Genomic DNA, 57,671 nt, shown 5'->3' with positions numbered 1-57,671 from the left:
GATCGTCAGGAAGTTTAAAGAGGATACTTTCCGGATCATAGAGGAAGAGCCGGAAAGACTGGCAGAGATCAAGGGCATCAGTGAGCGCAAGGCCCGGGAGATTGCCGCTCAGGCAGAAGAAAAAAAGGATATGCGCCAGGCAATGATATATCTGCAGAAATATGGAATATCGACGACTCTGGCTGCAAAAATATACCAGCACTATGGGCGAAATGTTTATCGTGTGATAGAAGAGAATCCATATCAGCTGGCTGATCATGTATCAGGAGTTGGATTTAAGACCGCTGATGAGATTGCGTCAAAAGTTGGAATTCATACGGATTCTGATTATCGCATTCGCAGCGGTATTTTCTATACACTTATGCAGAGTGTGAATGAAGGGCATATCTATCTTCGTCAGAACGTACTTCTTTATCGCGCGGGAGAATTGCTTGGAGTTGAGATCCCCGATATGGAAAAGTATCTGATGGATCTTGCGATGGAAAAAAAGATTGTTATGAAACAGGCGGAAGATGGCAACAGGATATACGCATCCCGCTATTATTACATGGAGCTGAATGTAGCCAGAATGCTTCATGACCTGAATATTTCCTGTGATGTGGCAGAGGATCATATGAATCGAAGGATTCAGGCAATCGAAGACAATACGGGACTGCATCTGGATGAGATCCAGAGGAAGGCAGTCGTGGAGGCGGCACGCAGGGGAATTATGGTATTGACGGGAGGACCGGGAACGGGAAAGACAACGACGATCAATGCGATGATTCATTTCTTTGAAAGCGAGGGCATGGATATCTATCTTGCGGCGCCTACCGGGAGGGCAGCAAAGCGTATGACAGAGGCAACCGGTTATGAGGCGCAGACGATACACCGTCTTCTGGAGGTCAGCGGTAATCCGGAAGACGAGAATATCGGAGGATTTCAGAGGAATGCCGAGAATCCGCTGGAAGCGGATGTCGTTATCATAGACGAGATGTCAATGGTCGATCTTCCGTTAATGTATGCACTGCTGGGAGCAATCATGCCGGGGACAAGGCTGATTCTGGTGGGAGACCGCAATCAGCTTCCGAGTGTAGGACCGGGAAGTGTATTAAAAGATATCATCGACTCAGGATGTTTCCCGGTCGTGATGCTGACAAAGATCTTCCGGCAGGCCGGAGAAAGTGACATTGTTGTAAATGCACATAAAATAAACCGGGGAGAAGAAGTAGTCCTGGATAATAAGAGCAGAGACTTTTTCTTTTTGAAAAGACAGGATCCAAACATGATCATCAGCAATGTGATCACACTGATCCAGAAGAAACTTCCAAAATATGTGGATGCGAGGCCTTACGATATCCAGGTACTGACACCAATGAGAAAGGGCGTTCTTGGAGTGGAACGGCTGAATCGTATCCTTCAGGAGTATCTGAATCCGCCGGAAGCAGGCAAAAAAGAAAAAGAATATTCGGACCGGATCTTCCGGGAGGGAGATAAGGTCATGCAGATCAAGAACAATTATCAGCTGGAATGGGAAATCTCAACCAGATATGGAATGACCATAGACAAAGGACTGGGAGTTTTTAACGGCGACATGGGAATTGTTTGCGAGATCAATACATATGAGGAAACGGTAACAGTGGAATATGATGAGAAAAAGAAGGTAAAGTATCCGTATCAGCTTCTGGATGAGCTGGAACTTGCCTACGCTGTTACCATACACAAATCTCAGGGGAGTGAGTATCCTGCGGTTGTGATTCCGCTTCTGCAGGGACCCAGACAGCTGTATCACAGGAATCTGCTGTATACGGCTGTGACGAGGGCAAGAAAATGTGTGACACTGGTGGGAAGTGATACCGTGTTTCAGGATATGATTCACAACACCAACGAGCAGAATCGCAATACAAGTCTTGCCGAGCGAATCCGGGAAATTGGATGAAAACATTTTTTATAAAAACAGCAGCATTACTGTGGCCGGAAGTATGTCCGTTCTGTCAGAAAGTATGCAGAACAGGGATCTGTGCTTCCTGCCGCAGAATGATCGAGAAATTAAGAGTTCGTGAGCCAAGGTGTATGCAATGTGGTAAACCGTTGCGACATATGGAGCAGGAATACTGCCATGACTGTATGCATACACATCACTATTATGAGAAGGGAATCAGTCTGTGGATACACAGACCACCGGTCAATACGTCTATCTATCAATTCAAGTATCACAATCAGAGAAGATATGGAATCCGTTATGCAGAAGAAATTGTTAAAATTCATGGAAAAACGATTCTGAGCTGGGATCCGGATCTGCTCATTCCGATTCCATTGCATCCCAAAAGAAAAAGAAAACGAGGCTTTAATCAGGCGGAAATTCTGGCAAGAGAATTGGGCAAAAGACTCAGTCTGAATGTTGATTCGATAAGCCTGATCAGAAAACTGAATACAGATCCACAGAAAAAGCTGGGGCATGCTGAGAGAAAAAACAATCTGAAGAAGGCTTTTTTTCTGCAGAAAGAACTGAGCGGAGTGAAAAATGTTGTCCTGGTAGATGATATTTATACGACGGGAAACACGATCGATGCGGCAGCGAAAGTCCTGAAAGAAGGCGGAGTTGAAAAAGTCTATTTTTTAACTATAAGTATTGGACAAGGATACTGATATTTGTTATACTGAAAATAGTGTTTATATGTGAGTTTTAAGACCTTGAGGTGAATATATGTTAGATGAAGAAAGAGTAAAGCTTATGACCCGACTCGCACTCTATGAACAGACGAAAGGGCAGGAAGATTTTAAAATCAGCGCGTACTACCGCAAAGATTATGCAAGCCTCCATGTGATATGCTCACTGATCAGTGTGACGATCGGATATGCATGTGTTGTGGCACTTGTGGTGCTTGCGATGTTTGATTCTCTGATGGCAAAGATGTCAAATGGACTGATTCTCTTTTTACTGTTGGTTGTATTTATTGGATATGTGGTTGTTATGTGTATTTATGCAGGATTATCCAGTTTTATTTTTAACCGGAAGCACAAACAAGCAAGACAGAGAGTGAAGAAATATAATCATAATCTGATTAAATTACTTAAGATGTATGAAAAGGAGAATGAATAAATGAATACGATGTATGTGATTCGTGGAAAGCTGCAGGAATTTTATGCGGAAAAGTCAATGATAGTCAATAAATTGCTGCAATTTGTTCTGGCGCTGGTGACATTTACGGTCATCAGTCATAATGTCGGATATATGAAGGCTGCGGCAACTCCGGTTGTATCACTGGCACTGGCAATTGTATGTACCTGCCTGCCGCTGATTATGACGGTTGTCATGGCTACGGTTTTGATATTGGTTCATATGTATTCTGTTTCTTTGGGGATTCTGGCAGTAACAGCTGTGCTTTTTCTGGTAATGTATATTTTTTATCTGCGCCTGACTCCTAAGATGGCACTGCTTGTATTACTGACTCCGCTGGCGTGTGCGCTTAAGATTCCCTGTGTGATTCCGATCGCAGCAGGACTGGTTGCGACTCCGATCAGCCTGATCGCAGCATTCTGTGGTACAATTGTGTATTATATGATGGAATATGTAAAAGCAATAGCCGGATCTACCGAAGGAAGTGGAAGTAAGGCGTTACTTTCCCAGACATCGACATATGTAAAGCAGGTGTTCTTGAATAAGGATATGTGGGTGATGATATTTGCATTTACGGTGTGCTTCTTTCTGGTATATGCACTGCACAGAATGGCGGTAGATCATGCATGGAAAATTGCGATTATCGCGGGGGCAGTTGCAAATGTGATTGTGATCGCTGTGGGAAGTGTGGCTCTTGGGCTTAAAGTATCTTATCCTTCTCTGATCCTCGGAAGCGTGCTGGCTGTTCTGGCAGGACTTGTTCTTGAATTTTTCTTCTTCTCTGTGGATTATGCGAGAAGTGAGAACCTTCAGTTCGAGGATGATGAATACTTTTATTATGTTAAGGCAATTCCTAAGGTATCTGTCACAACGCCGGAAAAGACAGTAAAGAGAATCAATGAACGGCAGGAAACAGAGATTATTGATACAGAGGAAGTCAGAAGAATGGCAAAAGGAACTTCTGAAAAAAAAGCTCAGCCTGCGAAAAAGAAGAGTGTTCGTGTAAGTAAAGCGAATCCGGGGAATAAGCGTCCTCCCAAAAAAGGACCTGTTGCGAAAAAGCATGATATGAAAGAAGTAGATAAGATGCTTCTTACACAGAGTCTCAGAAGAGATCTGGAAGGAAAAGAATAATATTTTTTGATAATAATGTGTGTATGTCTGAACACATAAAGGAGGTGAGAGACAGAATGATGATATCTGAATTTACAGAAAAATATAACTTATATTTCCCTGATATAAAATTGACGGATATTATAGAAGTTCTGATTCTTACATTTCTTATCTATCAGGTGATGGTCTGGATCAAGAATACGAAAGCATGGATGCTCTTAAAGGGAATCATTGTTCTGGCAGTGTTTATTCTGATCGCAGCTGTCTTAAACATGCATACAATATTGTATCTGGCGAAGAATTCAGTTACGGTTATGGCCACGGCAGCAATTGTAGTATTTCAGCCGGAACTGCGAAGAGCCCTGGAAAAACTGGGAGAAAAGCAGTTCCTGCCTTCGGTTGTCCCGTTTGAGACGAGCAGAGAAGCACGTTTCAGTGAAGAGACAAGAGAAGAGATGATCCGGGCAGCTTTCGCGATGGGCAAGGTGAAAACGGGTGCATTGATTGTGGTAGAGCAGGCGATTCGTCTTACGGAATATGAAAGTACCGGAATCAGGATGGACTGTCTGGTGTCCAGTCAGGTGCTGATTAATATATTTGAACATAATACTCCTTTGCATGATGGGGCTATTATTGTTCGGGGAGACCGCATTGTATCTGCAACCTGTTATCTTCCGCTGTCTGATAATATGGGAATCAGCAAGGATCTGGGAACCAGACATCGTGCCGCAGTGGGAATGAGTGAAGTAAGTGATGCACTGATTATCGCAGTGTCAGAAGAGACGGGTGCGGTTTCTGTGGCACAGGGAGGAAGGCTGGCCCGTAATGTTACGGAAGAAGAACTCAGAGACAGATTGTCCGATATTCAACATAAAAAGAAAGAAACAGGCCGAATAGCAGCATTATGGAAAGGAAGGCGTAAGAATAAGAATGAGAATGAGAAGAAAACTGACCAACAATCTCAGCCTTAAAATACTGGCCTTTCTGATCGCGTCCTGTATGTGGCTTCTGGTGGTTAATATTGACGATCCGGTGACAGAGGAAACGTATTCCGGAATACCGGTCGAAGTGATTCATGAAGAAGTTGTGACGGACCAGAACAGCACATACCAGATTGTTGATGATACGAATGAGGTCAGTGTAACGGTTACTGCCAAACGGTCCGTGCTGAACAAGATCAAGTCGGAAGATATCAAGGCGGTTGCAGATATGAGAGAGCTGACGCTTCGCACACAGGTGCCGATAGAAGTAACGGTCGAGGGTTACCGGTATGACAAGGCAGTTGCAAAGCCTAGAAATCTTCAGGTACAGATAGATGAGGAAGCAAAGAATAATTTCCCGATCACTCCTACGACAATCGGAACCGTAAGAGAAGGATATGTGATTGCGGAAATGAATGCAGTTCCTCAGAAGGTGACTTTGCGTGGTCCGAAGACTGTGATCGACAGTATCAGTAAGGTCATGGCGGAAGTAGATGTATCCGGATTGTCGGAAGATACGACGCTGGAAGCAAAGCTTGTGTTGTATGATGCAAATAACAATGTGATTGATCAGACGCTGCTGGCGAACAATCTTGGAAAAGAGGGTGTGAGCGTAGCCGTTGAACTGTTCCAGATAAAGAATGTGCCGATCCGGCTGGATACTTCGAAGATAACAGCGGCGGACGGATATAAGATAGGCAGTGTGGAAGTGGAGCCGCAGGAAGTCAGTGTGACCGGAGATAAAGATACACTGAAGAAACTGTCGGAGATCAATATACCTGCAGAAGAGCTGGAGATATCTGATTTGACGAAAAAGTCGGAAGAAACGATAGATATATCGCCGTATCTGCCGGAAGGCGTCATGCTGGCAGAGTCGAATGCGAACAATGTTGTGGTGACGATTACGGTAGAACAACCCGGAACCAAGATGTATGAAGTGTCGACCGGATCAATTGTGGTGAATAACCTGGCGTCTGATCTGGAGTTGAGTTTTGGAAACACGGTAGATCTGGAGATACAGATTAAGGGACCGAGTGAAAAGCTGGAAGTATTTTCCATTGCAAAAAAAGTCAGCATTGATCTGAAAAAATATACGACTCCTGGAACTTATACTGTTCCGGTGGCTGTGGAGCTCCCAAATGGATGCTCTCTGGTTAACGATGTAAGTGTCGAGATCGTATTGGAAAAAAAGAAAGAAGAATAACACGGAGGGAAATATGGTTAGTCAGAAAGTTACAATTACTAATCCTACTGGTCTGCATTTGAGACCTGCAGGAATATTCTGCAATACAGCCAGCAGATATGACTGCAGAGTGACATTTAAGTACGGTAACATGACAGCAAATGCAAAAAGTGTTCTGAGTGTTCTCGGAGCGTGCATTAAAAAAGGTGATGAAATCGAACTTGAATGTGAAGGAAAAGGTGAAGAAGAAGCATTAGCTGCTATGGTAAAAGCCGTAGAAGATGGGCTTGGGGAATAGGTAACAAAAGAAAGAACCGGGAATGGAGCAGACATTCCCGGTTCTTTCTTTGTAAAGTACTTGCATTATCCTGAGAAAAGAGTTACAATACCGTTGTTCACGAAAATAAAAAAGGAGAAAAACATGAACATTCAAGAATATGATATCATGAACGCTTTGACTGAAAAGAGGTTTCACTCACAAAGAGAACTCTCAGCTTATACGGGATATTCTGTTGGAAAAGTAAACAGTGCATTAAAAAAACTGATCAATAGTGCGTATATAGATGAAGATATGAACCTTTCTCAGAAAGCGCTATGTGAAATACAGAAGAAAAAACCCAAAAATGCTGTGATTCTTGCTGCAGGATACGGTATGCGAATGGTTCCGATCAATGTGGAGATGCCGAAGGGTCTGTTGGAAGTTCACGGAGAGCCGTTGATCGAACGTCTGATTCTGCAATTACATGAGGCAGAAATATATGATATTGATATCATCGTCGGATTCATGAAGGAACAGTATGAATATCTGATCGATAAGTTTGGAGTGAATCTGGTGTTCAATGCAGATTACTCAAGGAAAAATAATCTGCATTCTCTGAACAGAGTGGTAGAGAAGATTGGTAATACCTATATCATACCATGTGATATCTGGTGCAGAAATAATCCGTTTTCCAAAAAAGAGTGGTATTCCTGGTATATGGTGACGGATGCGTTTTCTGAAGAAAGCTCTGTCAGGATCAATCGAAAAAAAGAATTAGTAAGTGTGAAACGAAATGAAGATGGCAATGCCATGGTCGGAATTGCATATATGCTTGAGAGTGACGCTGAAAAATTAAAGAAAAACATTCGGGAATACTCCGCAAAACGGGAATATAATCAGGCATTCTGGGAACAGGCACTTCTGGAAGGGGATCGGTATCTTGTCGGACCAAAAGAGGTGAGTGCAGAGGATGTGTTTGAAATTAATACATATGAACAGCTGAGAGAGCTGGATGACAACTCCAATCAGCTTCAGTCAGATGTGATTGCATTAATTGCGGAAGTACTGAACTGTAATGAAGATGAGATTGTTGAGATTCGGTCTCTGAAGAAAGGAATGACAAATCGCTCCTTTCAGTTCCGGTGCAGAGACAAAAAGTATATTATGCGGATACCCGGGGAAGGCACAGATCAGATGATCAATCGCAGACAGGAGTACGAAGTATATGAGCAGCTGAAAGGTACGGAGCTTACAGATCCTGTGATCTATATTTCACCGGAGAACGGGTATAAGATTACAGAGTTTGTTGAGAATGCAAGAAACTGTGACAGTGATAACCCGGAAGATGTAAAGATATGTATGGATCTGCTGCGGGAATTCCACAACATGAATCTGAAGGTCGAACACACTTTTGATATATTTGAACAGATGGAATATTATGAAAAATTAAGGGGAGCAGAGCCTTCCGCATATCGGGATTATCAGGATACAAAAGTAAAAATGTATGAGTTAAAGCAGTATATTGATGCACAGCCGAAACAGATCTCTTTGACGCATATTGATGCAAACTGCGATAATTTTCTTCTGACGAAGGAGAAAATCTATCTGATTGACTGGGAATATGCAGGAATGCAGGATATTCATGTTGATATAGCCATGTTTGCAATCTATTCCATGTATGACAGAGAAAAGGTCGATGAGCTGATTAATCTGTATTTTCAGGGACAGGTGGATCAGAAGATCCGGATTAAAATCTATTGCTACATTGCAGTGTGCGGCTTCCTCTGGAGCAACTGGTGTGAGTACAAAAGAGTGTGTGGTGTGGAGTTCGGAGAGTATTCACTGAGACAGTATCGATATGCGAAAGAATATTATCACATTGTAAAAGAAGAACTGGAGAAAGGAGCAATTGATGATACGGATAGATAATGCAGTCATCATGGCTGCCGGAATGTCGACAAGGCTGGCTCCGTTGTCGTATGAAAAACCAAAAGCACTGCTTACGATCCATGGAGAAGTTCTGATTGAACGACAGATCAGGCAGCTTCAGGAAGCGGGAATCGAAGACATTACAGTAATCGTCGGATATCACAGAGAACAGTTTGAATATCTGAAAGAAAAATGTAGAGTTACATTGATTGAAAATCCATATTATCTGGAAAAAAATAATCATTCCAGCCTGTATGTGGCAAAAGAAAAGCTGAAAAATACTTATGTATCCTGCAGTGATTATTATTTTCGCGAGAACCCATTTCGCAGGGAAGAAGAGCGTCCATATTATACGACCATGTATAAGCAGGGGAAAACGGATGAATGGTGCGTTTTTTCGGATTCGGAAGGGAAGATTACAGAGGTTGTGATCGGAGGTAAAGATGCCTGGGTCATGCAGGGAATTGTATTGTTTGATGAAAGATTCTCAGGACAGCTGATACCACTTCTGGAGAAAGCGTTTGAAGATCCAAAAGCAGCAGATACCTACTGGGAAGATCTTTATCTGGAACACATACAGGAAATGGTACTGTATGAGAAACGGGAGGATGCCGGGAATGTGCTGGAATTTGACAGCTTTGAAGAATTAAGAGAGCAGGTGCCTGAGTACCTGACGTCATCAGGATGTCATATCATGGAGGCAATCGCAGAACGGTTGAAATGCGAAGAAAAGGATCTTTATGGATTTGCACCGGTAAAAAAAGGGAATCATGTATCAGGGGTTTGCTTCAGATACCGGGAGGATTCCTACACATATGATTATGGAACTGGAAAACTGTGTGTAATGGAGGGAAAATAATATGTCACAAAAGAATAACAAAAAAATAATGGAACGACTGGATCTGTCTACCATGATCGTCCCGCTGATTGTGATCATCGCACTGTGTGTTGTCTTTATGATCTGGCCGGAACAGTCAAAAAATGTTCTGGGCAATATAAGAAATTTTCTGGGGGATGATCTTGGAATCTATTATGTACTGCTTGGCTGTGGTGCAGTGATCTGTTCACTTTATATGGCATTTTCCCGATATGGAAAGATTCGCCTTGGAGATCAGGACAAGCCGGAGTACAGTACATTTAAATGGGGAACCATGATATTTACTTCAACAATGGCGGCAGATATCCTGTTTTATTCTCTGTGTGAATGGGCCTTGTATGGCAATGATCCCCACATCGTTGCGATGGGGGGTATGCAGAAATGGGCACCTACCTACACGTTGTTTCACTGGGGACCGATTGCGTGGAGTTTTTATATTATTCTTGCGGTTGCCTTTGGATTTATGATTCATGTCAGAGGCAGAGAGAAACAGAAGTTCTCAGAAGCATGCAGACCTCTGCTTGGAGATAAAGTAGACGGAATCATAGGACGAATCATTGATCTGCTTGCGGTCATAGCTTTGCTTGCAGGAACAGCTACAACGTTTTCGCTGGCAACTCCACTGCTTTCTGCGGCACTCAGCCATGTGTTCGGACTGACGCCCGGAATTACGCTTACAATTATTATTCTGCTGATGATCGCATTCGTATATACACTGACGGTATGGTTTGGCATGAAGGGGGTATCCAGACTTGCAAGCATCTGTGCGTATCTGTTCTTTGTTCTGCTTGCCTATGTATTGATTGGAGGCGGAGAATGCAGATACATTCTGGAAACAGGGGTATCCTCGATTGGAAATCTGGTACAGAATTTTGTTGGGATGGCAACCTGGATGGATCCCGCCAGAGAAACTTTCTTTGTGCAGAACTGGAGTATTTTCTACTGGGCCTACTGGATGGCATGGTGTGTGGCAACGCCGTTCTTTATCGGAATTATCAGTAAGGGAAGAACCATCAGAAATACGGTGCTGGGAGCATATGGATGTGGTCTTGCCGGAACATTTATGTCATTTATCGTGCTGGGGAATTATGGATTGTCGCAGCAGATGAAAGGTGTAATAGATGTTGTCGGTGAACTGGAAAACGGAACGGATATTCCGGCTGTGATCATAGAGATTCTGAATACGCTGCCGTGTGCAAAGCTGGTGCTGGTAATCCTGGTAGTTACGATGATTGCATTTTATTCGACGACGTTTGATGCATTGACAATGGTTGTTTCCTCCTATTCCTACAAGTTTTTAAAAGCAGATGAAGAACCGGATAAAAAGATCCGTACATTCTGGGCTGTGCTGTTTATCCTGTTTCCGATCGCACTGATCTTCTCTGAAAATTCGATGAACAGTCTGCAGTCGGTGGCGATCATTGCGGCATTCCCGATCGGGATCATCGTCATGATTATTGTAGCAAGCTTTTTCAAAGATGCAGGAAAGTATCTGAAAGAACAGTAATAAGTAAGAAACACTATTAATGAAAATACGGTTTCCAAAGGAGCGCTCTGGTGCATGCCAGAGGTTTTCCAAGGGAAACCGTATTTTTATGATGTCATTTTAATGACGTTGTTCATCCTTATGATTGCTTCTGTAATTAGTTGGCATATCCAAGCCATACACCGTTAGAATCAAAGACGCAGATGCGTCCGTCGATCAGAAGAGAGCCGGTTACCATGAAACCGTTGTTGTTTGGATCGAAATAATACCATTTGTAATTGATCTTCTTCCAGCCGAATACCAGATTACCATTCGGGACATCCAGATAAACATATTTTGTACCTGTACTCGTGTCTATCTTTCCCCAGCCGGTTACCATGGCGCCGGTTTCTGTAAAGTAATAGTGCTTTTCATTGATCGTCAACCATCCATCACATGCCATGGCATTGAGATCGTTCGGATTCATATAATACCATTTTCCGCTGGACTTGAGCCATCCGGAGTGCTCGGCACCGTCACTGTCATAATAGAAGTAAGCTTTATAATAGGATGAGTAGTACCAGCCAACGGTCATGGAACCATCTTTATTAAAGTGATATGTCTTTCCGCCGAGATCACGCCATCCTTCTTCCTGCATCAGGTTGGCATATGCCGCGTTACTGTTCGGATTCATATAATACCACTTTCCGCCGGACTTTACCCAGCCGGTGCATTCATATCCATTGCTGTTGTAGAAGCGCCATCCTGCTGAGAATTGATACCAGCCGATGACCATGGACCCGTCTGAACGGAAGCAATAGATCTTGTCGCTGATCTCGTAACGTCCATTTGCGATCATTGCATAGCCATATCCTGTATTCGGATCCAGATAGTACCATTTTCCTCCGTCATTGAGCCATCCCCGGTGCTGTGCTCCGTTGCTGTCAAAGTAGTACCACAGACCTTCGAATTTGAACCAGCCGGTCACCATATATCCTCTGGAGTCGAAGGCATAAGTAACACCACCTATGGTATAGATGCCATTGCTCAGATATCCGCCGCCAATGATTTCGAACCAGTATCCGTTGCTGTTGTGATGCCAGTATCCGCTTCCGGAATCAAAGAGTACCGGAGCTTCGGATTCTTCCGTAACAGAACCGTTCTCAGATTCCGGAACGGAGATATCTTCAGGCACTTCCTGAGTTACTTCTGTATCAGAAACGTCCGCCTCGTCTGGAATGTCCGCATCAGGCTGTTCCTGACCGTCATCTTCTGAAACAGACACTTCTGCCTGCACATCCGCAGCTTCATCTGTATCCACGTCTGCCGCAAGTGCTGTGAGCGGAGCTGCACAGGTTAATGTCAGAGCCAGAAATAATGACAGTAATTGTTTTTGGTATCCTTTCATATCATTACCTCCTCATAATGTAAAAGATAGTATTATTATACAAAAGAAATATGGTAAAGACAATTGAAATATCAGAAAAAAAGGCAGAATTAATCGAAAATTCCTTTTAATACAACAGGAGAGAAAAATATTGTATAAATATTTAATAAATGGTATGATTTGTATAATTGATAGTGCAGATTACCTGTAATAGTAAGGAGGAATGGGAATGATAAAAAGAAAAAAGCTGGTTGCACTTTTCAGCATTATGGCATTATCGGTAAGTTCCGTAACGCCTGCATTGGCACAGGACAGCGTATCTGATGATGCAGTACAGGAAGAAGTGGTTCAGGAGGAGACTGTAACAGAAGATGTTCCGGAGAATGTAACAGAAGAAGTGGAACTGTCTGAGGAAGCGACAGCGGAGGAAGAGGAGACCAAAGCGGAACAGACGATAGAAGAGACAGAATCTGAGGATCCGGCGGTTGTATCAGACGGAGGAACTGACGTGGGGATTCCGGAGACGGGCTGGTATGAAGAAGACGGATACCGGTATTATTACGTGGACGGCGTAATGCTGGAAGACACCATGTACCAGATTGAAGGAGACTGGTATTACTTCTGGTCTGGCGGAACGTTGATGGTGAACGGGGATGTTTATTACTGGAATGAAGATACAGAAAAAGGCGGATATATCAGATCAGCTGAAGATGGAATCTTGATTACCGGCTGGTATTATGATGAATATGAGGAGGAATATCAATATTACGGAGAAGATTTCTTCCGGTATGAAAGTGAAGTGCTTGAAGAAGACGGCAATTCCTATTATTTTAATACCAATGGATATCTGGTCAGAAACGGCAATGTGCTGATTGATGACGTACTCTATTATGCGGATGAAGACGGAGTACTGACGGTTGTTGACGATGCAGATCTGAACGGCTGGCAGATGATCAACGGCGCATGGTATTACTTTGAAGATGGTTCATATGTCTGTGATGAGATAAAAAATATTGACGGCAAGGACTATTATTTTGACTGGAATGGTGAGCTGCAGACCGGTACGATCTGGACCGGTGGGGAAAGACCATACCTTACTGACAGTAACGGCGCAATCATCAAGCATGCAAAAGGCTGGTATCAGTCACCGGAAACGAAGTACTGGTATTATTTCCTTGAGGACAATCAGATTGTTACCGGCGAGATCGTGACTGATAAGGGAAAACAGTATTACTTTGACTGGGAAGGAATCATGCAGACCGGTTCTTTTGTAGTATCGATCTGGAATGAAGAAGAGGAAGATTATGATGATGTATGGCTTCTGGCAGACCCGGACGGAGTGATTATTCAGAAGACCGGATGGGTGCAGACCGGTGGTGAATGGTATTATATCGGGGAAGACGGTAATCTGTATACAGATGGTCTATATGAGATTGGCGGCAAGAAATACCTCTTTAACTATGCTGGTGTCATGGACCAGGGCATGTGCTGGTATGACGGAGAAGTGTATATGACAGATGCCAAAGGTGCGCTTGTAATGAATGATTGGGTGCGCTTTGGACTTAGCTGGTATCGTACAGATGAACAGGGAAGAATACTGACCGAACAGTGGGTAGACAATCATAAATACTATGTAGACTGGGATGGCGAGATGGTGACCGGTGTATATGAGATTGAAGGAGAGTCCTATCTCTTTGCTGATAACGGAGCACTGGTTAAGAAGCTTGGAGCAAAAGCAGGCTGGGAGCTCGCAGACGGAACATGGTATTACCGGACGGAGGATGGAGAACCGTACAGTGGATGGCTGCAGGACAGATATTATATTATGAATGGTGCTATGGCGACGAATATGATTGTCGATTCTGATGACGGATGTTATTATGTCGGATATGACGGTGAGATCATGAAGGGCTGGATCAAGACTCTATATGGCGAATGGTTTTATGCAGATTCTGCCACCGGAAAACTCATCACGGATGAGGGATGGAAGCTGATTAATGGAAAATGGTATTATTTCACGGATTATTATACACTTGCAACCTATCCGATCGTTGATGAAGGAAAATTATATGATATTGATTCTTCCGGATATTATCTCGGTGAGATCAAGGGGAAAAAGGCATGGAAGAAAACCCGTACGGGAGACTGGTATTACTTTAATGAAGACGGAACTTTGAATCAGGAAGCAAAGCTGGAGATTAACAATGTCACCTATTATTTCGATGGGAATGGGGTGATGGTTTCCGATATGTTCTGGTATGACGAAGATACAGGAGAAGAATACTATATCAATGCTTCAGGAGTAAGAACAGATCTGAAGAACGGCTGGAAGAAAATTGATGGTTCCTGGTACTATTATAAAAACGGAGAGCAGCAGACCGGACTTCAGACGATTGACGGAAAGCAGTATTATCTGGATCCGGAGATGAGGACAGGTTATGTCTGGGTAACAGAACTGAATGGCTATAGATTTTTCGGAAGCAACGGTGCCATGACAGAGGTAAAGACAGGATGGTATTCTGTGAAGGAGAATTATGGAACCTTCTGGTACTATTTTGTAAACGGAAATCCGGCAGAAGGACTGAAAACGATTGGAGGCAAAGCATATTACTTTAACAATGGCCGTATGCATACAGGTTTGTTCTATACAGGGGTTGAATTCTATCTGTTTGATGGCAGTGGTGCCATGGTAAAAGGCGGATGGGCAAAAGTAGATGGATACTGGTATTATGCATCTTCTAACGGACGCCTGTATACCGGTGAAAGAACCATTAATGGAAAGAAATACTGGTTCACAGGAAGCGGAATATGGGTTAAATAATACATAAAACAGAATATGCTGCGAGAATAAAGAATGGAACAGGGTGTTGTTTTATAGCCGGAAAGGTTGTGAAGCAACACCTTTTCAATGGATGAAAAAAGATGTTATAATAAAAGCGGTGTAATAAAAAGCAGGATGGAGGAATGATCATGAGAAAGAGAGTGTTGGCGCTGCTGCTTGTGGCTGTGATGCTCATATCCGGCAGCTGGTGGGGGATGACAAGACAGTTCGTGGTGCATGCGGCAGAGCCGGATGAATCACAGGCAGGGATTGTAGAGGAGATGTATGTCAACCCCATTTATCAGGATGTGGTCAGTGAAGAGGATCTGACGGCCGTTGCAGAAAATGGAATCGCGACATATGCAGAACCGGAATACGAGACGGATGAAAGTGTCCAGAATATTGCATCTATCATTCGTGAAAATATGATTCAGCGGGAAAGTATCATTACTGTATATTATAAGTCTGAACAGGAATATGATAATACGAAGTTGAAAAGCTGGGTAGAACTGGCAATGGCAGAAACGGAGGATTCGCATGCAGGGGATTATCTCCGCTGGACCTATGCGGGATACAAAGCCAGTATTTCTTATTCTTCCTCTCAGGGGATGTGGTACTATACATATACGATTAACATGACGTATTATACGACTGCAGAGCAGGAAGCGGAATTGGATGCAGCACTGACATCGCTTCTGGCAGAACTTGGAGTCAGGGATGCCGGTATGGCGGATTATGACAAAGTAAAAAAGATCTACGACTATATCTGCAGCAATGTTACCTATGATTATGACAATCTGGATGATGATACATATAAGCTGAAATATACCGCATATGCGGCACTGATTCATAAGACGGCAGTCTGCCAGGGATATGCGGCTCTGGTCTACCGGATGATGGAAGATGCAGGGGTGGATACACGACTGGTCTCCGGCACCGGAGGCGGGGGAGCGCATGGATGGAATATTGTGAAACTGGGCTCCAGATATTATTATCTGGATTCTACCTGGGATGCGGGCAATAAAACTTACCGTTATTTTTTGAAAGGAACCTCTGATTTTAGTGGACACACACCGGAGAGTGCATTTTTAAGTTCCTATGCGCTTGCGGATACGGCCTATGCAGTAACCGGAATGACACTGGACAGAACGGCTCTTGAATTACGGACAGGAGATATCGATACGTTGGCGGTAGCGATAGAACCGGATGGTTCCGGAGAAGGAGAGAGCATTACATGGAGCAGCAGTAATGAGACGGTGGCTGTCGTAGACGGACAGGGAACCGTGACAGCTGTCGGGGTTGGCCAGGCAGTGATTACGGCCAAAGCCGCCGGAAGACTGGCACAGTGTACAGTAAATGTTACAGAATTACCTGAAGTTACCAGCATAAAAGCAGTACTTACAGAAAACGGGGCAGAAATCACCTGGGGTGCTGTAGACGGGGCAGACAGTTACCACATCAGCGTTGCAGAAGCAATGGAAGACGGGACGCCGGTATGGGGAGATCTGATCGGAACTTCTGCCGAATGCAGTTTCTTGTATTCCTGGGATGATATCAGAAGTGACTGTGAGCCGGAAGTGCTGGAAGGTCATGAATGGGTATTGCGATATTCTGTTGCTGCAGTTTCTGATGGAGAGATCATTGCAAGATCCAGGCTGTATGATCTGACAGTGTCTCATGCATGGAATGAGGAATATACCATAGATCAGGAAGCGACGTGTACCGAAGCCGGAAGCGAAAGCATCCACTGCAGCGTATGTGATGAAGTGAAGGAAAACTCGGCAAGAGAGATTCCGATGAAAGAACACAGCTGGGACAGTGGAAAGGTGACTACGGAAGCGACGTGTACGGCGGACGGCGAAAAGACCTATACCTGTACAGTCTGCAAAAAGACCCGGATAGAAAAGATCGAAGCGACCGGTCATATCTGGAATGAGGAATATACAACAGATCAGGAAGCGACATGTACGGCAGTGGGAAGCGAGAGCATCCACTGCAGCGTGTGTGATGAAGTGAAGGAGAACTCGGCAAGAGAGATTCCGATGAAGGAACACAGCTGGGACAGCGGAAAGGTGACCGAAGAAGCGACGTGTACAGAGGACGGTGAAAAGACCTACACCTGTACGGTCTGCGGAAAGACCCGGACAGAAAAGATCGAAGCGACCGGACATATCTGGAATGAGGAATATACCATAGATCGGGAAGCGACGTGTACCGAAGCCGGAAGCGAAAGTATCCACTGCAGCGTGTGTGATGAAGTGAAGGAGAACTCGGCAAGAGAGATTCCGATGAGGGAACACAGCTGGGACAGCGGAAAGGTGACTACGGAAGCGACGTGTACGGAGGACGGCGAAAAGACTTTCACGTGCAGGGACTGTGGAATCACCAGAACGGAAGCGATTCCTGCAGCGGGACATGCATATGGAGAATGGCAGACGGTAAAGGAAGCAACGACTTCGGAAGAAGGTTGTAAGAAGCGTGTGTGCGGCAAATGTGGCGATGAAGAGTTTCAGAGTATTCCGAAGCTCCCGGGCAGTGAGTGGAAACAGAATTCCAAAGGCTGGTGGTATGAGAATCCGGATGGAACTTATCCGACAAGCTGCTGGATGCAGATTGATGGCAGCTGGTATTACTTCAATGCTTCCGGATATCGCATGGAAGGATGGCAAAAGATTAAAAATATCTGGTACTACTTCGACCCTGAGACTGGAATTATGTATGAAGAGCAGTGGCTGGAACTGGGAGGAAAGAAATATTATCTGAATAGCGGCGGAGCGATGGCAACGGGCTGGCTGGAACTGGAAAAAGGCTGGTATTATCTGAATGGAAGCGGAGTCGGAGTGACCGGCTGGCTCAGTTCGGGAGGGAAGTGGTATTACCTGAGTCCGTTAACGGGGGTCATGTTTGAACATGAATGGCTGGAACTGAACGGAAAGAACTACTATCTGGAGAGCGACGGAGCGATGGCAACGGGCTGGCTCAAACTGGATGATAAGTGGTATTATCTGAACAGCAGCGGTGCGAGATTGAACGGCTGGCAGAAGATCGGAAGTACCTGGTATTACTTTGAACCGTCCACAGGCATTATGCTCGAACAAGAATGGCTGGAAGATACGTATTATCTGAAGAGTGGCGGAGCAATGGCAACAGGCTGGCAGAAAATCGGTGAAGATTATTATTACTTTACTTCCGGTGGAAAAAAAGTGACCGGTAAATGGGTTGGCAATTACTATCTGCTTGAAGATGGTGTCATGGCAACAAAACAATGGGTTGACCAGGGAAGATATTATGTGGATGAATCCGGAAAATGGGTTCCTGGTATGACACCGTAAAAAATATAGGATGTGTTTAGGGACTGTAAGATAAGCCTATTATCAGGCTCTCCAGAACCGACAATGTCGGTTCTGGAGAGCCTTCGTTTTTGAGATTCTGATGGAATTTTCTTTTTTCATACATAGAATTGATATCGGATATTTTGATGGTAAATTTCAAGAAAAATTTCATGTATAAATTGGAGGATTGATATCCTGATGGTAAATCCCAAGAAAATAGTCATGTATAAACAGGAGGACTAATGTCCTGATGGTAAATCCCGGAAAAAATTTCATGTATAGACTTGATATTTGATTTTTTGATGGTTCTTCTCACAAAGCCTGGTTTTGATCAAGGTCAAAACCAGGTCGGATTCTTTTGAACGGCTAAGGTTTTTCAGTTCGGAAAAGATTCTGCAGTCCGTAACATAGATCTTAAAAGGTTAGATTTTTGAAATGAAATATTACTTTTTCGCACTGTCTTGCTTGAATAATTTCTGTTTTTTTGCAATAATACAGGCTAGAATATAATGAGATAAAAGAGGTATTTTTATGAATTGTAGAAAGCGATATGTGCTTTTGATGATGGCAATTCTTTTTCTGTGTAATTCCAGGCAAGTGGAAGCTGCCGGAGGGGAGACCCGGATTCATTTTATATCCCTGGACAGTGCTACGGATGCCATATTGTTGGAAAGTAACGGACATTATGGGATGGTAGACTCCGGTGAGGACTGGGACTATCCGGATGGCACAGATTATCCGCTTCGTTATGGCGTGACGACAAATTGTGGATATGAGCAGCAAGTGATTCATTATCTGGAGCAGCTGGGAGTAAAGAAGCTGGATTTTTATATTGCTACACATGCTCACAGTGACCATATCGGATCCGGAGATGAGATACTCCGGCATTTTCCGACGGACCGGTTATATATAGGAAGATATGATGACTCTTATATGCTGGATGCACATGGGCGAGATAAAAATGATCCCTACTATGTATCGGATGCAAAGGAGTATCGTCTGTGGGATAATCAATATGTATATGATCGTCTGATTCAGGCCGCAAAAGAGACCGGTACAGAGATCATTACAGACCTGGATCTGGAGGAGCATGCGGATGAACGTTCCTTTACCATGGGTGATATGTCAATTGATATCATGAATTATGAGAGACTTCGCGATGAAGAAGGTAATATTGTTCCGGTATCCAGTGAGAATCTTAACAGTCTGGTTGTAAAAGTGGAAGCTTATGGAAGGGTTGCGTTGCTGACTTCAGATCTGGAACCGACGGACGGTGACAGTATTAAGATTGCACTTCAGTTGATCGATGAGTTGGAAGACACCAATTCGAATCAGGATCCGGTTCCGGATATAGAAGAGAATGGAACCGAGGAGCAGCCGGATGATGATATAAAGGATAATCCGGATGATCGTTCTGATCAGGCAGAGGAGATGATGGAAGGCTATAAAGAAGAACTGTTGGAGGATATTTTTGCACTGCAGGGAATCAATGATATGATCAATGAGGCATGGCCGAACACAGGAACCACAATTACATTGGATTTGATGAAAATGTGCCACCATGCGATAGACTATAATAATACTACGTATTTCCTGACTTCTCTGAATCCGGAAACCGTGGTGGTTACCAACGGCATAGACAGTATCAGTATACGTGAAAGATCCTGTCTTCCGGATGCGCAGATGTATGCGACCAATTCTGATTCTGCTTCGGTCATTGCCACGTTTACAGCAGAGGGAATACAGACAGAATATACAGAATTGACACCGGGATGGCAGCGAATCGATGGTACCTGGTATTATTTTGATAAGAATGGCCGGACGCTTCCACAGGGAGCGCATGAGGCAGACGGCAGATGGTTTTATTTTGACCGGTATGGAGGACTGAGCCAGACCGGATGGATCCAGGAGAACGATAACTGGTATTATGCGGAACCTTATACCAGAAGACTTTGCATCGGCTGGAAGACATTGAACGGCAAAAGATACTATTTTGATGAGTCTGGAGTCATGCAGAAAAATATGATGATGGAAGGGGTATATCTGGGAGAAGACGGTGCTGTGATACCGGGATATATTCCATCCGGCTGGGTGAGAAATGAAGGACATTGGAGCTACTATACAGCGGATGGAACACTGAGTGTAAGCTGCTGGAAATATCTGAGCCGGCACTGGTATTATTTTGATGAGAATGGCTGGATGGTGACCGGCTGGCAGAAGATCGGTGGTAAGTGGTATTATATGTATGACAGTGGTATCATGGCTTCCGGCACATGGATCGGAAACAGCTACGTAGATGCCTCCGGGGTCTGGATACCGAATGCGGCGAAGAACGAATGGCTGTTATCCGGTGGCAGATGGTGGTATCGGCATGGAGATGGGAGCTATACCAGATCCGGCTGGGAATCCATTGACGGAAAGTATTATTATTTTGATTCAGAAGGCTGGATGGTGACTGGCTGGCAGAAAAGCAATGGCTTCTGGTATTATCTGCTGGAATCCGGGGAGATGTATTGCAACGGTTGGAAGATGATTAATCAATGCTGGTATTATTTTGATGAGTCCGGAAGGATGATGACCGGATGGTTTCCGTGGAATGGGAAGACGTATTACTTTCAGAAGAACGGGGCGATGGCAAAAGACTGGAACTATATCGACGGAAACTATTATTACTTTTATTCGGACGGAGTGATGGCATATGATGTGTGGATTAATGGATTTTATCTGGATGTATCAGGCGCATGGAATCCGGATAAAGCATAGTGACACATTTTATTTCCAGAAAAGAAAGGGGTAATCATGAAGAACGTAAAGCGGATAATATGGAAAACTCTTGGCGGTCTTTTTTTCTGTTTCTTTTTGATGGGAGCTGTTACATTGAGGGTAAATGCACAGATGGAAACGCAGACGGCGGGATCGTCTCTGGGAAAAGAGGTTGAGGATACAGACGGAAAAGTGGCAGCAGATGCAGGGAAGGCAAGATCCCTGGCAGGCTGGAAAGAAAATGAAACGGGAAAGTGGTATGAGTATAGTGACGGCAGTTATCCGGTCAGTTCATGGAGAAAAATAGATGGTCTGTGGTATTATTTTGATGCAAATGGATATCTGGTAGAGGATAACAGCCATGAAGAGGGAACCATCAAGGGGATTGATGTATCACAGTGGCAGGGAGACATCAATTGGCAGGCTGTAAAGAATGATGGGATAGAATATGCCTTTATCCGGCTTGGATATGGAAGTCAGAAACTGGATACTTATTATCAGAAGAATATGAAAAATGCGAATCAGGTCGGGCTTCCCGTCGGAGTCTATTATTACAGTATGGCAAAGAGTGAGAGTCAGGCGATTCTGGATGCACAATTCGTAATTAAAAATCTGTCCGGATATACGGTGTCATATCCGGTCGTGATTGATCTTGAAGATTCTTCACAGATCGGACTCGGTAAGACGCAGATCGGAAAGATTGCGAAAGCATTCTGTGATGAGATCCGTCTGGCAGGATATACGCCGATGCTCTATTGTAACGAATACTGGTATACGAGCTGTATCGACGTGAGTCAGATACCGAATGTGGCACTGTGGATTGCAAGATACAGCTATACATATAATGATTCGATTTCCAGAGATATCTGGCAATGCTGCAATACAGGACGTGTGAATGGTATCTATGGCAATGTGGATATTAATTTTGGGTATGTAGATTATACCGATGTGATCACTCCGAGAAGCGAGGCGGCATCCGGATATTATTATCGGACCGGTACCTGGAAAGAAGACGGAACCGGCTGGTGGTACCAGTATCTGAAAGGCGGATATCCAGCAAATAAATGGGAAAAAATCGGAGGAAAATGGTATTGGTTTGACAGCCGGGGATACATGGTCACGGGCTGGATCAAGCAAAATGGAATCTGGTATTATCTGTCAGAAAATGGTATGATGGCTACTGGATGGAAACAGATCGACGAAATCTGGTATTACTTTAATAGTTCCGGAACGATGGTAACCGGCTGGATTAAGTCGTCCGATAAATGGTACTATCTGGGAGCTGATGGAGCGATGGTCACGGGCTGGATCAAGTCGTTCGGCAAATGGTACTATCTGGGAACTGACGGAGCAATGGTCACGGGTTGGAATCCGGTAGACGGGATTACATATTATTGCGATGAAAACGGAGCAATGGTTACTGGATGGAAACAGATCGACGAAATCTGGTATTACTTTAATAGTTCCGGAGCGATGGTCACGGGCTGGATCAGACTGTACGGTATCTGGTATTATCTGGATATAGACGGTAAGATGATGACCGGCTGGCTGACTCTGGATGATGGTACCTATTATCTGTATGACGATGGAGCGATGGCAACCGGTGTCCAGACAATAGACGGAGTATCTTATGAATTTGGAACAGATGGAAGATGTCAAAACAGATAGGATGACGGAATCATCAAGAAGGGGAACGTATATGGCAGGGAAGAAGATTTGTAAAAAAGTGAGAAGTATGATGGCAGCTGTATTAGCGACTGCGCTGATTCCAATGACTGTTTCTGCGGAAAATGTACAGGATACTTTGGCAAAACAGGAGATGGAGACAGCGATAGAAACTGCAGGAGAGATCGTGGAAGAGATACAGATTCCGGAGATGCTGCAAAGTGTGACAGTGAATGGACGCTGGGTACAATCCGGCGGTTACTGGTATTTCCTTCAGACAAACGGACAATATGTGAAGAACAGCACATTGACGATCGGTGGCTCTACTTATTATTTTGATGCAAATGGAAGAATGAAGACAGGATGGTACAACGCGGGCGGAGATATCTGGTATTATTTTAGCAGTTCCGGGGCAATGGTTACCGGCTGGAAGAAGATTGACGGCAAATGGTACTACTTTCACGAGGCAGACAGCGTGGAATCCGGAAAAGGCTTCATGTACAGCGGAAAGATCTTCAGTGAGACTGAAGGAATTGCAGAGATTGCAGATGTGCTTTACCGGTTTGATTCAAAGGGATCTCTTTATGTAGGATGGTATACATACAATGGACTCAGCATGTATTTTTCTGTCAATGGTGCAGTAGATTCCGGGTGGGTGGCCATTAGCGGAACGTATTATTACTTTAAAGACGGAAATGTACAGAAAACCGGGTTCACACCAATTGGTGATAAGGTTTATTTCCTGGATCTGTCCACAGGAGCAATGGTGACCGGCTGGCTGTCGCTTGGTGGTTCCTGGTATTATTTCTCGGGAAACGGAGCGATGGTAACAGAGTGGAATAAGATTGGCGGTAAATGGTATTATCTGGATCCATCTACCGGAATTATGGTGACAGGCTGGCTGCCGGAAGGAGGACATACTTATTATCTGAATCCGTCCAGTGGAGCAATGCTGACGGGCTGGCAGAAGATTGATGATGAGTGGTATTATTTTAATGGAAGCGGATATCTTCAGACGGGCTGGCAGAAAGTAAATAACGTATGGTACTTCCTGGATGCCGAAACTGGAGTCATGGTGACAGGCTGGTCAACGGATGAAAAAGGGAATACCTATTATCTGAATCCATCCAGTGGAGCAATGCTGACGGGCTGGCAGAAAATAGAAGGCTATGATTATTACTTTAATGCCAGCGGAGTCTTGCAGAAAGATACCTGGATTGGCAATTATTATGTGGATGAATCCGGCAGATGGATTCCGGGAAAAACAAAATAAAGGAACATTACAGGACTGCTGCATAATCATTTGTGATCATGCAGCAGATTTTTTGGCATAATCTGGGGACTGTTATCTGATATGAGGAGTAGATTTTATTGCACAATTATGATACAATAACTTAGTATGCATAAATGTATGCAGAAAGGAAGTTATTATGGGATACAAACAGTATGATCCGGCAGTTCTGAAAAGGATTCAGGAAGAAGAACTGGGAATTTTAAAGGAATTCGTAAGAATCTGTAATAAATATGATATTCAGTATTTTGCAGTATTTGGAACAAATATCGGAGTTGTCCGTCATCATGGGTTTATTCCGTGGGATGATGATATGGATTTTGGAATGCTCAGAGAAGAATATGAGAAGTTCTTAAAGGTTGCTCCGAAAGAAATAGAGGGACGCTATGAGATTGCAGGTCCGGACCGTCCGGAAAAGTTTTACAATTTTGTCAGCAAGTTTTATAAAAAAGGAACACGGTTTGCAACAATCTATGATCATGGCAACTTTAATATGGGGATCAATATAGATATTTTTGTCTTTGACGGTCTTGCAGAAGATGCGAAAGAGAGGAAGAAACAGATCAGGCGTTCCATGATGCTTCGGAGTATCTATATGATGAAGAATGTTAACTTTTATGTGAGTACGGTACATAAAAAAGGGAAACTTTTCAAGCGTCTCACATGTGGAGCATTGCATTATCTGTTAAAGCTGCTTCCGATTTCGAATGAATATCTCTGCAGAAAATGGAAAGAAAATGCAACGCGCTACAACGGAAAGTCATCTGTGGTGACACAGTTTAATGATACCATGATCGAGGAGAGCGCAGTCAGTCTGAGTGAACTGGAGAATCTGGTTGAGCTTCCGTTTGAAGATATTATGGTAAAAGTACCGGCGAATTACGACCAGATTCTGCGGGCGATGTATGGGGATTATATGCAGCTTCCACCGCCGGAGAAGCGCCAGAACCATTATCCGTATATTTTAAAGTTTGAGGAGGATGAATCATGAAACGAGTAATTACTTATGGAACATTTGATCTGCTTCATTATGGACATATTAATCTGCTTCGCAGAGCCAAACAGTATGGGGATTATCTGATTGTTGCTCTGTCTACGGATGAATTTAACTGGAATGAAAAACAGAAAAAATGCTATTTTACCTACGAAGAGAGAAAGAAACTGCTGGAAGCAATCCGTTATGTAGATCTGGTTATTCCGGAAGAAGGATGGGAGCAGAAAGTAACGGATGTTAAAGAGTATCATGTGGATACTTTTGTGATGGGAGATGACTGGGAAGGCAAGTTTGATTTCTTAAAAGAACAGTGTGAGGTTGTCTATCTTCCGCGAACTCCGGAGATTTCTACAACTCAGATCAAGAAAGATCTGAAGGTATCAAAGTAAGAAGGGGCAGTGGAGGAGTTCATGGGATTTAAAAGTGAGACAAGCAGCCGTTCAAAATTTGTATGGAATATGATCGGAAGTATGTGCAATGCACTTTCTTCTTTTGTATTGCTGACTGCAGTCACAAGAATTAATGGAGCTTCGGATGCCGGTCTGTTTTCTCTGGCTTTTTCGACGGCTCAGCTTTTGACAACGATCAGTTGTTTTGAAACCAGGGCAATTCAGGCAACAGATGTAAAAGAAGAGTATAAGTTTAAGGTTTACTTTACATTTCGTGTATGTACCTGTATCTGTATGATGCTGGCGGCAGTTGGTTTTATCTGGTTTCATCATTATACCGGGGCGGATGCTGTGATTATCTTTTTCATCTGTCTGTATAAAGCGATTGATGGTATCTCTGATTCCTATCAGGGAATGTTTCAGCAAAAAGGAAGGATCGATCTTTCCGGACAGGCTCTGGGAATACGTGTAATCTTAAGCACCATAGGATTTATTCTGGTACTTTTCGTTACGAATAATCTGGTACTTGCCAGTTTTTCCATGGTGGGGATTTCGATCGTTTTTATCTATTGTTTTGACCGTTCCAGATCTGTACATTTTGATCGTGCCGGACTTTTATGGGACGGACACAGCATGAAAGGACTGTTTCGGGAATGTTTTCCGCTCTTTATCGGAAGCTTTATGATCAATTATGTGGTAAATGCTTCCAAATATTCGATTGAAGCCTATTCGACAAAGGAAATGCAGGCGTATTATGGATTCCTTCTGATGCCGGCTTTTGTGATCAATCTGTTCAGCCTCTTTGCGTTCCGTCCGATGATGACGCCGATGGCAGTTGCATGGAATGACAGAGATATGAAGAGTTTCAACCGGATTATCATTACGTCCTGTGCATGGGCATCATTCCTGACGGTCGGGGGAGTGCTGGGGGCATATCTTCTGGGAATTCCGATCCTGAATCTGGTGTCCGGAGTGGATCTTGGCTCATATAGAACAGAGCTGTGCTTTGTAATGTTCGGCGGTGGTCTGAATGCATTGATCACTATCTTCTATTATGTACTTGCGGTGTTAAGACAACAGAAGATGATTGTGGTCAGTTATGGAGTTGGATTTGCGGGAGCGTTAATATTTACCCCGATTCTTGTGAAACGTATGGATATCACAGGGGCAGTCATAGGATACATTGTTCCGATGCTGCTTGTGGATGTCGTGATGTTTGTTGTAATGCTTTGGTGTATACGGAGAAAGAAGGTGAGTGAACATGAGTAACGGAAAAAAATATTGTATATTCTCGGCCCAGTATCTTCCGCATATGGGAGGTGTGGAGCGTTATACCTATAATCTGGCCAGGCAATTGATAAAGGATGGGAATGAGGTAGTAGTGGTTACTTCTAACATCTATCATCTGCCGGCATGTGAGCGGATGGATGGAATTCTGGTTTACCGTGTTCCTTGTTTTAACTTGCTGGAAGGCAGGTATCCGGTGCTGAAACCAAATAAAGAATTCCGGAAGATTCACAGGAGACTGAAAAGAGAAAAGTTTGATATGTTTTTGGTAAATACCAGATTCTATCCGCATTCGTTATATGGAATGATTTTAGCAAAGAGCAAAAAATGTCCTTGTATAACGGTGGAACACGGAACCAGCCATCTTTCAGTGCACAGTCGCTTCTGGGATACCGTGGGTGGTGTATTTGAGCATATGTTGACAAGGGTTGACCGATTGTTTTGCAAGAATTATTATGGAGTATCAGAGGCCTGTAATCAGTGGCTTCGACATTTTCATATCCAGGCAAGAGGGGTAGTATATAATTCGATCGATCTGGAAGAGATTCAGACGATCAGGGACAATGCGGTTCCTGTTTTTCGTGCAAAATATCATATCCCGGAGGATGCGATTGTAATTACATTTACCGGAAGACTTCTGGAGGAAAAAGGCTTGCCAAGTCTTTTGAATGTGATGGATGAGATATGTCAAAAAAGAAACGATGTCTATCTTTTTATCGCAGGTGATGGAGATCTGGAAGAAGAAGTGAGAAGAAGAAAAACAGAGCATATTATCCCACTTGGAAGGATTGATTTTGAGAAGGTTGTATCTTTGCTGAATGAGACAGATATTTTCTGTCTTCCGTCTTTTTCGGAAGGATTTTCCACATCTATTCTGGAAGCGGCAGCATGTCAGTGTTATGTTGTCACAACGGCCAGGGGCGGTGCTAAAGAGTTGTTGATCAATGATGCGTATGGAAGTGTGATTCCGGATAATAAAGAGGAAAATCTTCTCCCGGCATTGGAAAGGGCAATTCAAAATCCGGAACATCGAAAAAAAGCAGTGGAACTGACCTATGAGAGGCTGAAGAAATGTTTTACATGGGAGATCGCAGCAAAACAGGTGGAAACGATATGCGAAAAAAGTAATATACAGAAAGTGTGTAAGAGGTAACCAGATGAAAAATGTAGAATATAAGGAATATGAGCCGGAAGTGCTGAAAAAACTACAGAAAGTTCAGACGGAGATATTAGAGGATTATATTAAAGTATGTGAGAAATATAATCTGACATATTTTATGCTTGGCGGTACCGGAATCGGAGTTGTTCGTCATCAGGGCTTTATTCCGTGGGATGATGACATTGATGTCGCAATGCCAAGAGAAGATTATGACAGATTTATGGAGGTGATGGAATCCGAGCTGGGTGACAAATATAAGATTCTCACACCTCTTGTTGATAAAAATTACGCATGTAATGTTACACATCTGCAGAAAAAGGGAACGAAATTTGTACCATATACATCTCGAAAGATGAAGTGCGATCTATGTATTGACATAGATATTTTTCCGTTGGATCATATGCCGGATGATCCGAAAAAAAGGAAAAAACAGTTGAAAAGAACGTGGATTTTGAATAAACTGATCTTTTTGTGTGGTACACCGACACCGATTATTCCGTTAGAAGGATATAAGAAACAGATTGCGTCTGTGATTTGTGCGATTGCACATTATGGATTGAAAATACTTCATGTTTCACCAAGGTTTTTATATAAATGTCTGATTCGGGAGGCAACAAGATATAATAGTGAACCTTCGAAATATATCAATGCATTTGAAGTTACAATGTCTCATAAAGCATATATTTCAGAAAAAGAGTTGTATCCGCTTAAGAAGATGCCGTTTGAGCATTTGATGGTAAATATGCCGAATGATTATGATACTTATCTGAGACGTTTGTTTGGAGATTATATGCAGGTTCCGCCGCCGGAAAAGAGAGTGAACCACTGTCCGTATATCTTAGAGTTTGGTGATGAAGGAGAAGAAAGGTAATGGAAAAAGAATTACTAATTATTATTCCTGCTTATAACGAAGAAGAAAATATTGAAAATGTAGTTAATTTTATCAGGGAAAAATATTCACAATATGATTATATTGTTGTAAACGATGGGTCCAAAGATCGTACCGCAGAGATATGCCGGGAAAAAGGATATGAGCTTTTGGATCTTCCGGTCAATCTTGGACTGGCGGGCGCGTTTCAGGCAGGTCTTAAGTATGCACATAAACAGAATTATTCTTATGCAATACAGTTTGACGCAGACGGACAGCACAGACCGGAATTTATTGAGCCGATGTTGGAGCGGATAAAGGAAGGTTATGATATTGTGATCGGTTCCAGATTTGTCAATGAACGTAAGAGTGGATCGCTTAGAATGATCGGAAGCAGAATGTTGACAGTTGCGATCAAACTGACGACCGGAGTCAGAATCTCGGATCCGACATCGGGAATGAGGATGTTCTCAAAGCCGATGATTGAAGAATTTGCGAAAAATCTGAATTACGGGCCGGAGCCGGATACAGTGTCATATCTTTTGAAAAACGGAGCAAAAGTATCAGAGGTTCAGGTCAGGATGGAAGAACGACAATTTGGAGAAAGCTATCTGAACTTAACAAGATCGGCATCTTATATGCTGAAGATGATGATTTCGATATTGTTGGTTCAGAACTTTAGAAAAAGAGCATAAGAGGAAATGATATGTCAGGCTTATTAAGAATTTTATTAATTGTCAGTGCAGTATTGATGCTGTTGTTTATGCTGCGCAAGATAAGACAGTCAAAATTAAAAATTGAATACACGGTATTTTGGATTTTATTTGCAAGTATTTTAACTATTATGGGGATTTTCCCGAAAGTATTTTATAAAATATCTGATTTTATCGGATTCCAGTCGCCAATCAGCATGGTTTTTCTGGTTGTCATATTTGTACTGATCATTCGGATGTTTTTTATGACGATTCAGATATCACAGCTGGAGAATAAGATCGATAATCTGGTTCAGCAGATCGCGATCGATCGAAAAACAGATCAGGATAGGGATGAAGAATAATTATGAAAGAATATATGATATGTTTCCTGTTTTGGGGATGTTTTATTGTACTTTTGTACTGTTTGGGGAGAGCGCTTTTTCCTCAGAAGAATCATCGCTCTGAGAGTCTGCTCCTGGGATATCTGGGATACAGTGCTGCTGTAGGCGTGGGCGGAATTGTAATTCAGTTCCTGAATCTGAAATGGGTATATTTTGAGATCTATATGGGACTCGTATGGTGTGCGATCCTTGGCTATATTGTGTATCGGGTGAAAAAGAAGAAAGTACGTCTGTTTCAGGGAACACTTGCAGATATACTGAAGGAGAACTGGGTAGCGGTTCTGGTATGCGTGATTCTTACGGCACTGCTTCTTTTGTATTACAATGCATACTGGTATGGGAATCATCTGGATGATGGATATTATGTTACCAAGATTGCAACGATGCCGTATAATGAGACCGGTTTTCGAACCAATTACTCGGTAGGGGTAGGAAAGAGTGGAATCGATTCTTATGTATTGAATACCTGGGAGCTGGAAGCTTCGGTGTATGTGAAGCTGCTGGGTGTAAGTGTAACGCTGTTTTTAAGGCTGTTTCAGTCCGCGTTTCACATTTTCCTGATGGTGAACTGTGTACTTGTCTTTGCATACAGGATATTTGAAGTGACCGGATGCAAACTTGAGAAAAAAGAGATCCAGATTCCGAGTGTGATTCTGATCTTATTTGGTACATATTATCTGTTCCTGCAGGATACGAATCTGTTCTTTTTAAGAGATGCATGGCAGTTTAATTCCGGAATGTTTCTGGGATCATCGATCGTCCGGATGCTGGGAATCTTTCTTCTTCTGTTTGAATATATCGGTGCGGAAAAGATCACGAAAGAAACGGTACTGGGTGTAGCGTTGATTTCGTTCGTCCTGATCACAAAATCATCAACGGCACTTCCGCTGATCGTGATTGTGGCGTATGCGTATCTGTCCACCTGGCTGATTGTGATGGGACAGAAAAAAATGATAAAGGCAGCAGGCGCTTTGCTGATCGTGCTGTGGGGAATCGCAAGTGTGATTGTTCCGAACAGCATTAACCAGCAGACGGAGGTGTTCCTGTATGGAAGGATTTTCCTTCGTTCACCGGTATTTATCGTGTGTACAGTAATATTCATTGCGAGTTTCCGGCTGAAGAGCCGTGCAGTGAATCAACTGAATGCAACGATTATCCTGATGATCGCGATGATGATGGTTCCGCAGTTCAACGATATCTTTGAGCAGCTCTCCATGTATGCGTTTGTGGCAGGAAGAACATGGACGGTGCTGGGATATACTTATATTGCATTGAATTCGATCTATTTATATATCATGCTGAGAAAAGCAGTAAAGAAGAAATGGGCTGTACAGGGTGCGTACGGAGTCATTGCAGCTGCGTCAACAGCGATAGCAGTCGTATCGTTTCAGATGTATGGCGGAGAGCTGTTCCTGACGGAGGAACCTCCGGTGAAGGCAGATCTGAAAGCAAATCTGAATGTAATCTACAATAACCATTACTTTGTTCCGAATTCCTCTATCCTTCTGGGAGAGGATCTGGAAACGCTGCAGGAAGAAAAAGGAGAACAGCTGTATGTGGTGTGTCCGGAACTTGTTGCAATTGACGGCGCCGCACATTCTCTGGCTTCTCAGATCAGGAGTTTTGCGCCGGATATCATATCCGTGTCGGCGGTAAATCGATATTCTGTGGATGAAGACTGCGTATTATATGGATATGAACAAAGCGTATATGACGAGTTTGTAAGCAGCCCCGGAGATGCAAGTGCAGAAAAATTTGCGGAAGCGGTGAAAAAGCATGGCATAAACTGTGTGCTTACGATCAATTCTGACTGTGAAAGCTATCTGGAAGAGATGGGATTCGAGTGTTATAAGCAGGCAGGAGACAATATTTATTATATCTGGTATCGACAGTAGGACTTGAGTGAATGAAAATACTTGAAAAATATATCGAAATGAACAAAATAAGAGGGATCATTTCTGCGGTTGTACTTGTCTTGTTTCTTACAGCGTGGGAATTACTTCCGAAAAGTTTTTCTTCGACATATACGCATGTGGAATATGTACTTGTGCTTGTGTTGTGCGTGTTATCAGGAGTGAAATTCAAAGGTCTGGAAAAATATCAGGGAGCTTTTTGTATTATCCTGCTTTTGGTTTCTCCCGCAGTCTGCCTGTTCAATACGGAAAGGGTAGTGAAAAATTCGCTGTGGGATATGACGTTTTTGATGGTGACGCTGAATTATGCGGTCTATTTTCTGGTGTTTCTGGTCTTATATGCTCTTACCAACCGGATCCGTGTTGCAGTTTCTGTGGGAATGACGGTTTTTACCATTTATTCCCTGGCCAATAGTTTCGTGCTGGAATTTCGCGGATATGGAATCCGGACAAGTGATGTCTATGCAATACAGACGGCTATGAATGTATCGAAAGGGTATGAACTGACGTTTACCTATAAAAGAGCATATATCATTCTGATCGCGTTAATCGTAATCCTGATTGCAATGCATTGTGAATATAGGGCAAAGGGAAAAGGAAGCAGAATACTGGCAGGAGTCGTGACACTGTGCTATATGCTAGTTTTATATCAAGTGTTCTGGAATGATGATTTTATGACGGACAATTATGTAAAACCTTATCAATGGGAGATTGCAGCCAGTGCAGAATATCATGGCGCATTCCTGGACTTCTGTGCCGGGATTCCCTATCTTTCGGTAGAAAGTCCACAGGGGTATTCTGCGGCGAAGGCGAAAGAGATTGAACAGACATATATGGAAAAAGAAAGCGATGTTCTTTCTGTTGAGACAGATTTGAATGGTAAGAAACCGGATGTTATCGTGATCATGAATGAGTCTTTTTCTGATCTGAGACGAAACGGTGGATTTACGACGGATCAGCCATATCTGGAATGTTATGAGAGCCTGCAGGAGAATGCGATACGTGGATATACAAGTGTTCCTGTGTTTGGAGGACTGACCGCAAACTCAGAATTTGAGTTTATGACCGGCTTTTCCAATGCGTTTTTCCCTGCCGGAGCCTTGGCATATCAGAGTTATGTAAAGGACAGTACTCCGAACCTGAATGACTGTATGAAGGAACAGGGATACTACAGTATCTTTATGCATCCGATGAGTTCCAGCGGCTGGAACCGGAAAAATGTCTATGCATCTTTTGGATTTGATGAAGCGTATTATCTGCCTGACTGGCAGAATAAAGAATATGTCCGCGGCGCGATATCGGATCGCGGCGATTATAAGGATCTGATTCAGCGGTATGAGGATGCAAAGGAAGAGAACGAGCAGGTGTTTTTGTTTAATGTGACCATGCAGAATCACGGAGGCTACATGGATGCAAAATATGGAAGCTCCGTGCATATCACGGATATGGAAGGTTACTACCCGCAGACGGAGCAGTATCTCACGCTTATGAAAGAATCGGATCAGGCACTGAAGGAATTGATAGACTACTTTTCTGAAGCAGAGGATCCGGTGCTGATCTGTATGTTTGGAGATCATCAGCCGTCTGTAGAACAGGAATTTTATGATGAACTGCAGAGCAGATCCGGATATTCTGAGGTGGAAAAGCAGGCAGGTCAGTACCAGACCCCGTTTATCCTGTATGCCAATTATGATATAGAGGAACAGTATTATGAAAATATCAGTCTCAACTACCTGCAGGTACTGCTGATGGAAGCAGCAGGGCTTCCGCTTACAGACTATCAGAGTTATCTGAAGGGGTTGTATGAAGAATATCCGGTCGTAAATGTCAATGGTACCATGGATAAAGAAGGCAACTGGTATGAATGGACTCAGGCGGAAGAACTGGAAGCGGTGGAAGAATATTCTATCGTACAGTACTGGCAGCTTTTTGGAGGTGGAAAATAGCAGGTGCAGGCGTTGTGCTTGATATTTTGTATACATGATGATATAATGTGCAAAAGAAACTTATGAAATTGGAGGTCAGATATGAGAACGTATCTAGTAACTGGTGGAGCCGGATTTATTGGTTCTAACTATATTCACTATATGTTTAAGAAGTATGATAACGAGATTCGTATTATTAATGTAGACAAGCTTACTTATGCCGGAAATCTTGAAAATCTGAAGGATGTTGAAGATAGAGACAACTATACATTTGTAAAGGCTGATATCTGTGATGCAGAGGCAATCAATCGGATTTTTGAAGAGAATGACATTGACCGTGTTGTTCATTTTGCGGCAGAGAGCCATGTAGACAGAAGCATTAAGAATCCGGATGTGTTTGTGAAGACGAATGTACTCGGAACGCTGGTAATGCTGAATGCGGCCAAGGCTGCATGGGAGCTGGAGGATGGTACATTCAAGGAAGATAAGAAATTTCTTCATGTATCCACGGATGAGGTATACGGATCCCTCGAGGAAGAAGGAGAATACTTCTATGAGACGACACCGTATGATCCGCACAGCCCGTATTCCGCAAGTAAAGCATCTTCGGACATGCTGGTAAAATCTTATATGGATACCTATAAGTTCCCTGCCAATATTACAAACTGCAGTAATAATTACGGACCTTATCAGTTCCCGGAAAAGCTGATTCCACTGATCATTAACAATGCACTTCAGGGTAAAAAGCTTCCGGTATATGGTGATGGAAAGAATGTCAGAGACTGGCTCTATGTGGAGGACCATGCCAAGGGTATTGATATGGTACAGGAGAAGGGACGTCTGTTTGAGACTTATAATATCGGCGGACATAATGAAAAGCAGAATATTGAGATCATTCATATTATTCTGGACACATTACAGGAGATGCTGCCGGAAGGTGATCCGAGAAAAGAACTGGTAAGTGAAGATCTGATCACTTATGTGACGGACCGCAAGGGTCATGACAGGCGTTATGCAATTGCCCCGGATAAGATCAAGGCAGAGGTCGGCTGGGTGCCGGATACCATGTTTGCAGAAGGAATTAAGAAGACGATCAAGTGGTTCTTTGAACATGAAGACTGGATGAAGAATGTTACGAGTGGTGATTATCAGAAGTATTACGAGGACATGTATAACAAATAGAGCAGACAGCAGTATCGCAAGATACTGCTAGTTTGCGTTAATAAGTAATTATAATTTAGGAGGTTTTTTATGAAAGGTATTATTTTGGCAGGCGGATCAGGAACAAGATTGTATCCATTAACACAGGTAACCAGTAAGCAGTTGCTTCCGATCTATGATAAACCGATGATCTATTATCCTCTCAGCATTCTGATGGAAGCCGGGATCAGGGAGATTCTGATTATTTCTACACCGGATGATACACCTCGTTTTGAAGAGCTTCTTGGGGATGGAAGCCAGTTTGGAATTCATCTGAGTTATAAAGTGCAGCCATCACCGGACGGACTTGCACAGGCATTTCTGATCGGAGAAGAATTTATTGACGGTGACAGCTGTGCAATGGTTCTGGGAGATAATATCTTCCATGGTCATGGACTTAGAAAGAGACTTTTGTCAGCTGCAAAGAAACAGGATGGGGCAACTGTATTCGGGTATTATGTGGATGATCCGGAGAGATTCGGCGTCGTGGAATTCAATGAAGAAGGAAAGGCTGTGTCTCTGGAGGAAAAACCGAAGGTTCCAAAGTCCAATTATGCAGTGACGGGTCTGTACTTTTATGATAACCGTGTAGTAGAGTACGCAAAGCAGATTAAGCCGAGTGCCCGTGGAGAACTGGAGATCACAGATCTGAACCGTATCTATCTGGAAAACGGCAATCTGGATGTGACATTATTGGGACAGGGCTTCACATGGCTGGATACCGGAACACATGAGTCACTGGTCGATGCGACAAACTTTGTGAAGACGGTTGAGACACATCAGAACCGTAAGATCGCGTGTCTGGAAGAGATTGCCTTCAATAACGGCTGGATCGATAAGGCAAAGCTGGAAGAAGCGTGCGAATTATATCAGAAAAATCAGTATGGAAGCTATTTAAGAGACGTACTGGAAGGAAAGTTCATTGAACAGGAATTTGTAGGGTAATTGGAGAGAGAAAAATGGGAAAGATAACAGTAGAAACATGTGATATTGAAGGATTGAAAGTGATTACGCCGACTGTGTTTGGAGATGAGAGAGGTTATTTCATGGAGACTTATAATTATAACGATTATAAGGCTGCCGGGATTGACATGGAGTTTGTGCAGGATAATCAGTCCAGTTCCAAAAAAGGAGTGCTCAGAGGATTACATTTTCAGATCAATTATCCGCAGGACAAGCTGGTAAGAGTCGTAAGCGGGGAAGTCTTTGATGTGGCGGTAGACTTAAGAAAAGGTTCTCCGACGTATGGACAGTGGTACGGCGTGATTCTGTCTGCAGAGAATAAAAAGCAGTTCTTTATTCCGAAGAATTTTGCACATGGGTTCATTGTACTGTCTGATTCTGCAGAATTTGCATATAAGTGTACGGATTTTTATCATCCGAACGATGAAGGCGGAATCATGTGGAACGATCCGGATATCGGGATTGACTGGCCGATTCCGGAAGGCGTAGAACTTACGATATCTGAGAAAGATAAAAAATGGGGCGGTATCAAGGCCTTAGACATATAGAGGAGAACAAACAGTGACATATATAGAGAATTTTAAAAAATTTCAGCCATTGTTATATGAACTGGTCGCAAGAGATGTAAAGATCAAATACCGGAAGTCTGTACTGGGGGTTCTGTGGACACTTTTGAATCCTCTTTTGATGATGGTCATCCTGTCCATTGTGTTTTCCAATCTGTTCAAATTCGATATTGAAAATTATTCTTTATATCTTTTGTCAGGACAGATTTTGTTTAACTTTTATAATGAATCAACGTCCGGGGCAATGACATCCATCCTCGGAAATGCAGCGCTGATCAAAAAAGTGTATATTCCAAAGTATCTGTTTGTGCTTTCGAGGATTGCCTCAAGTTCGATCAATATTCTGTCATCGTTCTGCGCATTGATTCTTGTGATGTTATTTACAAGAACAGAGCTGCATTTTACGATGTTCCTTGTCGTTATTCCGCTGGGATATCTGATCGTATTTTCATTGGGAATCGGTCTGATCCTGGCTGCACTGGCAGTAAAATTCCGGGATGTGATACATCTGTATACGGTGTTTTTGACAGCCCTGACGTATCTGACTCCGATTATTTATCCGATCAGTATGCTTCCGGACTGGGTAAGAATGATCGTGAACCTGAATCCGCTTACCGGCATCCTGAATATTTTCAGAGATGTTATGATCTATAATACGGTTCCGACGATCGGAGAATTCCTGATCTCCTTTGTGGTAGTTGCCGTGACTCTGGTATTTGGATTGTGGGTATTCTATAAGCAGCAGGATGAATTTATATTAAATCTGTAGGAAATAAAGGGAGAGAATCAATGGAAGATACGATTATAAAGGTGGATCATGTTTCGATGAGATTCAATCTTGCGTCTGAAAAAGTAGATAATATGAAAGAATACTTTATCAGACGTCTGAAAAAAAAGATGAGTTATGATGAATTCTGGGCGTTGCAGGATATTAATTTTGAAGTCAAAAGAGGAGATTCTGTTGCATTAATCGGACTGAACGGCTGTGGAAAGAGTACTCTGTTAAAAACCATTGCCGGAGTGCTGAAGCCGACGAAAGGATCTGTTACGGTCGGCGGGACGATTGCACCGATGATCGAACTGGGCGCAGGATTTGACATGGATCTTACGGCAAGAGAAAATGTTTTCCTGAATGGGGCAATTCTTGGTTATGGAAGAAAAGAAATGAATGAATTCTATGACGGAATCGTAGATTTTTCGGAATTGGAAGAGTTTATGGATGTACCGATCAAAAATTTCTCTTCCGGTATGCTTGCAAGACTGGCATTTGCGATTGCTACGATCGGAACCCCGGATGTGCTGATCGTGGATGAGGTGTTGTCTGTAGGAGATTTCAGATTTCAGGAGAAGTGTGAGAAGAGAATTCAGGGAATGATGAAAGAAGATACGACCATTCTTTTTGTGTCACATAGTATTGATCAGGTTAAGAAAATCTGCAAAAGAGCGATATGGATCGAAAAAGGACATATTCGTGAGGATGGAACGAGTGAAGAAGTCGGCAGCAGATTTGAAAGAGCCTATTATGCAGGCGAATTAGAAGAGTAGAAGGTTGGAATGAGCATGAAGATAGCAAAAAAGATCTGTCTTATTGTATTTGTGGTAATACTGGCAGGAGTATATTCTTACGGTGTATGGCCCAGAGCGATCTATGACACGGATATCGGAAGTGGTTCCTATGAGAATACGGGGGCTCTGGACGGAAACCAGATGATGCAGCAGCAGTTTACCTGTGAGGATCAGGGCCTGTGTGGCTTCAGTATCAAATTGACCAAACTGAATAATCAGAAGATCGGTAATTACAACTGGACGATTCTGGAGACAGAATCGGGAAAAGAGATCGCAAATGGGATCATTAATGAGTCAATGACTGAAAATGATGCATTTGAGAGTTCGAATGCCCAGAAGAGAGGAAACATCAAACTGGATTTTCCAAGGCAGGAGAACAGTAAAGGCAAGCAGTATCTGCTTACACTTCAGGCAGAAGATGTAGACGAAGAGGAAAGTGTAGCAGTATATATGACAGAAAAAGGAGATACAGACAGTGTGCTGAAGGTAAATGGAGAAAATCTGGAAAAAGCCAGCATCATCAAGCTTCAGTATAAGAGATTTAACGTGGAGACATTCATTGTGTTCCTTGGCATTATGGTGTATCTCAGAGTATTTATTAAGTTTATGTACAAATTATTCAGATAGAAAAGGAGCAGGATATGGATATTTCTATAGTGATTCCAACAAAAAATGCAGGAGAGCTGTTTGATAAAGTGCTGGAGCGGGTGTTTAAGCAGGAGACAGAATACGAATATGAAGTCATCTGTGTGGATTCCGGATCGAGCGATCAGACGCTGTCCATTATTAACAAGTATCCATGTCAGTTATATCAGATACCGGCTTCTGAGTTCGGACATGGGAAGACCCGTGTTTACGGAGCATCAAAGGGTACGGGAGAATACATTGTGTTTATTACGCAGGATGCCATGCCTGCTTCAAAGAAATGGCTGCAGAATTTTATCGATGCGATGAAATCAGACCCAGAAATTGTCGGAGGGTTTGGAATTCATTATCCTTATCCGGACTGTAATGTGATTGATAAGCGGGATCTGTATTATCACTTCAAGAACTTTGGGGAGGATAATACGATCTTTCAGCTGACCGATGAGAACCGGGAGAGATATGAGACAGAAGAAGGATACCGTCATCTGCTGTCATTTTTCTCAGACAATAATTCCTGTATTCGAAGAGATATTTTTGAAAAATATCCTTATGAAGATGTGAATTTTGCAGAGGATCAGATCTGGGCAAAGAAGATGATTGAACTTGGATTCAAGAAGCTTTACTGTCCGTATGCGCCGGTCTATCATTCACACAATTACAAGTTATCTACATATTTTACCCGGTATTTTGATGAATATAAGGGATTGTATTATCTGCAGAATTTCAGAATATCTACCAGCTGGTTCAAGCTGCCGCTTCAGGTGGCGAAGCATATTCTGGCAGATGCAAAATATATCCGGCATCTTGATATGACAAAAAAAGAAAAAATCTATTGGTGTAAATATTCCGTATGCAGGAATCTGAGTCGTTATTATGGCGGGTATCTGGGGGGCAAATATGACAGCTATCCGGCTGGTGTACAGAAGTGGCTGGATCGCAGAGTATCACAGCAATACAAACAAAGAAAGGCATAAGGTAAGTATTTATGAAGAAGATCAAACTTTTTTTTCAGAAACTGATTCCGTTTTTAAAGAAAAGAGGGATAAAGGGTGCAGTAAAAAAACTGTTGGTAAAACTGCATCTTGTAACAGAGGTCTCCAGAGTGTTGGAGGATTATGATTTTATTGTGGATGAAACAGTCGTTCCGCTGAATCAGAAGGAATATGATGCGCATAAAGAGGATGAGGTAAAGATTCTGAACTGGATCATACCGGAGATGGGAAAGGGATCCGGCGGCCATCTGAATATTTTCCGCTTCATCTCACATCTGGAAAATATGGGTTTTCACAGCAGAATCTATCTGTTTAAGAGTCCGAATTACAGAGACAACAAGTCGGTAAAAGAGTTTTTGAGAGAACATTTCCCGATCCTGGATGAACGCGTGGAAGCTTACTGGGATGTAAAATGTGCAAAATTTGCGCATGCAACGATTGCAACTTCTTGGCAGACTGCGTATTTTGTAAAGAATTTTAATAATACGATCTCAAAATTCTATTTTGTACAGGATTATGAGCCATTTTTCTATGCACATGGATCGGAATATGAATTTGCAAAGAGTACGTATACGTTTAATTTCCGTGGAATCACGGCGGGTGACTGGCTGAAAGACAAGCTGGCTTCTGACTTTGGAATGCGTACAGACAGCTTTGGATTCTCCTATGACAAGGAGCTGTATACGCCTCTGAAGAAAAAGAATTCCACGAAGAGAGTATTCTTCTATGCACGTCCGGTTACGCCGAGAAGAGATTTTGAACTGGGACTTCTCGCACTGGATCTGTTGTGTCAGAAAATGCCTGAGGTGGAGGTTGTATTTGCAGGATGGGATGTCAGCAATTTTGATATTCCATTTACGCATAAGAATCTTGGAATCGTCAGTGTGGATCAGCTCTCAAAGGTATATTCACAGTGTGATCTGTGTCTGATCATCTCGAATACGAATCTTTCTCTGCTCCCACTGGAAGTGATGGCATCCAATTCGGTTGCGGTGTGCTCCAAGGGTGCAAACAGTACATGGCTGGTCAATGAAGAAAATTCTGTTCTTGTGGAATACGACCCGAGAAACATTGCAGATACGTTGGAATATTATCTGACGAATCCGGAAAAACTCAAAGAAATCAGAAAGAAAGGACTTGAATTCGCAAGATCAACGTCCTGGGAGGCAGAAGCAGCGAAGGTTGCGGATGCATTAATGAAGGGAATTGCTGAAGATGGAAAGTAAAAAAGTACTTATTATTGGAGGAAATGGTTTTATAGGGAGAAACCTGGCTAAAAAGCTGGTCATGCGTAAAGATCTGGAAGTGTACAGCTTTGATCTGAGTATTCCGCGGGAAACAGTAGAAGGAGTAGAGTATCTGTCAGGCGACTTCTTTGATGATCATGTGCTGAAGAATGCGATCCGTGGGATGGATATGGTCATACATTCACTGAGTACGGTAAATCCAGGAAACTCCAATGAAAAATACATGCAGGGATACGGAAGAGATCTGCTGCAGACGGTGAAACTGTGTGGAATGCTGATCGATCAGGGGACGAATATGATATTTTTGTCTTCCGGAGGAACGGTCTACGGGATCCAGGAAAATCAGCCGATCAATGAACTGGCACTGCCGGTGCCGATCAATCATTATGGAAGTGTAAAGCTCTGTATCGAGAACGTGATCCGTACCTTTAATTCACAGCTTCATACAAAGATGAGGATTGCAAGAATCTCCAATCCATACGGTCCGGGACAGGATTATCACAAAGGTGTCGGGTTTGTAGATGCGGCGGTAAAGAAAATGATCCATAAAGAAACGCTGGAGATCTGGGGAGACGGAGAGACGATCCGGGATTACATCTATATTGAAGATGTCTGCAGTATGCTGGAAGCGCTGATCGATTATGAAGGAAATGAAGAGGTATTTAACATAAGCTCGAATGAAGGAATCAGCCAGAACATGGTGGTTGAGATACTCCGGAAATTAAACGGAGGGCTGGATGTGATATATAAAGAGGCAAGAAGTGTCGATGTGAAGAAGATCGTACTGGATAACTCAAAGATCAGATCCATCTATCAGGGTGGAATTCGCAGCTTTGCGGAAGGCCTTGAACAGTATTATAAGTTTTTAGTAGAAGGTGAGTAGTATGAAAGTATTGGTGACTGGAGTGGCAGGACAGCTTGGCCATGATGTGATGAATGAACTTGCAAAAAGAGGGTATGAAGGGATCGGAAGCGATATTGCTCCTGCTTATGCGGGGGCAGCAGATGGCTCCGCAGTGACAACGATGCCTTATATGCAGCTGGATATCACGGATGCACAGGCTGTGGAAGAGAAGATCACAGAAGTAAAGCCGGACGTGGTTGTCCACTGTGCAGCATGGACGGCAGTCGATCTTGCGGAGGATGATGATAAAGTAGAGAAGGTTCGTGCGATTAATGCCGGCGGAACAGAGCATATTGCAAACGTGTGTAAAAAACTGGACTGTAAGATGGTATACATCAGCACGGATTATGTGTTTGACGGACAGGGAACCACGCCGTGGGATCCGGACTGCAGAGATTACAAACCGTTAAATGTATATGGGCAGACGAAGCTGGAAGGAGAACTGGCCGTTTCCGAAAATCTGGATAAGTATTTTATTGTTCGTATTGCATGGGTATTCGGTAAAAATGGAAAGAATTTCATTAAGACGATGCTGAATCTCGGAAAAACACATGAAAGAATTACAGTCGTCAATGATCAGATCGGAACACCAACTTATACGTATGATCTGGCAAGGCTGCTGGTTGATATGATCGAGACGGAAAAGTATGGATATTATCATGCAACCAATGAAGGCGGATATATCAGCTGGTATGATTTTACAAAAGAGATCTTCCGTCAGGCTGTAGAACTGGGGCTTGCGGAATATTCGGAAGAACGGGTACAGGTGGTACCGGTTACGACAGAAGAATATGGCGTATCCAAAGCTGCCCGTCCGTTCAACAGCAGACTGGATAAGAGTAAATTAATCAAAAATGGATTTGAACCATTGCCGTCCTGGAAGGATGCACTTGGAAGATACTTGAAGGAACTGGACATCGTCTCTTAAAAGGAGGAGTGGACAATGATTGGTAAGGGAGTAAGAAAGAGGATACTTGCATTTGCGCTAGGTATCATGCTTGCGGTACCGGCTGTACCAGCGCATAGTGTACAGGCAGAAGAGGGCCAGGAAACGCAGATGACGGATCTGCAGGAGGCAGAGGCTGAACAGTCAGGGGAGATGGCTGGAACAGAACCGAAAGAGACAGACGTGCAGGCTGCACCTGTACTGCAGTATGTATATGTGGACAAGTCTTACGTCGCATTGCCCGGAATTCAGGAGATTCTGGTATCATTTACTGATGGAACTGTCCTGGAGCAGGCAGTGCTGATCTGTGAAAATGAAGCGACCGGAGAAATATATACGACGGAAGCCGTAAAGTATCAGGACTCAGCCGTATTGTTTCAGATGAATTATACAGAGGAAGCGCAGACCGGAACCTACCGGTTGAGGGAAGTACAGCTGGTCAGTGAAGGCCAGGAATATACATATGTTTTTCAGGAATGTGGGATTGAAAGCCGATACGGAGTGAATGAAGAATGTATCACGAACCCGGATGCAGTGGTGGAAGAAGAGGAAGATTCAGAACAGCCGGTGTCTTTTGTAACCATGGACAATGAAGGGAATCTCACAGAGAGCGATACGGTACAGGAAGCAATGGGAGAGGCGGCTGCAGAGTTACAGGCAGAGGAAACGTCCAGTGCCCGTACGGTGACTACGGGAGAGACGGAAAACGCTGTGGTCGTGCTGGATCCTGGACACGGCGGAACGGATTCGGGAGCGGTAGGAAACGGAGCCAGTGAAAAAGATCTGACGCTTAAGATTGCAAAGTACTGTAAAGAGGAACTGGAAAGATGCGAGGGAATTGAGGTATATATGACCCGTGAGACGGATACGGCGGTGGGCGGTTCGGATGTGGCAGCGGATCTGAAGGCGAGAGTAGACTTTGCGGCGTCAAAGAACGCAGACCTCTTTGTCAGCATTCATCTGAATTCTTCCGGATATGGAACGGCTTACGGTGCAGAGGTGTATTACCCGAATTCCAATTATAATGCGACTGTGGGAAGCGAGGGAAAGGCTGCAGCGCAGAGCATCCAGGATGAACTGGTTGCGCTGGGACTGAAGAATCGGGGGATCAAGATCCGAGACAGTGAAAGTGGCAGCACCTATCCGGATGGGTCTCTGCAGGATTATTATGCACTGATCTGGCGATGTAAGCGGGCCGGTTTTCCGGGAATCATTGTGGAACATGCATTTATAGATAATGCAAGTGATTATGAGAAGTATCTCAGCTCGGATGAAAAGCTGAAAAAATTGGGAGAAGCGGACGCCGCAGGAATTATGAAATACTTCGGCCTTAAGATCGGCGGGTGGAAGCAAGACAGTACCGGATGGAGATATCAGAATGAAGACGGAACCTACGTAAAAAATCAGTGGAAGCAGATCGATGGTGATGGTGCATGGTATCATTTTGATGCGTCCGGATATATGAATACAGGTTTTTATGAAGAAAACGGGAAGAGCTACTACCTGGGAACCAATGGAAAGATGGTGACCAAGTGGAAGTATATCAATGGTTTCTGGTATTATTTCGGAACAGACGGGGTTATGATCAAGGGACAGTGGCTTTTGCTGGAAGACGTCTGGTATTATCTGGAATCTGACGGAAGGATGGTAACAGGATGGAAGACGATCAATGGCTACCGGTATTATTTTGACGAAAACGGAGAGATGTATTCCGGGACCTGTACGATCAATGGTGTCACCTATCACTTCCGCAGCCAGGGAGGTATCAGGATCGGCTGGTCTCTGACAGGTGGCTACTGGTACTATACCAAAGAGGATCTGACGAAAGCAGTTGGATTTTGTGAGATTGGAGAAAAGACCTACTACTTTGACACGTATGGAAGAATGCAGACGGACTGGGTACTGGTAAGCGGCACCTGGTATTACTTTGACGAAGACGGAGCCATGGTGACGGGCTGGATCAAGCTGAAGGGCTGTTGGTATTATCTGCAGGCAGACGGAAAGATGGCAGTCGGATTTCAGAAGATTGAAGGCCATACCTATTATTTTAAGAGCAATGGCGCCATGAAAACCGGTTGGGTAAAGAGTGGAAATAACTGGTATTATTTCAGAAGCAGCGGAGCCATGTGTACGGGCTGGATCAGGCTGAATGGTATCTGGTATTATCTGGAAGCAGATGGGAAGATGGCAACCGGATGGAAGACGATCGATGGAAAGAACTATTATCTTGGAGAAGACGGAGCCATGTATACAGGTACTCATGTAATTGACGGGGATACCTATCAGTTTGATACAAGTGGTGCATGTCTGAATAAAAAAACAAGTGGCTGGGTTACAGAGAATGGCAACAAATATTATGTCGTCAATGACACGAAGATAACCGGATGGAAATCCATAGACGGTACCTGGTATTATTTTGATCCGGACACTGCAGTGATGCAGACCGGCTGGATCAAGGTAAAAGAGGTCTGGTACTATCTGGACGATACAGGTGCCATGCAGAAGGGCTGGCTGACGGATGGAGGATATCAGTATTATCTGAATACAGCATCGAATTCTTATGGCGCAGAAGGTGCCATGCTTCGAGGATACTGTGAGATAGACGGTACCTGGTATTACTTTAATAAAGGGAAATCCCCAGAGGGAGCTCTTACATATACGGGTGTCACAAAGATTATGGGCAGCAGTGAACTGGGAAGTGATAAAGATACTGTGGTTGGAAAGATGGTAACGATGTATAAGAATCGTGGCGCGACATATCAGGCGGAGGTAATGAAAGCCGGAGGAGCTGCCGATATTACAGCGTTCTGTGAGATCCTGTATGAGGAGGCTGTTCTGGAAGGTGTGAAGCCGGAGATCGTATTCGGACAGGCGATGAAAGAGACCGGATATCTTCAGTATGGCGGAGATGTGAAGGTGGAACAGTATAACTTTGCAGGTCTTGGCGCTTCCGGTGGAGGTGCATCAGGGGCAACATTTCCCGATGTCCGGACGGGACTGCGTGCACAGGTGCAGCATCTGAAAGCGTACGCATCTGATGAGAATCTGAAGAACGAATGTGTTGATCCAAGATTTAAATATGTGGTCAGAAATACGGCTCCTTATGTGGAGTGGCTTGGAATCCAGGAGAATCCGAACGGAAAAGGATGGGCAGTAGACATCAATTATGGAATCGCTCTGATGAACCTGTATGTAAAACCGATGTACATGCTGTAGAAAGGGAAACAAGATGAAGATAAGTAAAAGAATATTGATTGGTGTACTGATTCTGGGAATTCTGGCAACGGGATGTGCAAAGGGCAGTGACAAAGATGCAGAGGAAGCAGAAAAGAAGGAAGCACAGCAGCTGGAGATTCAGGATCAGAAAGAGGAAGATACCGGAGATGATGAAGCAAAAAGCGAGACGGATGAGACGGAAGAGGGAGCAAAAAAGGTTCTGATCTATTTTCCGAATGAAGACGTAGATGGATTTGATACAGAAGAGATGGAGCTTCCGGAAGTGACCGCAGAGAATCTGATTGCCGCACTGGTGGAAAAAGGAGTCATTCCGGCAGATGTGGAAGCAATTTCCTGTAAAGAAGTGAAGGTGGATGATGAAGATGCTCTGGAACTGGATCTGAATGACGCGTTTCGTACGTATATTCAGTCGATGGGAACCGCCGGTGAATATGCTTCCATCGGAAGCCTGTGCAATACATTTTTAAGTGCATATGACTGTGAAAAGATTCAGATCACAGTTGAAGGAGAAACTTTAGAAACAGGGCATGCAGAATATCCGGGATATATGTCTGCATTTGAATAGGATACACAGATTATGAAAAAGCGATATCATACAAAATGGAAAAAAACAGTAATTTTAGGAAGTGCGTTGCTGATGTGCAGTTCCCTTCCGGTTCAGGCACAGGAAGGCAGAGCGATCGAATCCGCAGATCAGTCTGTAGAAGCACAGATAGATGAGCAGACATACAGTGTGGAAGATACGGTTAATGAGACAGAAGGTACGGCTGGCGGGACAGAAGAAACGGTTAACGAGACAGAAGAAACGGTTCAGACAGAGCCGGAAACACCGGAAGCATATTCCGATGGCTGGCATCTGATCGATGGAACCTGGTTCTATTATATAAACAATCAGCCGAAAACCGGCTGGTTGAAGTATAAGAACAACTGGTATTACCTGGATGCTGACGGTAAGATGGCAACCGGCTGGCGTGAGGTCAATGGCAAACAGTATTATATGGATAGCGATGGGATCATGCAGACCGGCTGGATCAAGCCAGATGAGATCTGGTATTATCTGGATGCGTCCGGAGCCATGCAGACCGGCTGGATCAAATTAAATAATATCTGGTATTATCTGCATGAAGACGGCAAGATGGCAGTCGGCTGGATTGATGTCTCCGGAGTGCGTTACTATATGAATGCAAACGGCAGTATGAAGACCGGCTGGCTTCCGGAAGGAGAGACCTGGTATTATCTGGGTGCGTCCGGAGCCATGCAGAAGAACGGCTGGGTGAAATATAAGACCGATTGGTACTATTTTGGGGATGACGGACATATGCTGACAGATGAGACAGTTTATCTCGGAGACCGTACATATTATATACAGCCGGACGGTACCCTGACACATGGATGGGGACAGGTCAATAACACCTGGTACTACTGGGATGACAACGGCACGATGTGTACCGGCTGGCTGAAAGTAAAAAATGTCTGGTATTATCTGAATCATCCGAATAATCAGAGATTTGAAGAACATCCGCTTGGAGAGATGCAGATCGGCTGGGTGGATATCAAAGAAGACCGCTATTACTTCAGAGCATCCGGGGCAATGGCAACCGGCTGGATCAAGGATACTTCAGACGGGGAAGAAAAATGGTATTATCTGTATGAGACAGGAAGAATGGCCAGAGATGCAGTGGTAGATGGAATCTATCTTGTTGACGAAAACGGTGTATGGTATGATACCCTGGATTATGCGGATGTGTTGACTCAGTATACTTATGTACCGTACGTGTATGGAGGAAAGGATTTAAATGGCTGGGACTGCAGCGGATTCGTGTGGTGGGTTATGGTCAATGTTTATGGACTCGATGTACCGTATATGACGACATATCAGCTGATCTACTATGGAGAAGAGATCAATCGGAATGATCAGACATTATGGAAGTCCGGAGATCTGTTATGTACTTCCGGGCATGTTGCGATCTATCTGGGAAATGGAAAGGTGATTCATGCTGCAAATTCCAGAAGAGGTACAGTCATCGATGATCTGGATTATTATCTGCGGTGGTTTGCTCCGAGTGGATTGTCTGTGAGAAGAGTAGTATAAAGGGAGGAAGGAAAAGTGAAAAAGTATCAGATCGGTATATTGCTTGCTGCCGTTATGGGTGTGGGCCTGGTGTTCCCATCCTATGAGGCACATGCAGAAAATGTAGTGTATGAGGCAACTACGTTAACAGCACCGGAGGAAAAGTTAACCGGATGGGTGCAAAAAGAAGAAGGCTGGTATTATTATGATGCAGATGGCAATCAGATAACCGGCTGGAAGAAACTCAATGGATATTGGTATTATATGGATGCAGAAGATGCTGCATATCCGGGAAGAATGATTGCCGACCGGGAAGCTGAGATTGGTGGCGAGACTTATCGTTTCAATGAAAAGGGAATGATGCAGACCGGATGGTTCCAGAAAGACGGAACCTGGTATTATTATAAGAGCTCCGGAGCGAAGGCAGAGTCTGAGTGGCTGGAGATTAAGGGAGTCCGCTATTATTTTACTGAAGCTGACGGGGCAATGGCAGCTGATTGTGAGATTCTGATTGATGGGAGTACCTATCGTTTCCTGGACAGCGGAAAGACTTATACCGGATGGCTTGAGAAGGAAGAAGGCTGGTATTATTATGACGCTTCCGGACGAAAAGCAGAAGGGAAATGGAGCAAGATAAAAAATGTCTGGTATTACTTTAAGAGTGCCGTAGAGTGTCCGGAGTTCCCGGGACTGATGGCAGTGAGTGAGGAAAGAGTAATCGATGGCGAAGCTTATCTTTTCACGGACAGTGGCGCAATGTATACCGGATGGCTTGAGAAGGAAGAAGGCTGGTATTATTATAAACAGTCCGGCGCAAAGGTACAGGAAGGCTGGTGTGAAATCAGCGGCAAAAAATATTACTTCCTTGCAGTTTCAGAGGAAAATCTATATCCGGGAATCATGTACGAAGGAGAACAGAAAGAAATCGATGGCCTTTTGTATTATTTCAACAGTAGTGGCTCTATGAAGACCGGCTGGCTTCCGGAAGATGATGCCTGGTACTTCCTGGGAACCGATGGACAGAAAGCATCCGGCTGGATCAAAACCGGTGGAAAATGGTATTATATGGATCCGGAAAATGAAGATCGGATGTTTGATGGCGGCTGGAAACAGTTAAATAACATCTGGTATTACTTCAGAAGCAGCGGGGCGATGCAGACCGGCTGGGTAAAAATCGGAAGTTACTGGTATTACTTTGACGCAAGCGGAGCGATGCAGACCGGCTGGAAGCAGATCGGCGGAAACTGGTACTATATGTATAAGGAAAATGATCCGCACGGCGGTCCTTACGGAGCAATGGCCTGCAACAGAAGCATTGACGGCTACTGGCTGGATCTCAGTGGAAAGTGGATCCTTCAGGATCTGGCAGCGATGTCACAGAAAGCTCAGATGTATTCCAGTTCTACCCCTTATCTGATTCTGGTAAACAGAAGCACTCATAAGGTGGGTGTATTCAGAGGCAGTGTTGGAAAATGGGAGAACGTTCAGTATTGGGATTGTGCGGACGGAGCACCGTCTACTCCGACTGTGATGGGTACATTCCGTGTCGGAAGCAAGGGATATTATTTTGATTCCGGAGCTGCAAGATGTTACTGGTACACACAGTTTTATGGCAATTATCTGTTCCATTCCGTTCTTTATAATAAGAATGGAACACTGATGGACGGTAGAGTGGGAATGCCGCTGTCTCACGGATGTGTAAGACTGAAAATAGAAAATGCAAAATGGATCTATGACAATATACCGGTCGGAACGACGGTAGTGGTATATCAGTAGAGAATTAACAGGGTGCTGTTTTTCACAGCACCCTGTTTTGATGATTAACGTTTTAATAATTTTCTTGTAAACCAGTCCTTTGCATAAGCGAAGGTATGGATGATCAGTTCTATTTCTATCTGAATATAGTTTGAAAGATGGCGGATGCGAAACTTTACTTTTTTCTGCTTTTTCATAGTCGCGAGTCCTTCTTTGATTCCTTCTTTGTAGTCATCTCCCCATCCGTTCTTTATGAAGAACAGATATTTTACCAGATAGCCCAGCAGCAGGGGAACAAAGTTCAGAATCAGCTGTGCGAGGGGCATATTTTTATAATTCAGATAAATATTGTTGCGTGCAGACAGCTTTACCTTAAACGAATTGTACTTGGATCCGCTGGTTCCGCTTCCGACATGGTAGACAAGAGCGGTCGGACAATACATGTTTCTGTAGCCATAGATCTTTGCACGATAACCGATATCGATATCTTCCAGATATGCAAAATGGTTTTCGTCGAAATATCCGATTCTGGAAAAGACTTTACGGCGATAGATGGCAGCACCTGCACAGGCAGTAAATATCTCATCTGCTTCTGTATAATTGCTGACCGGACGTCCGTTTCCGCGGCAGACGCCCCAGCCGACCAGTGTGTAGAGATCTCCTGCACTGTCGATCAGATCCGGATGATACATCTGGATCATCTTGCTGCTGACGGAGAAGATCTTAGGAGACTTCTCGATCGCCAGGACCATCTCTTCCACATAATGTGGGTCAACTGTCGTGTCATTGTTCAGAAGGATCACATAGGGGGTATCTGAGTGACGAATGCCTACATTTACCGCTTTGCTGAATCCGTAATTTTTATCCAGAGCTATCACTTCAATATCCGGATAATGTTCTTTCATATATTCAATACTTCCGTCAGTGGAAGCGTTGTCTACAACCAGTATCCTGAAATTCCGGCATGTCTGATTTTCCAGAGATGCAAGGCAGGGCTCCATGAAATGCTTTCCATTATAATTGGGAATTACGATCGTTACTTTCATGATGATTTACTCCGTTTTCGTATTTGATATGTATTATTATAGCAAAGAAAGAGGGCATATGCTACCGTAACTTGTATGGAAAAAACGCAATTGTTTCAAAAGTGTTAATGAAATGTTAAGAAAAAGAGGGTGACTTTGGGTTGTCGATTCTGATAAAGTATTGTATTATAAAGTGTAATGTTTTGATTTTTTGAGAGACAGGACAGAATATTTTGTTGAAAACGGGTGGAAAAGGTGATTAAAGATAATCAGAAATTATTGAACAGACTTCACGTCGTGATTGACGCAATGGTAATTATATTTTCATATATCGCTGCATGGTATCTCAGATTCAAGAGTGGGATCTTTGAACTGGATCCGTGGTTTTTATCTTTGCAGGAATATTGCAAGGCTCTTCTCTTTATTGTTCCGGGATATCTGGTGCTGTATTATGCATTTCAGCTGTATACACCAAAGCGTGTCCAGGGCAGACGTCTGGAAGCATGGCATATCATGCAGGCCAATTCGATCGGCCTGATGGCATTTATACTTATCCTGTATCTGACCAAGCAGTCAGATTTTTCCAGAACCATGATTTTTATCTTTTTCTGTGTGAATTTGTTCTGTGAAGTAGTGGTAAGAAACATTATCCGTGAAGCTCTGAGAAATATGAGAATGCAGGGCTATAATCAGAAACACATCCTGCTGATCGGATACAGCCGTGCCGCGGAGCAGTACATTGACCGTATCAAATCACATCCTGAGTGGGGATATATCGTCCGGGGAATTCTGGCAGACAACGTGCCGAGAGGAACGGAGTATCGAGGAATCAAGGTCCTGGGACGGACAGAGAATCTGACGATCATCCTTCCACAGAACCGTCTCGATGAGATTGCGATCACGCTTGGGCTGGCTGAATATCATAAGCTGGAACATATTGTGAGTATGTGTGAAAAATCCGGTGTGCATACAAAGTTTATTCCGGATTACAATAACATTATTCCGACGAAACCATATACAGAAGATCTGCTTGGACTGCCGGTTATTAACATCCGTCACGTTCCTCTGAATAACATGCTGAATTCTTTTATGAAAAGATGTGTGGATGTATTTGGAGCCGTTGTTGCGATTCTGCTGTTTTCACCGATCATGGCAGTGACTGCTGTGATCATTAAGGTGACAGCCCCCGGTCCGCTGATCTTTAAGCAGGAGCGGATCGGACTTCAGAACAAGCCTTTCTATATGTACAAGTTCCGGTCGATGGTCGTTCAGGAAGCGAAGGAAGAGAAGGCGGGATGGACAACAAAGAATGATCCGCGGGTTACACCGATCGGAAAGTTTATTCGTAAAACGAGCATTGATGAACTTCCACAGCTGTTCAATATCTTAAAAGGAGATATGAGTCTGGTCGGACCTCGTCCGGAACGTCCGCAGTTTGTGGAAAAGTTCAGTGAGGAGATCCCGAGATATCGTGTGAAGCATCAGGTGCGTCCGGGGCTTACCGGCTGGGCACAGGTAAATGGATATCGTGGAGATACGTCTATCAGAAAACGAATCGAGTATGATCTGTATTATATTGAAAACTGGACACTGGGATTTGATTTTAAGATTATATTCCTGACATTTTTTAAAGGTTTTGTAAATAAAAATGCTTATTAACATGTAGGAGATATAAATATGAGCAGAAAGAAACGTATGAGCAAAAGACAGGCACGGGAAGAACGCCGGAAAAAAATCCGCAGAAGACGCCGGAAAAGAGCAGCGATATTAATTGCTGAGGTCCTGATTCTGGCAGTTCTCTGTGTCATTGCATACGGACTTTTTAAACTTGACAAAATGGATATCAATATATTGAATGAAGATAAGCTGGAAGCATATCGGGATACCGGACCTTATACGAATATTGCACTGTTTGGACTCGATTCCAGAAACGGAGAGCTTGACGGAGGAGTCCAGAGTGACTGTATCATGATTGCAAGTATCAATAATGAGACAAATGATGTGAAGATTGTTTCTGTATATCGGGATACCCTTTTGCAGCAGTCAGACGGGACTTATGAAAAAGCGAATTCTGCATACAATGAAGGTGGTCCGGAAGCGGCGATCAGCCTTCTAAACCGGAATTTTGATCTGGATATCAAAAATTATATCAGCGTTAATTTCAGTGCGCTGGTAGATGTGATCGATGCGCTGGGCGGAATTGAGATGGATATGACGGCGGAAGAAGCTTATTACAGTAACGGATATGCATTTGAGACTGCACAGGTTGTGGGAAAAGAGATGATCAAGATTCCGGAAGAGGCGGGAACACAGCTTCTGGATGGCGTTCATGCAGTGGGATATGCGAGAATACGTTACACGGAGGGCATGGATTTTAAACGTACGGAGCGTCAGCGGGTGGTGCTTCAGAAAGTTGCAGAGAAGGCCAAGAAGGCAGATATTCTGACTCTGAACCAGATAGTAAATGAAGTCTTTCCGCAGATATCGACGAATCTGACGATCAAGGATATGCTGGGTTTTGCTGCCAATATTCTGGATTATAATATTGTAGATACGACAGGCTTCCCGTATGCGGTAACGACGGATGATAATGTGCGCAATCATGAAGGAGCTTATGTAGTGCCGATCAGTCTGAACAATAATGTGACACAGTTGCATCAGAACCTGTTTGGTGAGACTGATTATGAGCCATCTGAGAAAGTCCGGCAGATTCATAATGATATTGTCTATCTGACAGGAATAGAAGAAGGTTCGGAAGCTATAAAGACAACATTTGAAGGAGATGTGCATAATGAGGGAACGCAATAACATTATTATGGAATACGGAACGTATATGCTGACTTTTTTTGCAAGCTATATTGCATCCCTTGCAGGTCTGCATTATCTGTCGGGCCTGGTCCTGATGGCAGAAGCTCTGTTCCTCTATGTCCACTGGGTAAAGGAAAGCGGGAGTCTGGTAGAGCTTCGGGCATTGTTTACTCTGGCATGGGTAGGCGGACAGGGAATTGCATGCCTGCAGCTGAGCAAACTTCAGGCAGACTGGAATTATGTGACCTGGTTGTGTTTCTTTCTGATCTTTGGCGGTTTTGGCATAGGATACGAGTGGGGGCAGAAGTATGAAAAAGTCGAAGAAAAAGAGCTGGAAAAAGATGAGGAGCAGGCACGTCGTCTGCTGCACTGCATCATTGGCCTGATGGCAGCTTCCATTCTGTGTTTTGCGTTCGAGGCAGTGAAAGTAGGTTTTATTCCACTGTTTTCAGATGAACCACACGCCTATTCTTATTTTCATGTTTCAGGTGTTCATTATTTTACGGTAAGCTGTATTCTGATCCCTGCAATTACAGTGCTTTACATAAAGGTCAGTACAAAGATACCAGCTGGGAATAAGATGTTACTTCTGGCTGCCAATGTGACGGCTGTTATGATTCCGTTTCTCTGTGTGTCGAGATTTCAGCTGTTGTTTGCTGTTGGATTTGCCGTGGTAACTTATATCATGGTGAATAAAAAGATCAGGATTCGTACCATGGTGATACTGATCGTTGCCTTGGTTCCGGTCTATGTTATTCTGACAGTATTCCGGCATCATGATGTTTCGTATCTGAACAGCATATTCGAGATGAAGTGGGAAAAAATGCCGATCTTTATCACACAGCCTTATATGTATGTGGCGAATAATTTTGAAAATTTCAACTGTATGGTAGAACAGATGACAGAGCATACGTGGGGCATTAAAATGTTGTTTCCGTTTTTTGCGCTGACAGGACTCAAGTTTGTGATCCCTCAGGTGAATATTACACAGATTTACCTTACGAAACCGGAACTGACAACACTTACCATGTTTTATGATGCATATTATGATTTTGGCATTTTCGGAGTATTCTTTTTTGCGATGCTGATAGGCATTGTTGCAAAAATACTGATGAATGTGGTGAAAAACAGCAAAAATCCGACGGCGTATCTGTTTTATGGGCAGATTGCCATCTATCTTGGACTTGCTTTTTTTACGACGTGGTTCAGCAATCCGACAACGTGGTTCTGGCTGGCTCTGACAGGAATGATGCACTGGTATGTAGGACATGTTAACAGAAGAAAAGGAATGAATAAAGAGGATGAATAATCAGAAGAAAGTAGATGTGATCATCCCGACCTATCGGCCGGACGGGAGACTGACAGAGATATTGAAGAGGCTTGGAAGACAGAGCTATCCGATTCATCGTATATATGTAATTAATACGAAGTCTGACCGGTTCCCGGATGAGATTGAGCAGATTCCGGGGGTGATTGTCACCCATATTCTGCCGGAAGAATTCGATCACGGGGCAACACGCGATCAAGGTGCCCGCATGTCAGATGCAGATATTGTGGTATTTATGACGCAGGATGCAGTTCCGGCGGACGGAAAACTGATCGAAGAACTGACCAGGCCGCTTCGGGAAATGGAGATGATCGGAGTATCCTACGCAAGACAGTTGCCGGCAAAGGACTGTGATTATATTGAGCGATATACAAGAACGTTTAATTACCCGGAGGAAAGCAGAATCAAAGGGCAGGAAGATATTCCGGAGATGGGGATCAAAGCTTTCTTCTGTTCTGATGTGTGTGCAGCATACAGTAGGAAAAAATATCTGGAAATGGGAGGATTTACTAAAAAAACCATTTTTAATGAGGATATGATCATGGCTGCTCAGATGGTCATGCATGGATACTATATTGCATATACGGCAGAAGCCCGGGTGATTCATTCTCATAATTATTCAGGGCTGCAGCAGTTTCACAGGAATTTTGATCTGGCAGTTTCACAGGCGGATCATCCGGAGATCTTTGCACAGATCCGTTCGGAGAGCGAGGGCATACGGCTTGTAAAGCAGACGGTGAAACATTTGGTGAAAACTCGAAAAATACATCTGATTCCTGTTCTTGTCTATAAAAGTGGGTGTAAATATCTGGGATATAAACTGGGACAGAATTATCGAAAATTGCCCCTGTGGCTGGTAAAATATTGTTCTATGAGCAAAACATACTGGGAAAACCGGTGAAAGACGGGGATTTTTGATTGAAGTTTCAGGAAAAATAGGGTAATATAGTCTAAGATATTATCAACAAGAGACAAGAAAGGACATAGAGTAATGGCAGGTAGGAAGAGACATTACAGACGTGGCCGCAGAACAAAGAAAAGAGGTTTTGCAGCTTGGTCGCTGGGAAAGAAGATTGGTGCGATTCTGGGAGGCACTTTCGTAACAGTTGCAGCAGTAGGTGCAGTGATTGTTGCCAGCAAGCTGTCGAAGATAGATACTGTAAAGCTTGATACGGAAGAATTAAACGTATCAGAGGAAGCAAAAGAACGCGGAACAGGATATCTGAACGTGGCGCTTTTTGGTGTGGATTCTCGTGATAATCAGCTGGAAGAGGACACGCGAAGCGATACGATTATGATTGCGAGTCTGAATAAAGAGACGATGGAAGTCAGGGTGGTGTCTGTTTATCGTGATACACTGCTGGAACAGAAAGACAGTACGTTAAATAAAGCAAATGCGGCTTATGCATTCGGAGGACCGGAAGCGGCGGTTGCAATGTTGAATAAGAATTTGGATCTGGATATTGAGCATTATGTAACGGTGAACTTCAACTCACTGATTGATATTATCGATGCAGTAGGCGGAGTTGAGATAGATGTACAGGAGGAAGAGATCTCGTATATCTGTGGTTATGCTACAGAGATTATGAAAGTGACAGGAAAGCGTTCACCCGGTGTAACAGAAGCGGGACCTCAGGTATTGAATGGAATTCAGGCAACTGCATATGCAAGAATCCGTTATACGGCGGGGGATGATTTCCGACGTGCAGAAAGACAGCGGGAAGTACTTGCAAAGGTGGTGCAGAAGCTGCAGAATATTACACCGTCGCAGCTGAATAAGATTATCGATAAAGTATTTCCGGAAGTATCTACAAACTTTACTTTGACAGAGATTCTGGAATACGCGACGGATGCATTTGATTATAAGCTTGGAGAGATGACGGGATTCCCGTTTGACAAGACAACGGATACGTTGAGTAATGTGGGAAGTGTAGTTATTCCGGTTACGCTGGAAAGTAATGTAGAGCAGCTCCATGAGTTCTTATATGGAACGGAAGAAAATTACAGTGTTTCCTCGAACGTGTCTAATATCAGCAGTAAGATTGTGGCAAAAGCCGGAGATCGTGAAGCAGATGCGGATGAGTCCAGTCAGGGTATCATGGAACAGCCGGATGAGTCTTATCCGGATTATGGAACCGGTGGTTCAAACGGATATGGAGGTAATTCATCCGGAACGGGAACCGGCGGCGGAACAGGAACCGGAGGAGATACCGGCGGCGGAACGGGAACCGGAGGAGACACCGGCGGCGGAACAGGAACCGGAGGAGATGCCGGCGGCGGAACGGGAACCGGAGGAGATACCGGTGGCGGAACAGGAACCGGAGGAGATACCGGCGGTGATGTTGGCACAGAATAGGAAACGGGATAAATCTGTGTCGGGTAGTATGTGAATCGGAGTATGAAGAAAAACGAGGTAAGATACATGAGAAAAATAAAAAGGATAATGGCCGTACTGGTTATGGTATGTATGCTGTGTCCGGGATTGTCAATGGTTGCGAATGCGGCGTCAGCTGAGATACATTTTTCAGATCCGTCAACAACGGTCGGTGCCGAGGTTGAAGTAAAGGCGCAGATGACTTCGGCGTCTACAGTGAATAACGTAGAAATCACGTTGACTTATGAC

At 43.6% G+C, this 57,671-nt stretch carries 46 protein-coding genes (2 of these 46 running past the window's edge); 44 read left to right on the top strand and 2 right to left on the bottom strand.

From position 1 onward, the window contains the following. From ABE547_RS07375 to ABE547_RS07330, 10 genes are all read left to right on the top strand, one after another. Positions 1–1,918: the 3' portion of an ATP-dependent RecD-like DNA helicase gene (locus ABE547_RS07375; protein ID WP_347378165.1), read on the top strand. Its footprint begins 293 nt before the window's first position; only the last 1,918 of its 2,211 coding nucleotides appear in the window; the start codon falls outside the window, past its left edge; the stop codon is at positions 1,916–1,918. Next, positions 1,915–2,628, top strand: a complete 714-nt coding sequence (locus ABE547_RS07370; RefSeq protein ID WP_347378164.1) for a ComF family protein — start codon at positions 1,915–1,917, stop codon at positions 2,626–2,628. Before ABE547_RS07375 ends, ABE547_RS07370 begins: the two co-directional genes overlap by 4 nt. A gap of 58 nt (positions 2,629–2,686) precedes the next feature. After that, positions 2,687–3,082, top strand: a complete 396-nt coding sequence (locus ABE547_RS07365) for a hypothetical protein (protein WP_347378163.1) — start codon at positions 2,687–2,689, stop codon at positions 3,080–3,082. After that, entirely contained in the window at positions 3,083–4,234 is a 1,152-nt protein-coding gene (locus tag ABE547_RS07360) for a hypothetical protein (protein WP_347378162.1), read from the top strand. It abuts the gene before it with no gap. A gap of 56 nt (positions 4,235–4,290) precedes the next feature. Continuing rightward, complete coding sequence (cdaA, locus tag ABE547_RS07355; RefSeq protein ID WP_347378161.1) at positions 4,291–5,184, top strand: diadenylate cyclase CdaA; 894 nt, start codon at positions 4,291–4,293, stop codon at positions 5,182–5,184. Beyond that, on the top strand, positions 5,144–6,397 hold the full coding sequence (locus ABE547_RS07350; protein ID WP_347378160.1) for a CdaR family protein: 1,254 nt from the start codon (positions 5,144–5,146) through the stop codon (positions 6,395–6,397). The genes cdaA and ABE547_RS07350 overlap by 41 nt, the downstream gene beginning before the upstream one ends. Before the next feature lie 13 nt (positions 6,398–6,410). After that, entirely contained in the window at positions 6,411–6,674 is a 264-nt protein-coding gene (locus ABE547_RS07345; RefSeq protein WP_235247909.1) for an HPr family phosphocarrier protein, read from the top strand. Between the two features lie 123 nt (positions 6,675–6,797). Beyond that, complete coding sequence (locus ABE547_RS07340; RefSeq protein ID WP_347378159.1) at positions 6,798–8,564, top strand: phosphotransferase; 1,767 nt, start codon at positions 6,798–6,800, stop codon at positions 8,562–8,564. After that, positions 8,548–9,423: an NTP transferase domain-containing protein gene (locus ABE547_RS07335; protein WP_347378158.1), complete on the top strand. Its 876-nt coding sequence runs from the start codon at positions 8,548–8,550 to the stop codon at positions 9,421–9,423. The genes ABE547_RS07340 and ABE547_RS07335 overlap by 17 nt, the downstream gene beginning before the upstream one ends. A 1-nt stretch (position 9,424) precedes the next feature. Further along, the gene (locus ABE547_RS07330) at positions 9,425–10,948 is read left to right on the top strand and encodes a BCCT family transporter (RefSeq protein WP_347378157.1); all 1,524 of its coding nucleotides are present in this window, start codon (positions 9,425–9,427) and stop codon (positions 10,946–10,948) included. A gap of 136 nt (positions 10,949–11,084) precedes the next feature. On the opposite strand, the gene ABE547_RS07325 is transcribed toward ABE547_RS07330, so the two are convergent. Continuing rightward, positions 11,085–12,314, bottom strand: a complete 1,230-nt coding sequence (locus tag ABE547_RS07325; RefSeq protein WP_347378156.1) for a hypothetical protein — start codon at positions 12,312–12,314, stop codon at positions 11,085–11,087. A gap of 208 nt (positions 12,315–12,522) precedes the next feature. Between ABE547_RS07325 and ABE547_RS07320 the strand changes: the two genes are divergently transcribed. The 28 genes from ABE547_RS07320 to ABE547_RS07185 all read left to right on the top strand — a co-directional run bounded on the left by ABE547_RS07320 (position 12,523) and on the right by ABE547_RS07185 (position 49,909). Then, complete coding sequence (locus ABE547_RS07320; protein WP_347378155.1) at positions 12,523–15,114, top strand: hypothetical protein; 2,592 nt, start codon at positions 12,523–12,525, stop codon at positions 15,112–15,114. A gap of 149 nt (positions 15,115–15,263) precedes the next feature. Next, entirely contained in the window at positions 15,264–18,446 is a 3,183-nt protein-coding gene (locus ABE547_RS07315) for a transglutaminase domain-containing protein (protein WP_347378154.1), read from the top strand. Positions 18,447–18,977: 531 nt separating this feature from the next. Further along, complete coding sequence (locus tag ABE547_RS07310; protein WP_347378153.1) at positions 18,978–21,209, top strand: MBL fold metallo-hydrolase; 2,232 nt, start codon at positions 18,978–18,980, stop codon at positions 21,207–21,209. Positions 21,210–21,245: 36 nt separating this feature from the next. Then, positions 21,246–22,877 (top strand): GH25 family lysozyme, encoded by a 1,632-nt coding sequence (locus ABE547_RS07305; RefSeq protein ID WP_347378152.1) that lies wholly within the window; start codon positions 21,246–21,248, stop codon positions 22,875–22,877. A gap of 31 nt (positions 22,878–22,908) precedes the next feature. Continuing rightward, positions 22,909–24,147, top strand: a complete 1,239-nt coding sequence (locus ABE547_RS07300) for a hypothetical protein (RefSeq protein ID WP_347378151.1) — start codon at positions 22,909–22,911, stop codon at positions 24,145–24,147. Positions 24,148–24,304: 157 nt separating this feature from the next. Continuing rightward, positions 24,305–25,156 carry a LicD family protein gene (locus ABE547_RS07295; protein ID WP_347378150.1) on the top strand — a complete coding sequence of 284 codons (852 nt, stop codon included), beginning with the start codon at positions 24,305–24,307 and terminating at the stop codon, positions 25,154–25,156. Next, positions 25,153–25,548 carry a glycerol-3-phosphate cytidylyltransferase gene (gene tagD / locus ABE547_RS07290; protein ID WP_235247896.1) on the top strand — a complete coding sequence of 132 codons (396 nt, stop codon included), beginning with the start codon at positions 25,153–25,155 and terminating at the stop codon, positions 25,546–25,548. The genes ABE547_RS07295 and tagD overlap by 4 nt, the downstream gene beginning before the upstream one ends. A gap of 21 nt (positions 25,549–25,569) precedes the next feature. Then, complete coding sequence (locus ABE547_RS07285; RefSeq protein ID WP_347378149.1) at positions 25,570–26,817, top strand: lipopolysaccharide biosynthesis protein; 1,248 nt, start codon at positions 25,570–25,572, stop codon at positions 26,815–26,817. After that, positions 26,810–27,988: a glycosyltransferase family 4 protein gene (locus tag ABE547_RS07280; RefSeq protein ID WP_347378148.1), complete on the top strand. Its 1,179-nt coding sequence runs from the start codon at positions 26,810–26,812 to the stop codon at positions 27,986–27,988. The genes ABE547_RS07285 and ABE547_RS07280 overlap by 8 nt, the downstream gene beginning before the upstream one ends. 4 nt (positions 27,989–27,992) lie before the next feature. Beyond that, positions 27,993–28,865 (top strand): LicD family protein, encoded by an 873-nt coding sequence (locus tag ABE547_RS07275; RefSeq protein ID WP_347378147.1) that lies wholly within the window; start codon positions 27,993–27,995, stop codon positions 28,863–28,865. Then, positions 28,865–29,557, top strand: a complete 693-nt coding sequence (locus ABE547_RS07270) for a glycosyltransferase family 2 protein (RefSeq protein WP_347378146.1) — start codon at positions 28,865–28,867, stop codon at positions 29,555–29,557. The genes ABE547_RS07275 and ABE547_RS07270 overlap by 1 nt, the downstream gene beginning before the upstream one ends. Positions 29,558–29,568: 11 nt before the next feature. After that, complete coding sequence (locus tag ABE547_RS07265; RefSeq protein WP_347378145.1) at positions 29,569–29,919, top strand: DUF2304 domain-containing protein; 351 nt, start codon at positions 29,569–29,571, stop codon at positions 29,917–29,919. 2 nt (positions 29,920–29,921) lie between these two features. Then, positions 29,922–31,853, top strand: coding sequence for a hypothetical protein (locus ABE547_RS07260; RefSeq protein ID WP_347378144.1), 1,932 nt, complete (start codon positions 29,922–29,924; stop codon positions 31,851–31,853). Between the two features lie 11 nt (positions 31,854–31,864). Beyond that, positions 31,865–33,817, top strand: coding sequence for an LTA synthase family protein (locus ABE547_RS07255; protein ID WP_347378143.1), 1,953 nt, complete (start codon positions 31,865–31,867; stop codon positions 33,815–33,817). An 81-nt stretch (positions 33,818–33,898) separates the two neighbouring features. Beyond that, on the top strand, positions 33,899–34,978 hold the full coding sequence (gene rfbB / locus ABE547_RS07250) for a dTDP-glucose 4,6-dehydratase (RefSeq protein ID WP_347378142.1): 1,080 nt from the start codon (positions 33,899–33,901) through the stop codon (positions 34,976–34,978). A 69-nt stretch (positions 34,979–35,047) separates the two neighbouring features. After that, positions 35,048–35,941: a glucose-1-phosphate thymidylyltransferase RfbA gene (gene rfbA / locus ABE547_RS07245; protein ID WP_347378141.1), complete on the top strand. Its 894-nt coding sequence runs from the start codon at positions 35,048–35,050 to the stop codon at positions 35,939–35,941. A gap of 14 nt (positions 35,942–35,955) precedes the next feature. Then, positions 35,956–36,507, top strand: a complete 552-nt coding sequence (rfbC, locus tag ABE547_RS07240) for a dTDP-4-dehydrorhamnose 3,5-epimerase (RefSeq protein ID WP_347378140.1) — start codon at positions 35,956–35,958, stop codon at positions 36,505–36,507. A gap of 13 nt (positions 36,508–36,520) precedes the next feature. Beyond that, positions 36,521–37,294, top strand: coding sequence for an ABC transporter permease (locus tag ABE547_RS07235; protein ID WP_347378139.1), 774 nt, complete (start codon positions 36,521–36,523; stop codon positions 37,292–37,294). Between the two features lie 20 nt (positions 37,295–37,314). Further along, positions 37,315–38,070: an ABC transporter ATP-binding protein gene (locus ABE547_RS07230; protein WP_347378138.1), complete on the top strand. Its 756-nt coding sequence runs from the start codon at positions 37,315–37,317 to the stop codon at positions 38,068–38,070. 15 nt (positions 38,071–38,085) lie between these two features. Beyond that, positions 38,086–38,718 carry a hypothetical protein gene (locus ABE547_RS07225; protein WP_347378137.1) on the top strand — a complete coding sequence of 211 codons (633 nt, stop codon included), beginning with the start codon at positions 38,086–38,088 and terminating at the stop codon, positions 38,716–38,718. Between the two features lie 14 nt (positions 38,719–38,732). Continuing rightward, a complete protein-coding gene (locus ABE547_RS07220; RefSeq protein WP_347378136.1) occupies positions 38,733–39,710 on the top strand; it encodes a glycosyltransferase family 2 protein in 978 nt (325 codons plus the stop codon). 11 nt (positions 39,711–39,721) lie between these two features. Continuing rightward, positions 39,722–40,954: a glycosyltransferase gene (locus tag ABE547_RS07215; RefSeq protein WP_347378135.1), complete on the top strand. Its 1,233-nt coding sequence runs from the start codon at positions 39,722–39,724 to the stop codon at positions 40,952–40,954. Next, positions 40,944–41,858 carry an NAD-dependent epimerase/dehydratase family protein gene (locus ABE547_RS07210; protein WP_347378134.1) on the top strand — a complete coding sequence of 305 codons (915 nt, stop codon included), beginning with the start codon at positions 40,944–40,946 and terminating at the stop codon, positions 41,856–41,858. Before ABE547_RS07215 ends, ABE547_RS07210 begins: the two co-directional genes overlap by 11 nt. A gap of 1 nt (position 41,859) precedes the next feature. Continuing rightward, complete coding sequence (rfbD, locus tag ABE547_RS07205; protein WP_347378133.1) at positions 41,860–42,807, top strand: dTDP-4-dehydrorhamnose reductase; 948 nt, start codon at positions 41,860–41,862, stop codon at positions 42,805–42,807. Positions 42,808–42,822: 15 nt separating this feature from the next. Beyond that, positions 42,823–46,041, top strand: a complete 3,219-nt coding sequence (locus ABE547_RS07200) for an N-acetylmuramoyl-L-alanine amidase (protein WP_347378132.1) — start codon at positions 42,823–42,825, stop codon at positions 46,039–46,041. Between the two features lie 13 nt (positions 46,042–46,054). Beyond that, positions 46,055–46,627: a GerMN domain-containing protein gene (locus ABE547_RS07195; protein ID WP_347378131.1), complete on the top strand. Its 573-nt coding sequence runs from the start codon at positions 46,055–46,057 to the stop codon at positions 46,625–46,627. Between the two features lie 12 nt (positions 46,628–46,639). After that, the gene (locus tag ABE547_RS07190; RefSeq protein ID WP_347378130.1) at positions 46,640–48,154 is read left to right on the top strand and encodes an NlpC/P60 family protein; all 1,515 of its coding nucleotides are present in this window, start codon (positions 46,640–46,642) and stop codon (positions 48,152–48,154) included. 15 nt (positions 48,155–48,169) lie between these two features. Further along, complete coding sequence (locus ABE547_RS07185; protein ID WP_347378129.1) at positions 48,170–49,909, top strand: L,D-transpeptidase family protein; 1,740 nt, start codon at positions 48,170–48,172, stop codon at positions 49,907–49,909. 44 nt (positions 49,910–49,953) lie between these two features. On the opposite strand, the gene ABE547_RS07180 is transcribed toward ABE547_RS07185, so the two are convergent. Next, complete coding sequence (locus ABE547_RS07180; protein ID WP_347378128.1) at positions 49,954–50,934, bottom strand: glycosyltransferase family 2 protein; 981 nt, start codon at positions 50,932–50,934, stop codon at positions 49,954–49,956. A gap of 234 nt (positions 50,935–51,168) precedes the next feature. Here ABE547_RS07180 and ABE547_RS07175 point away from each other — a divergent pair, with 234 nt between their 5' ends. From ABE547_RS07175 to ABE547_RS07150, 6 genes are all read left to right on the top strand, one after another. Beyond that, complete coding sequence (locus ABE547_RS07175; protein WP_347378127.1) at positions 51,169–52,572, top strand: undecaprenyl-phosphate glucose phosphotransferase; 1,404 nt, start codon at positions 51,169–51,171, stop codon at positions 52,570–52,572. An 18-nt stretch (positions 52,573–52,590) separates the two neighbouring features. Continuing rightward, positions 52,591–53,721: an LCP family protein gene (locus ABE547_RS07170; protein ID WP_347378126.1), complete on the top strand. Its 1,131-nt coding sequence runs from the start codon at positions 52,591–52,593 to the stop codon at positions 53,719–53,721. Continuing rightward, a complete protein-coding gene (locus ABE547_RS07165) occupies positions 53,705–55,030 on the top strand; it encodes an O-antigen polymerase (RefSeq protein ID WP_347378125.1) in 1,326 nt (441 codons plus the stop codon). The genes ABE547_RS07170 and ABE547_RS07165 overlap by 17 nt, the downstream gene beginning before the upstream one ends. Further along, positions 55,023–55,949 (top strand): glycosyltransferase family 2 protein, encoded by a 927-nt coding sequence (locus ABE547_RS07160; protein ID WP_347378124.1) that lies wholly within the window; start codon positions 55,023–55,025, stop codon positions 55,947–55,949. The genes ABE547_RS07165 and ABE547_RS07160 overlap by 8 nt, the downstream gene beginning before the upstream one ends. 90 nt (positions 55,950–56,039) lie before the next feature. After that, entirely contained in the window at positions 56,040–57,404 is a 1,365-nt protein-coding gene (locus tag ABE547_RS07155) for an LCP family protein (protein ID WP_347378123.1), read from the top strand. Between the two features lie 66 nt (positions 57,405–57,470). Further along, on the top strand, positions 57,471–57,671 hold the 5' portion of the coding sequence (locus ABE547_RS07150; protein ID WP_347378122.1) for a cohesin domain-containing protein. Its footprint extends 1,329 nt past the window's final position; 201 of the gene's 1,530 nt are visible here — the first part of the coding sequence; it begins with the start codon at positions 57,471–57,473; its stop codon lies beyond the right edge, outside the window.

Source organism: Dorea sp. YH-dor226, assembly GCF_039832105.1.
Lineage (GTDB): Bacteria > Bacillota > Clostridia > Lachnospirales > Lachnospiraceae > Dorea_A.
Note: the sequence above shows the minus strand (reverse complement) of the source record. Positions and strands in the feature narration are given on the sequence as shown.

Excerpts from the sequence above, each read along its gene's own strand:
- ABE547_RS07370 (WP_347378164.1), top strand. The coding sequence starts at position 1,915 with ATGAAAACATTTTTTATAAAAACAGCAGCATTACTGTGGCCGGAAGTA.
- ABE547_RS07365 (WP_347378163.1), top strand. The coding sequence starts at position 2,687 with ATGTTAGATGAAGAAAGAGTAAAGCTTATGACCCGACTCGCACTCTAT.
- ABE547_RS07360 (WP_347378162.1), top strand. The coding sequence starts at position 3,083 with ATGAATACGATGTATGTGATTCGTGGAAAGCTGCAGGAATTTTATGCG.
- cdaA (WP_347378161.1), top strand. The coding sequence starts at position 4,291 with ATGATGATATCTGAATTTACAGAAAAATATAACTTATATTTCCCTGAT.
- ABE547_RS07350 (WP_347378160.1), top strand. The coding sequence starts at position 5,144 with ATGAGAATGAGAAGAAAACTGACCAACAATCTCAGCCTTAAAATACTG.
- ABE547_RS07345 (WP_235247909.1), top strand. The coding sequence starts at position 6,411 with ATGGTTAGTCAGAAAGTTACAATTACTAATCCTACTGGTCTGCATTTG.
- ABE547_RS07340 (WP_347378159.1), top strand. The coding sequence starts at position 6,798 with ATGAACATTCAAGAATATGATATCATGAACGCTTTGACTGAAAAGAGG.
- ABE547_RS07335 (WP_347378158.1), top strand. The coding sequence starts at position 8,548 with ATGATACGGATAGATAATGCAGTCATCATGGCTGCCGGAATGTCGACA.
- ABE547_RS07330 (WP_347378157.1), top strand. The coding sequence starts at position 9,425 with ATGTCACAAAAGAATAACAAAAAAATAATGGAACGACTGGATCTGTCT.
- ABE547_RS07325 (WP_347378156.1), bottom strand. The coding sequence starts at position 12,314 with ATGAAAGGATACCAAAAACAATTACTGTCATTATTTCTGGCTCTGACA.
- ABE547_RS07320 (WP_347378155.1), top strand. The coding sequence starts at position 12,523 with ATGATAAAAAGAAAAAAGCTGGTTGCACTTTTCAGCATTATGGCATTA.
- ABE547_RS07315 (WP_347378154.1), top strand. The coding sequence starts at position 15,264 with ATGAGAAAGAGAGTGTTGGCGCTGCTGCTTGTGGCTGTGATGCTCATA.
- ABE547_RS07310 (WP_347378153.1), top strand. The coding sequence starts at position 18,978 with ATGAATTGTAGAAAGCGATATGTGCTTTTGATGATGGCAATTCTTTTT.
- ABE547_RS07305 (WP_347378152.1), top strand. The coding sequence starts at position 21,246 with ATGAAGAACGTAAAGCGGATAATATGGAAAACTCTTGGCGGTCTTTTT.
- ABE547_RS07300 (WP_347378151.1), top strand. The coding sequence starts at position 22,909 with ATGGCAGGGAAGAAGATTTGTAAAAAAGTGAGAAGTATGATGGCAGCT.
- ABE547_RS07295 (WP_347378150.1), top strand. The coding sequence starts at position 24,305 with ATGGGATACAAACAGTATGATCCGGCAGTTCTGAAAAGGATTCAGGAA.
- tagD (WP_235247896.1), top strand. The coding sequence starts at position 25,153 with ATGAAACGAGTAATTACTTATGGAACATTTGATCTGCTTCATTATGGA.
- ABE547_RS07285 (WP_347378149.1), top strand. The coding sequence starts at position 25,570 with ATGGGATTTAAAAGTGAGACAAGCAGCCGTTCAAAATTTGTATGGAAT.
- ABE547_RS07280 (WP_347378148.1), top strand. The coding sequence starts at position 26,810 with ATGAGTAACGGAAAAAAATATTGTATATTCTCGGCCCAGTATCTTCCG.
- ABE547_RS07275 (WP_347378147.1), top strand. The coding sequence starts at position 27,993 with ATGAAAAATGTAGAATATAAGGAATATGAGCCGGAAGTGCTGAAAAAA.
- ABE547_RS07270 (WP_347378146.1), top strand. The coding sequence starts at position 28,865 with ATGGAAAAAGAATTACTAATTATTATTCCTGCTTATAACGAAGAAGAA.
- ABE547_RS07265 (WP_347378145.1), top strand. The coding sequence starts at position 29,569 with ATGTCAGGCTTATTAAGAATTTTATTAATTGTCAGTGCAGTATTGATG.
- ABE547_RS07260 (WP_347378144.1), top strand. The coding sequence starts at position 29,922 with ATGAAAGAATATATGATATGTTTCCTGTTTTGGGGATGTTTTATTGTA.
- ABE547_RS07255 (WP_347378143.1), top strand. The coding sequence starts at position 31,865 with ATGAAAATACTTGAAAAATATATCGAAATGAACAAAATAAGAGGGATC.
- rfbB (WP_347378142.1), top strand. The coding sequence starts at position 33,899 with ATGAGAACGTATCTAGTAACTGGTGGAGCCGGATTTATTGGTTCTAAC.
- rfbA (WP_347378141.1), top strand. The coding sequence starts at position 35,048 with ATGAAAGGTATTATTTTGGCAGGCGGATCAGGAACAAGATTGTATCCA.
- rfbC (WP_347378140.1), top strand. The coding sequence starts at position 35,956 with ATGGGAAAGATAACAGTAGAAACATGTGATATTGAAGGATTGAAAGTG.
- ABE547_RS07230 (WP_347378138.1), top strand. The coding sequence starts at position 37,315 with ATGGAAGATACGATTATAAAGGTGGATCATGTTTCGATGAGATTCAAT.
- ABE547_RS07225 (WP_347378137.1), top strand. The coding sequence starts at position 38,086 with ATGAAGATAGCAAAAAAGATCTGTCTTATTGTATTTGTGGTAATACTG.
- ABE547_RS07220 (WP_347378136.1), top strand. The coding sequence starts at position 38,733 with ATGGATATTTCTATAGTGATTCCAACAAAAAATGCAGGAGAGCTGTTT.
- ABE547_RS07215 (WP_347378135.1), top strand. The coding sequence starts at position 39,722 with ATGAAGAAGATCAAACTTTTTTTTCAGAAACTGATTCCGTTTTTAAAG.
- ABE547_RS07210 (WP_347378134.1), top strand. The coding sequence starts at position 40,944 with ATGGAAAGTAAAAAAGTACTTATTATTGGAGGAAATGGTTTTATAGGG.
- rfbD (WP_347378133.1), top strand. The coding sequence starts at position 41,860 with ATGAAAGTATTGGTGACTGGAGTGGCAGGACAGCTTGGCCATGATGTG.
- ABE547_RS07200 (WP_347378132.1), top strand. The coding sequence starts at position 42,823 with ATGATTGGTAAGGGAGTAAGAAAGAGGATACTTGCATTTGCGCTAGGT.
- ABE547_RS07195 (WP_347378131.1), top strand. The coding sequence starts at position 46,055 with ATGAAGATAAGTAAAAGAATATTGATTGGTGTACTGATTCTGGGAATT.
- ABE547_RS07190 (WP_347378130.1), top strand. The coding sequence starts at position 46,640 with ATGAAAAAGCGATATCATACAAAATGGAAAAAAACAGTAATTTTAGGA.
- ABE547_RS07180 (WP_347378128.1), bottom strand. The coding sequence starts at position 50,934 with ATGAAAGTAACGATCGTAATTCCCAATTATAATGGAAAGCATTTCATG.
- ABE547_RS07170 (WP_347378126.1), top strand. The coding sequence starts at position 52,591 with ATGAGCAGAAAGAAACGTATGAGCAAAAGACAGGCACGGGAAGAACGC.
- ABE547_RS07165 (WP_347378125.1), top strand. The coding sequence starts at position 53,705 with ATGAGGGAACGCAATAACATTATTATGGAATACGGAACGTATATGCTG.
- ABE547_RS07160 (WP_347378124.1), top strand. The coding sequence starts at position 55,023 with ATGAATAATCAGAAGAAAGTAGATGTGATCATCCCGACCTATCGGCCG.
- ABE547_RS07155 (WP_347378123.1), top strand. The coding sequence starts at position 56,040 with ATGGCAGGTAGGAAGAGACATTACAGACGTGGCCGCAGAACAAAGAAA.